44 protein-coding genes and 2 tRNA genes are annotated in these 57,671 nt (G+C 40.7%); 26 read left to right on the top strand and 20 right to left on the bottom strand.

Going from position 1 to position 57,671, the window contains the following annotated elements:
* Positions 1–370: 370 nt before the first annotated feature.
* The 4 genes from BLS33_RS19975 to BLS33_RS19960 all read right to left on the bottom strand — a co-directional run bounded on the left by BLS33_RS19975 (position 371) and on the right by BLS33_RS19960 (position 3,708).
* Complete coding sequence (locus BLS33_RS19975) at positions 371–892, bottom strand: DUF4136 domain-containing protein (protein WP_089893980.1); 522 nt, start codon at positions 890–892, stop codon at positions 371–373.
* Positions 889–1,338, bottom strand: coding sequence for a hypothetical protein (locus BLS33_RS19970; RefSeq protein WP_089893977.1), 450 nt, complete (start codon positions 1,336–1,338; stop codon positions 889–891). The genes BLS33_RS19975 and BLS33_RS19970 overlap by 4 nt, the downstream gene beginning before the upstream one ends.
* Before the next feature lie 57 nt (positions 1,339–1,395).
* The gene (gene obgE / locus BLS33_RS19965) at positions 1,396–2,406 is read right to left on the bottom strand and encodes a GTPase ObgE (protein WP_089893975.1); all 1,011 of its coding nucleotides are present in this window, start codon (positions 2,404–2,406) and stop codon (positions 1,396–1,398) included.
* 186 nt (positions 2,407–2,592) lie between these two features.
* Positions 2,593–3,708 carry an adenylate kinase gene (locus BLS33_RS19960; RefSeq protein ID WP_089893973.1) on the bottom strand — a complete coding sequence of 372 codons (1,116 nt, stop codon included), beginning with the start codon at positions 3,706–3,708 and terminating at the stop codon, positions 2,593–2,595.
* Between the two features lie 125 nt (positions 3,709–3,833).
* Here BLS33_RS19960 and BLS33_RS19955 point away from each other — a divergent pair, with 125 nt between their 5' ends.
* The 5 genes from BLS33_RS19955 (at position 3,834) to BLS33_RS19935 (ending at position 9,483) form a co-directional block, all read left to right on the top strand.
* A complete protein-coding gene (locus BLS33_RS19955; protein ID WP_089893971.1) occupies positions 3,834–4,988 on the top strand; it encodes a 5-(carboxyamino)imidazole ribonucleotide synthase in 1,155 nt (384 codons plus the stop codon).
* 66 nt (positions 4,989–5,054) lie between these two features.
* Complete coding sequence (purE, locus tag BLS33_RS19950; protein ID WP_089893969.1) at positions 5,055–5,543, top strand: 5-(carboxyamino)imidazole ribonucleotide mutase; 489 nt, start codon at positions 5,055–5,057, stop codon at positions 5,541–5,543.
* Positions 5,544–5,663: 120 nt separating this feature from the next.
* Positions 5,664–7,691 (top strand): M3 family metallopeptidase, encoded by a 2,028-nt coding sequence (locus BLS33_RS19945; RefSeq protein WP_089893967.1) that lies wholly within the window; start codon positions 5,664–5,666, stop codon positions 7,689–7,691.
* A 159-nt stretch (positions 7,692–7,850) separates the two neighbouring features.
* Positions 7,851–8,372 carry a 5' nucleotidase, NT5C type gene (locus BLS33_RS19940; RefSeq protein ID WP_089893964.1) on the top strand — a complete coding sequence of 174 codons (522 nt, stop codon included), beginning with the start codon at positions 7,851–7,853 and terminating at the stop codon, positions 8,370–8,372.
* A gap of 550 nt (positions 8,373–8,922) precedes the next feature.
* Positions 8,923–9,483: a sigma-70 family RNA polymerase sigma factor gene (locus tag BLS33_RS19935; protein WP_089894247.1), complete on the top strand. Its 561-nt coding sequence runs from the start codon at positions 8,923–8,925 to the stop codon at positions 9,481–9,483.
* A gap of 220 nt (positions 9,484–9,703) precedes the next feature.
* Here the strand turns inward: BLS33_RS19935 and BLS33_RS19925 are convergent, their stop codons facing one another.
* Positions 9,704–10,528 (bottom strand): UbiA prenyltransferase family protein, encoded by an 825-nt coding sequence (locus tag BLS33_RS19925; protein ID WP_089893957.1) that lies wholly within the window; start codon positions 10,526–10,528, stop codon positions 9,704–9,706.
* 137 nt (positions 10,529–10,665) lie between these two features.
* Here BLS33_RS19925 and gcvP point away from each other — a divergent pair, with 137 nt between their 5' ends.
* From gcvP to BLS33_RS19905, 4 genes are all read left to right on the top strand, one after another.
* Positions 10,666–13,515, top strand: coding sequence for an aminomethyl-transferring glycine dehydrogenase (gene gcvP / locus BLS33_RS19920; RefSeq protein ID WP_089893954.1), 2,850 nt, complete (start codon positions 10,666–10,668; stop codon positions 13,513–13,515).
* Positions 13,516–13,680: 165 nt separating this feature from the next.
* A complete protein-coding gene (locus BLS33_RS19915) occupies positions 13,681–14,739 on the top strand; it encodes a 3-oxoacyl-ACP synthase III family protein (RefSeq protein WP_089894244.1) in 1,059 nt (352 codons plus the stop codon).
* A 6-nt stretch (positions 14,740–14,745) separates the two neighbouring features.
* The gene (locus BLS33_RS19910; protein WP_089893951.1) at positions 14,746–15,273 is read left to right on the top strand and encodes a class I SAM-dependent methyltransferase; all 528 of its coding nucleotides are present in this window, start codon (positions 14,746–14,748) and stop codon (positions 15,271–15,273) included.
* Positions 15,274–15,317: 44 nt separating this feature from the next.
* Positions 15,318–16,169, top strand: coding sequence for a glycosyltransferase family 2 protein (locus BLS33_RS19905; protein ID WP_089893948.1), 852 nt, complete (start codon positions 15,318–15,320; stop codon positions 16,167–16,169).
* Between the two features lie 176 nt (positions 16,170–16,345).
* Here the strand turns inward: BLS33_RS19905 and BLS33_RS19900 are convergent, their stop codons facing one another.
* The 7 genes from BLS33_RS19900 to BLS33_RS19870 form a co-directional block, all read right to left on the bottom strand.
* Positions 16,346–16,855: an OmpH/Skp family outer membrane protein gene (locus tag BLS33_RS19900; RefSeq protein ID WP_089893946.1), complete on the bottom strand. Its 510-nt coding sequence runs from the start codon at positions 16,853–16,855 to the stop codon at positions 16,346–16,348.
* A 102-nt stretch (positions 16,856–16,957) separates the two neighbouring features.
* Entirely contained in the window at positions 16,958–17,779 is an 822-nt protein-coding gene (locus BLS33_RS19895) for an OmpH/Skp family outer membrane protein (protein ID WP_089893942.1), read from the bottom strand.
* A 91-nt stretch (positions 17,780–17,870) separates the two neighbouring features.
* Positions 17,871–20,465, bottom strand: coding sequence for a BamA/OMP85 family outer membrane protein (locus BLS33_RS19890; protein ID WP_089893939.1), 2,595 nt, complete (start codon positions 20,463–20,465; stop codon positions 17,871–17,873).
* 4 nt (positions 20,466–20,469) lie between these two features.
* Positions 20,470–21,210, bottom strand: a complete 741-nt coding sequence (locus BLS33_RS19885) for an isoprenyl transferase (protein ID WP_089893936.1) — start codon at positions 21,208–21,210, stop codon at positions 20,470–20,472.
* A 5-nt stretch (positions 21,211–21,215) separates the two neighbouring features.
* A complete protein-coding gene (gene porG / locus BLS33_RS19880; protein ID WP_089893933.1) occupies positions 21,216–21,911 on the bottom strand; it encodes a type IX secretion system protein PorG in 696 nt (231 codons plus the stop codon).
* 115 nt (positions 21,912–22,026) lie between these two features.
* A complete protein-coding gene (locus tag BLS33_RS19875; RefSeq protein ID WP_089893930.1) occupies positions 22,027–22,908 on the bottom strand; it encodes an NAD kinase in 882 nt (293 codons plus the stop codon).
* Positions 22,909–22,913: 5 nt separating this feature from the next.
* Positions 22,914–23,570: a CBS domain-containing protein gene (locus tag BLS33_RS19870; protein WP_089893927.1), complete on the bottom strand. Its 657-nt coding sequence runs from the start codon at positions 23,568–23,570 to the stop codon at positions 22,914–22,916.
* 90 nt (positions 23,571–23,660) lie between these two features.
* Here BLS33_RS19870 and BLS33_RS19865 point away from each other — a divergent pair, with 90 nt between their 5' ends.
* The 6 genes from BLS33_RS19865 (at position 23,661) to clpX (ending at position 29,311) form a co-directional block, all read left to right on the top strand.
* Complete coding sequence (locus BLS33_RS19865) at positions 23,661–24,374, top strand: pyridoxine 5'-phosphate synthase (protein ID WP_089893924.1); 714 nt, start codon at positions 23,661–23,663, stop codon at positions 24,372–24,374.
* Positions 24,374–25,144, top strand: a complete 771-nt coding sequence (locus BLS33_RS19860) for an alpha/beta fold hydrolase (RefSeq protein ID WP_089893919.1) — start codon at positions 24,374–24,376, stop codon at positions 25,142–25,144. The genes BLS33_RS19865 and BLS33_RS19860 overlap by 1 nt, the downstream gene beginning before the upstream one ends.
* Positions 25,145–25,242: 98 nt before the next feature.
* Positions 25,243–25,587, top strand: a complete 345-nt coding sequence (locus tag BLS33_RS19855) for a phage holin family protein (protein ID WP_089893916.1) — start codon at positions 25,243–25,245, stop codon at positions 25,585–25,587.
* 203 nt (positions 25,588–25,790) lie between these two features.
* On the top strand, positions 25,791–27,113 hold the full coding sequence (tig, locus tag BLS33_RS19850; protein ID WP_089893913.1) for a trigger factor: 1,323 nt from the start codon (positions 25,791–25,793) through the stop codon (positions 27,111–27,113).
* Between the two features lie 175 nt (positions 27,114–27,288).
* Positions 27,289–27,969 carry an ATP-dependent Clp endopeptidase proteolytic subunit ClpP gene (gene clpP / locus BLS33_RS19845; RefSeq protein WP_089893910.1) on the top strand — a complete coding sequence of 227 codons (681 nt, stop codon included), beginning with the start codon at positions 27,289–27,291 and terminating at the stop codon, positions 27,967–27,969.
* Between the two features lie 106 nt (positions 27,970–28,075).
* Complete coding sequence (gene clpX, locus BLS33_RS19840) at positions 28,076–29,311, top strand: ATP-dependent Clp protease ATP-binding subunit ClpX (RefSeq protein ID WP_089893907.1); 1,236 nt, start codon at positions 28,076–28,078, stop codon at positions 29,309–29,311.
* Positions 29,312–29,402: 91 nt separating this feature from the next.
* Here the strand turns inward: clpX and BLS33_RS19835 are convergent, their stop codons facing one another.
* Positions 29,403–29,960, bottom strand: a complete 558-nt coding sequence (locus BLS33_RS19835) for a hypothetical protein (protein ID WP_089893903.1) — start codon at positions 29,958–29,960, stop codon at positions 29,403–29,405.
* Between the two features lie 565 nt (positions 29,961–30,525).
* On the opposite strand from BLS33_RS19835, the gene BLS33_RS19830 reads away from it, so the two are divergent.
* The 4 genes from BLS33_RS19830 to BLS33_RS19815 all read left to right on the top strand — a co-directional run bounded on the left by BLS33_RS19830 (position 30,526) and on the right by BLS33_RS19815 (position 38,198).
* Positions 30,526–33,723 carry a SusC/RagA family TonB-linked outer membrane protein gene (locus BLS33_RS19830; protein ID WP_089893900.1) on the top strand — a complete coding sequence of 1,066 codons (3,198 nt, stop codon included), beginning with the start codon at positions 30,526–30,528 and terminating at the stop codon, positions 33,721–33,723.
* A 51-nt stretch (positions 33,724–33,774) separates the two neighbouring features.
* Positions 33,775–35,673: a RagB/SusD family nutrient uptake outer membrane protein gene (locus BLS33_RS19825; protein WP_218129623.1), complete on the top strand. Its 1,899-nt coding sequence runs from the start codon at positions 33,775–33,777 to the stop codon at positions 35,671–35,673.
* 28 nt (positions 35,674–35,701) lie between these two features.
* Positions 35,702–36,913 (top strand): DUF5000 domain-containing lipoprotein, encoded by a 1,212-nt coding sequence (locus BLS33_RS19820; protein ID WP_176801468.1) that lies wholly within the window; start codon positions 35,702–35,704, stop codon positions 36,911–36,913.
* Positions 36,914–36,992: 79 nt separating this feature from the next.
* Complete coding sequence (locus BLS33_RS19815; RefSeq protein ID WP_089893894.1) at positions 36,993–38,198, top strand: DUF4998 domain-containing protein; 1,206 nt, start codon at positions 36,993–36,995, stop codon at positions 38,196–38,198.
* A gap of 46 nt (positions 38,199–38,244) precedes the next feature.
* Here the strand turns inward: BLS33_RS19815 and BLS33_RS19810 are convergent, their stop codons facing one another.
* The gene (locus tag BLS33_RS19810; protein WP_089893891.1) at positions 38,245–39,774 is read right to left on the bottom strand and encodes a GH3 auxin-responsive promoter family protein; all 1,530 of its coding nucleotides are present in this window, start codon (positions 39,772–39,774) and stop codon (positions 38,245–38,247) included.
* 78 nt (positions 39,775–39,852) lie between these two features.
* Here BLS33_RS19810 and BLS33_RS19805 point away from each other — a divergent pair, with 78 nt between their 5' ends.
* Together BLS33_RS19805 and BLS33_RS19800 are read left to right on the top strand one after the other, a co-directional pair.
* Complete coding sequence (locus BLS33_RS19805; RefSeq protein WP_089893888.1) at positions 39,853–40,647, top strand: DUF2797 domain-containing protein; 795 nt, start codon at positions 39,853–39,855, stop codon at positions 40,645–40,647.
* Between the two features lie 14 nt (positions 40,648–40,661).
* Complete coding sequence (locus BLS33_RS19800; protein ID WP_089893885.1) at positions 40,662–41,657, top strand: NADP-dependent oxidoreductase; 996 nt, start codon at positions 40,662–40,664, stop codon at positions 41,655–41,657.
* An 8-nt stretch (positions 41,658–41,665) separates the two neighbouring features.
* On the opposite strand, the gene BLS33_RS19795 is transcribed toward BLS33_RS19800, so the two are convergent.
* Together BLS33_RS19795 and BLS33_RS19790 are read right to left on the bottom strand one after the other, a co-directional pair.
* Entirely contained in the window at positions 41,666–44,410 is a 2,745-nt protein-coding gene (locus BLS33_RS19795; RefSeq protein WP_089893884.1) for an AsmA-like C-terminal region-containing protein, read from the bottom strand.
* A 246-nt stretch (positions 44,411–44,656) separates the two neighbouring features.
* Positions 44,657–45,367 carry a queuosine precursor transporter gene (locus tag BLS33_RS19790; RefSeq protein ID WP_089893881.1) on the bottom strand — a complete coding sequence of 237 codons (711 nt, stop codon included), beginning with the start codon at positions 45,365–45,367 and terminating at the stop codon, positions 44,657–44,659.
* A 110-nt stretch (positions 45,368–45,477) separates the two neighbouring features.
* Between BLS33_RS19790 and BLS33_RS25375 the strand changes: the two genes are divergently transcribed.
* On the top strand, positions 45,478–47,586 hold the full coding sequence (locus tag BLS33_RS25375; RefSeq protein ID WP_089893878.1) for a DUF5723 family protein: 2,109 nt from the start codon (positions 45,478–45,480) through the stop codon (positions 47,584–47,586).
* Positions 47,587–47,659: 73 nt separating this feature from the next.
* On the opposite strand, the gene sppA is transcribed toward BLS33_RS25375, so the two are convergent.
* Positions 47,660–49,414 (bottom strand): signal peptide peptidase SppA, encoded by a 1,755-nt coding sequence (gene sppA / locus BLS33_RS19780; RefSeq protein ID WP_089893874.1) that lies wholly within the window; start codon positions 49,412–49,414, stop codon positions 47,660–47,662.
* A gap of 72 nt (positions 49,415–49,486) precedes the next feature.
* Between sppA and folK the strand changes: the two genes are divergently transcribed.
* Positions 49,487–50,638: a 2-amino-4-hydroxy-6-hydroxymethyldihydropteridine diphosphokinase gene (gene folK / locus BLS33_RS19775; protein WP_089893871.1), complete on the top strand. Its 1,152-nt coding sequence runs from the start codon at positions 49,487–49,489 to the stop codon at positions 50,636–50,638.
* Positions 50,639–50,733: 95 nt separating this feature from the next.
* Here folK and BLS33_RS19770 read toward each other — a convergent pair whose 3' ends face one another.
* Positions 50,734–51,285 (bottom strand): RNA methyltransferase, encoded by a 552-nt coding sequence (locus tag BLS33_RS19770; RefSeq protein WP_089893868.1) that lies wholly within the window; start codon positions 51,283–51,285, stop codon positions 50,734–50,736.
* 201 nt (positions 51,286–51,486) lie between these two features.
* Between BLS33_RS19770 and mutS the strand changes: the two genes are divergently transcribed.
* The 3 genes from mutS (at position 51,487) to BLS33_RS19755 (ending at position 54,386) form a co-directional block, all read left to right on the top strand.
* On the top strand, positions 51,487–54,069 hold the full coding sequence (gene mutS / locus BLS33_RS19765; RefSeq protein ID WP_089893865.1) for a DNA mismatch repair protein MutS: 2,583 nt from the start codon (positions 51,487–51,489) through the stop codon (positions 54,067–54,069).
* A gap of 121 nt (positions 54,070–54,190) precedes the next feature.
* A tRNA-Gly gene (locus BLS33_RS19760) sits at positions 54,191–54,263 on the top strand.
* A 39-nt stretch (positions 54,264–54,302) separates the two neighbouring features.
* Positions 54,303–54,386: transfer RNA gene (locus BLS33_RS19755), tRNA-Leu, on the top strand.
* 277 nt (positions 54,387–54,663) lie between these two features.
* Here the strand turns inward: BLS33_RS19755 and BLS33_RS19750 are convergent.
* Together BLS33_RS19750 and mobC are read right to left on the bottom strand one after the other, a co-directional pair.
* Complete coding sequence (locus tag BLS33_RS19750; RefSeq protein WP_089893862.1) at positions 54,664–56,958, bottom strand: relaxase/mobilization nuclease domain-containing protein; 2,295 nt, start codon at positions 56,956–56,958, stop codon at positions 54,664–54,666.
* A complete protein-coding gene (mobC, locus tag BLS33_RS19745; protein WP_089893858.1) occupies positions 56,955–57,338 on the bottom strand; it encodes a plasmid mobilization relaxosome protein MobC in 384 nt (127 codons plus the stop codon). The genes BLS33_RS19750 and mobC overlap by 4 nt, the downstream gene beginning before the upstream one ends.
* Positions 57,339–57,671 lie beyond the last annotated feature (333 nt).

Here is a 57,671-nt window from a genome sequence, read left to right as displayed (position 1 = left end):
TTACAAACATCGTTGGTTAATAATGTTAATAGCGAGTTTAAACCCTAGACTTTTGTATTTCAAATCCGAAATTCCCTCATATTATCAATGTATCCACTTAAGAACGAATCATTGTTAACAAAGGGCTTGCTTTAATTTCCGAATCAACTAATCGCCATTTTTCTATGCCAATTTGGTTTTTAGAAAAAAATCAGAGCAATATGTAGGCAGTATAGAGGTTTGTTAGTAATTATTATTCCTGATAAAATTTCACAAACAGCCTTATCCGAACTTGCAACAATAATCAGCATAAATATTGTTGAAAGGATAGCATTAAAGTTTATAGATCCGGCAAACGAAGGAGATATTCATAATCTAAAATACGGAGTAATTATTTTGGTGGATATTTAGCCAATGCCTTTTTAACAATCTGCCGAAGGTTTTCTTCGCGAATATCCGGAGAAGTATTCTCTTTAAAAGAACTTTCGCTAATGGCTTGCCAGAATAACATATCTTTTTGACTATCGACAAAATCGAACCTAATTTCGCGAAACACATCAGGGCGACCAACAGGGATTCCTACCGAAACACCGCCTCCTACACCCCGGCCGGTACCACCAACACCTACTCCTACAGTATTTTTTTTAGGCGTCTGAAAAGTGGTACTTTGAATATTCACAAAAAAATCAGGTTCGGAAGAAAACCGTAAACCTTTAGATTTTAAAGCATCATCCAGCACATGCAATAGTCGTTTGGCATCCAATTCGCTGAGCCCCGTATTCATATCCGAATAATAGTTATAGGTCGTATAGCTCGTAAAATCGGTTTCCTTATCGTAATCGTAGTTGACACGAATGGTGTTACATGAAGTTAAGGCTGCAAACAGCACCAATAGAAGTGTCTTATGTTTCATTTTGCTAGTTTAATTAATTCCGTGAAATCTCTTTTGGGGTCTCCGTTTTCATAGAACTCAGTTATCATTTTTTCAATAGTACACTGTTCCACATCAAAATATGATTCCACAGAAATGGTTTCTTCCAAAGATTCGAGCAGTATTGAATCAACCTTCATGCTACCATAACGCTGTATCAACCAGAGTGAATGAGAAGATTGCTTCAAATCAAATATTACATCGTACCGAACATCATCAACTGAATAATTCTCCAACGCAACGATAGTATCTTTATAAATTTCTTTGAGGACCTTTATCTCATCAACATAATTCAGGGTCTTTGGGAGTTTGGAAAGCACGCAGTATTCTTCAGCCGCAGTCGCATCTTTGATCTGATCATCTTCGACAAGCGTTTGTTTTGACTTACACGCCCCGAGAATCAATAATACTAAGAGCCAAGTTCTCATTCTCCAGATTTTGTAGTAATTAAAATTACAAAAAAGATCAGTTCAGAGAAAAGAAGTCTAATCAGGCGAGTCATTGAGCATTGCCCAAAGCCTATCCTTTAACTCTTGAATGCCCTGCTGGGCCACAGAAGAAATAAACATGTAAGGCACACTTGAAAAATCTTTATCAAGTTCGACCCGCATCTCATCCATAAGTTCTTCATCGAGCATGTCTGATTTTGAAATGGCCACCAGTCGATCTTTATCCAACAATTCAGGATTATATCTACGTAACTCATCCAACAAAATCTCATATTCCTTCGAAATATCGTTACTGTCCGCAGGAATCAAGAACAGCAGGGTAGCATTGCGTTCGATATGTCGCAAAAAATAGTGTCCCAAGCCTTTGCCTTCGGCCGCACCTTCAATAATACCCGGAATATCGGCCATTACGAAACTCTGAAAGTCTCGGTACTCTACAATACCTAAATTGGGTTTTAATGTTGTAAACTCATAATCTGCTATTTTAGGCTTAGCCGAGGTGATTACTGAAAGTAATGTCGACTTTCCGGCATTTGGAAACCCTACCAAGCCCACATCGGCCAAAACCTTAAGTTCTAGTATAACCTCTCTTTCTTGTCCCGACACCCCGGGCTGGGCATATCTTGGTGTTTGATTGGTAGCCGTTCTAAAATGCCAGTTGCCACGGCCGCCCATACCGCCCTCCATGACCATTTTCTCCTCACCATCTTCGGTAATTTCCAATAAAATTTCGTTGCTTTCTGCATCACGGATGATAGTACCTAAAGGCACATCGACATAAACATCATCGCCATCGCCGCCCGAACTTCGGTTTTTACTACCATTTTCACCATGACCTGCCTTAAAATGTTTCTTGAACTTAAAATGAACGAGTGTCCATAAATTTTTGTTTCCGCGAAAGATAATATGGCCTCCACGCCCTCCATCGCCACCATCAGGTCCGCCTTTTGTTATATATTTTTCACGATGTAAGTGTGTTGAGCCTTTGCCTCCTTTACCGGAAGAAAGAGATACCTTTACATAATCTACAAAATTGCCTTCAGTCATGTTGTTCTTAGAAAATTAAGCGCTTAAGATTGTAAAAGTACACAATTCAAACGACCAACGACCGAATATCAATCGAGATTCATCAGTGCCAACGTGGTAATCTTCGAGCATACGAACCACGTGGAAAGTAGCAACAGAACAGCATAAAAGCTATTCAAATTCGCTATTCAAAATAAATAATGAGGCTTAAGCTTCTTGCAACTGATTGATAACGGTATGCAGGCGCTCTGTAATTTCATCTATTTCCCCTATACCATTAACGACGTGAAACTTTCCTTGGGCCTCATAGTAATCACGCAAAGGAGCCGTCTTTTGACTATATTCATCAAATCGGTTTCGGATTTTCGCCTCATCAACGTCGTCACTACGACCACTAGTTTTACCGCGCTCTAAAAGACGTTGTATCAAGATTTCATCGTTAGCCTCTAAAGCAATTGTGGCATCGATCTGCATATCTTTTGACTCCAACAAGTTGTCCAAAGCTTCGGCTTGTGCCGCTGTTCTAGGAAATCCATCAAATATAAAACCGCTGGCATCCGGGTTCTTTTCGACCTCATCGCGAAGCATTTTTATGGTAACCTCATCAGGCACCAAATCACCTTTGTCGATGTACGACTTGGCCAGCTTTCCGAGTTCGGTTCCGTTCTTAATATTGTAACGGAACACATCACCAGTAGAAATGTGTTTTAAATTATACTTTTCCTTTAAAAATTCGGCTTGGGTGCCTTTTCCGGCGCCCGGCTTACCGAACAGCACAAGATTGATCATATGCGATTGGTTTAATTGGTAAATTGCACGTAGGTTACGCCCCAGTTCGTTGTAATCGAGTCCGTAACCCACTATAAATTTATCGGGTATATCCATACCAAAATAGTCGATGGTATATTCCCCATTGTATATTGCTGACTTATAAAAAAGTGTGGCCACCTTAAATTCCTTGATATTCTTATGTGAAAAAAGGTGCACCAATTCTTGAAGTGTTCTGCCAGTATCGATAACATCCTCCAGAATTATAAGACTTCTCCCCTCAATATCCTCTGAAACGTCAAGTAGAGTTTCGACAATACCCGTAGAAGTCAAACCTTGATACGAGCTCAACTTTATAAATGATACCTCACACGGATGTTGATAATGCTTTAAAAAATCGGACACGAAGGCAAAGGCACCATTAAGCACTCCCACAAAAATCGGAACTTGATCTTTATAGTCAGCGGCAATTTCATCGGCAATTTTTTTAACGGCCGTTGCAATCTGCTCTTCGGTCAGATAGGGTTCAAAATACTTGTCGTGTAATTTTATCAATGGTAAAATTTTAACAGGATGCCAAATATAACATTTTGATTTCTCTTTTTTACGCCTACGGGACTCGTTTTAAGAATTCGGTGTATTTTTGTGGTGTGTCCCACAGCTGGACTAAAAAAAACACAATGTCATATTTTTCTTCCGATTTTAAGCTAGGAATCTTAGGTGGCGGGCAGTTAGGCAAAATGCTTTTGCAAGAAACTCGAAAATGGGATATTCAAACCAAGGTAATGGATGCCTCTAGCGAAGCCCCCTGTAAAATAGCCTGCAACACCTTTGTAATAGGTGATTTGCTTGATTTCGATGCGGTATACAACTTTGCCAACGACGTTGATGTGCTCACTATCGAGATTGAAAATGTAAATCTGGATGCACTCGAGAAACTTGAAGACGAAGGTAAAAAAGTGTACCCACCGACCAAGGCCTTGCGCATCATACAGAATAAAGCGAAACAAAAACTTTTTTATATCGACAACGGTATACCTACGGCCGACTTCCATCGTTTCGCCTACAAAAGCGAAATCGAAGACAGTATCGCCAATGGCGGACTCCATTTTCCTTTTATTTGGAAAGCCGCGAGATTCGGTTATGACGGGCAAGGCGTCAAAGTCGTTCGAAAACTGGAAGACCTAGAAGGTTTGCCAACCGGGGAATGTATTGCTGAAGACCTAATTCCCTTCAAGAACGAACTAGCGGTAATCGTGTCTCGAAGCGTGAGCGGCGAAATAAAAACCTATCCCGTGGTCGAAATGGAATTTCACCCGGAGGCCAATCAGGTGGAATACGTCATCTGCCCGGCTCGTATTGAGCCCAAAGTTGCCCAAAAGGCTCAGGAAATAGCCCTAAAAGTATCGGAAAAAATTCAACATGTAGGTCTATTGGCAGTAGAAATGTTTCAAACTCAAGACGATAAAATTTTGGTGAACGAAGTGGCCCCCAGACCTCATAACAGCGGTCATTATAGCATTGAAGCGAGCTACACTAACCAATTCGAACAGCATTTGCGCGCCATATTAGGATTGCCCTTGGGTTGCACAGATAGTAAAGTGGCCGGAATCATGGTGAATTTGGTGGGTGCCGAAGGGTATACCGGAGATGTGGTTTATGAACACATGGAAGACATCTTGAAATTGGAAGGGGTCACGCCTCATATTTACGGCAAAAGACAGACCCGTCCTTTCCGTAAAATGGGTCACGTGACGATTGTAAACCAAGATATTGCAAAAGCTAGAGAAATTGCACAAATGGTAAAAGAAACAATTAAAGTAATCAGCAAGTAAATCAGAAAGACCAATCTTAACATCAAAGTATTGGGATTGGATTTCAACGGAAAAATTTAGAATTTTATGAACAAAGTAGCGATAGTAATGGGCAGCACCAGCGACCTTCCCGTAATGCAGGAAGCCGTTGACATCTTGAAGGAATTCAATATTGCCGTAGACGTCGACATCGTTTCCGCGCACCGTACTCCTGAAAAACTTTTCGATTTCAGCAAAAATGCCCATAAAAAAGGGTATGCCGTTATCATTGCCGGTGCAGGAGGTGCGGCCCACTTACCCGGAATGGTCGCATCAATGTCTCCACTCCCCGTTATCGGTGTTCCTGTTAAAAGCAGCAACTCTATTGATGGCTGGGACTCTATTCTTTCGATCCTTCAGATGCCAGGTGGCGTTCCCGTGGCTACCGTTGCGTTAAACGGAGCAAAAAATGCAGGAATCTTGGCGGCTCAAATTATCGGCAGTTCCGATAGTGAAGTACTAGAGCGAATAATCTCCTACAAAGAAAGTTTGAAAGAAAAAGTTATTCAAGGCGCTAAATCACTAAAAAACGAGTAACGAACTCCGAAAAGAAATAGATAGCATACAAAGGTAACTCTTAACCCACCGTTAACTCCAATTAATTAGAACTGAGTCGCCCGTAACAAGTACAGCGACCATTAATTATCAAGAAAATATATGAATCCCTTATTGACTCCATTCGATACCGCCCCGTTCTCAAAAATAAAAAATGAACATTTCAAGCCTGCTTTTCTCGCCGCCATGGCCGACGCTAGAAAAGAAATTGACCTTATTACCGAAAATTCAGAAGCTCCCACTTTTGAGAATACTATTGAAGCACTTGATTTCTCAGGACAACAATTAGACCGTATTTCAAGTGTATTCTTTAATTTAAATTCGGCGGAGACGAATGAAGAAATACAAAAAATTGCCCAAGAAGTTTCACCCTTACTTTCAGAGTTCAGCAACGATATTACCCTAAATGAAGCCTTGTTCAAAAGGGTCAAGACCGTTTATGACAAGCGAGATACCCTTGAGCTGACCACCGAACAAGATACGCTGCTCGACAAAAAATATAAAAGCTTTAGTAGAAACGGCGCTAATTTGGCGGAAGACAAAAAGAAACGCCTACGCGAAATAGATGCCGAACTTTCAAAGTTGAAACTGAAATTCGGCGAAAACGTCTTGGCCGAGACCAACAAGTTTGAAATGCATCTTACCGATGAGAAAGATTTGGAAGGATTGCCGGAAGGGGAAAAGGAAGCAGCCGCTCAACTGGCCAAATCAAAGAACAAAGAGGGCTGGTTGATAACTCTAGATTACCCGAGTTATATACCCTTTATGAAATATGCCAAAAACCGGGCGCTACGCAAAGACCTTTCTATGGCTTTCGGAAGTAAAGGTTTTCATAATGATGATTTAGACAATCAGGCAAATGTTCTAAGAATTGCCAACCTTCGGCACGAAAGGGCCAATCTTTTAGGATATAAGACCCATGCCCATTTTGTTTTGGAAGAACGTATGGCCGAAACTCCGGAAAAAGTGCATGCTTTTCTAAGCGAACTTTTAGAAAAGGCAAAACCAGCTGCCGAAAAGGAATTCAAACAACTAGAAGATTTCGCAAAGGAATTGGACGCTATAGACCGCTTGGAAAAATGGGACGGCGCGTATTACTCCGAAAAACTGAAGCAGAAATTGTTCGAACTTGACGACGAAAAACTGAAGCCTTATTTTAAATTGGAAAACGTAATTGACGGCGTGTTCAAAGTGGCCGAAAAATTATATGGTCTCCAATTTGAGGAAGTTTATGATGTCGATACGTATCACAAAGACGTAAAAACGTACCGTATCTATGATGAGGATAAAAATCTGGTTTCCTTGTTCTATGCCGATTTCCATCCCAGGGCCGGGAAGCGTGGTGGTGCATGGATGACCTCCTTTAAATCTCAATATGTACGCAACGGAGAAAATGTTCGCCCACATATCTCTAACGTATGTAATTTCACCAAACCCACCGAGAGCAAACCTTCTTTATTGACTTTTAATGAGGTCACCACTTTATTTCATGAATTTGGGCACGGACTTCATGGTATGTTGGCCAACACCATCTACCCTGGTCTCTCAGGCACTTCCGTCTACTGGGACTTTGTTGAACTCCCAAGTCAAATTTTAGAGAACTGGTGCTATGAAAAAGAAGCCTTGGAACTTTTTGCCACGCATTACGAAACCGGTGCATTAATACCTATGGATTTGGTTCAAAAAATAAAAGAATCCGCCACATTTCAAGAAGGTATGCAAACCTTGCGCCAACTAAGTTTTGGGCTGTTGGATATGGCATGGCATGGTACTGACCCAACACCTATCACCGATGTAAAAGCATATGAAGATAAAGCTTTTGAAGGCACTAATTTATATCCTCAAACCAAGAAAACTTGCATGAGTACAGCTTTTTCCCATATTTTCCAAGGAGGTTATGCCTCAGGCTATTACAGTTACAAATGGGCTGAAGTTTTAGATGCCGATGCCTTTGCGTATTTCAAGGAAAAAGGGATTTTCAACCGCGAAGTCGCAACAAAATTTAAAGATAACGTACTCTCGAAAGGAGGTACTGAAAATCCAATGGAATTATACAAGCGTTTTAGGGGTGCCGAACCTAAAATAGAACCCCTTCTAGAACGGGCAGGACTCATCAAAAAAGTTGGATAATATCAAACCTAGACAACGGGTCTGTCAAGTACTAAAATTTGACAGTTTCGATTATCGCGATAATTTTTATAGCTTTTACTATTTATCAAATCTTTAATTCTTAAAAATGCGTTTCATACGTAGATTCTTTTTTACGTACTTCGCAGAAAATCGATATTCATGACTTTATTTGTTGACATGGACGAAGTGATGGCCGACACGTACGGCGCTCACATTGAAATTTACAACCGTGACTACCAAGAATCCCTAACACATGATATCTGCATGGGTAGCGAAGTTTGGCAAAAAGTTCCTGTTGAGCGTCAAAACAGTGTTCGACAACATGCGACTAACGTCGGTTTTTTTCGTAACCTTGAACCAATCGCCGACAGCAAAGAGGTCTTAAAGGAACTTTCAAAAAAATATGAGCTGTTCATTGCTTCTGCTGCAATGCAATTTCCCAATTCATTGATTGAGAAATCGGAATGGCTTGATGAGCATTTTCCTTTCGTACCCTGGCAAAACCGAATCCTCTGCGGCCACAAGCACATTCTTAAAGGTGATATTTTAATCGATGACAGAAGTTATAATCTGGAAAGCTTTGAAGGAAGGTCACTTTTGTTCACTTCGCCGCATAATGTAAACTCCAATGGTTTCGAGCGCGTTAACAACTGGCAAGAAGTCGCGCTTAAATTATTATAGTCCGCAGTCAATATCTATATACATTCATTTTTTGGCAGGGCCCAATAGCGCCCAAGAACTTCACGAAAACTGTATCACCCAAAGCATCGAGAACGTGGGCCGCTATCCTTTTTTACAATATACACGAACCGTTTTTTATCACCCCTCCCCCTGCTTTCTCAAATCGTTATAGAAGCAATTAATGTTGATACCATTTTTCAAATGTGCCTCTGTAAATTCTCAAAGTGTAAGCACATTCTGCAAAATCTCATTTTCCCAATCTTTTTGTGAGAATTCTGTGATAGGTTTTGACGTACTTTGAGACTGACAAGTACTTATCAGGAAAATAACATAAGATTATAAAAGAGTTGTATCATAGTCTTCTTTTTTCTCAGAAACAAAGATTTACTATCATATTAAAAGCCACCATTAATGACAACATAATTGATTCACAGTCAGAATTTTAAAAATTATATAAGTAAAATAATATTTATTCAACACCACTTTCTGCAAAAATTCAAAACGAAGTTTAATTAAAATTCACCTACTTTTGATAATACTAAAAAACAGCATACCAGTGCATCAGCTAAAACCGGATACTTGGGTAGACCTATACGCAGACTACCTTTTCAATTATGCAATAGCAAGGGTCAACGATGTAGAAATCGCTAAAGACTTGGTGCAAGAAACTTTTTTTGCCGGATTGAAATCTGCCAAAAATTATAAAGGTGATGCAGCCGAACGCACTTGGCTCATTGCCATTCTAAAGCGCAAGGTTATAGACTACTATCGCAAAATAAATTCAAAAAAAGGTAAGGCTGAAGTACGAATGGGTTATAGCAACCACACTGAGGCGGAAGGTGATTGGCTGGAAGAACAAGTAGCCGACCCTTTTAGCACTTTTGAAAACAATGCCATTGAAAACGAAGAGTTAGGGGAAGCCATACACGATTGCATATCGAAATTACCCAAGAAACAATCGTTAGTCTTTACAATGAAGACGGTTCAAGGTATGAGCACTGAAGATATTTGTAATGAACTCGGCATTAACCCGTCTAACCTTTGGGTGATGATCCACAGGGCAAGGGCTGCCTTGATGGGGTGCCTTAATCAAAATTGGTTTAAAATATGATTTCTTGTGAAAAAGCCGCAATAATCTGCGATAAGATGCAGTACAAAGAAGCCAGCCTTAAAGAAAAAATTCAGCTAAAGTTTCACTTATTAGTTTGTAAAACGTGTTCAGTATTTTCCAAAAAAAATACGCAGCTAACTTCATTGTGCGAAAAAGCAAATTTGCATAGCCTTACAGAAAGTGAAAAACTTAAAATGAAGAATGAATTAAATAACAAAGTTTAAAGTACTTTAGACAGGCCCCACACTAGAATTCCCCAAAAAATCGGTATCCCCTCCACCCAGAAAGATGCAAAATACTTCGATTGGTTTCTTTGTGTAATGAACATCATGCTTCCCAAAACCAAGAACATAACACCTCTGCTTATTATCTCAAGCTGACTCAGATCATCTTTTAAGAGTGTCAAAAAGAAAAAAGGCAAGGTCCCGAAAGCCCCAAAAATTTTAGTTCTTGCTACGCCGTATCGTTGAGGCAACGTATTCATTTCGGGCGCATCAAATTTTAAATCCCTAATTTCGAAGGGCACGACTAATATTAAAACCAAAATAAATCGTTGTATTAGTTCTATAACTACATCCCAAGAAATATTCATCTTAGCCTCCAACACGGGCAAAAGCACAGTAGTACCAGCCCACACCAGAGCTACTGGAAAAATTTTAAGACCACCAAAGCTTCTTAAATTTTTGATGCCGGGTAAAACGGGCAGTGCGTAAAGTCCGATTAATAATGAGAGAACTCCCAAAACCAGCAAAACGTCATAATGTAGAAAGAAGGCGAGATACAAAGCGACACCCAAACAGAGTAAACTAAAAAATTGAATGGTTTTATGGTAACGGCTGGCTACTAGTATATATTTTTCGGCCTCGACGCCATACTTCATGAAATTGTAGCAAGCAATGGTCCCGAAAAAGGCAAAGCCGAACAAATAATAATCAACCGTGATATTCAAAAAGTTGGCAGAAACCCATAGCAATGAATAAACCGCCAAAGCGACATGTATACTGGCGTCAATGTAAAAATCAAAAAAATGCTTTAGTTTCTTCATCAAATAAAAGACGTGGAGTGTTTATAACCTTCCCTTTTGGTTAAAAACTTTATCCTTTAGACCGTTCTAAGGTATCTATATTACGAGAATTAATAACTAATTTTGTTCACGTTTATTTTAAGACAACAGCATTATTTATGAGAACGGACGTATTTGCAACGCGCCATATCGGCATCAAAGAAGAAGATCTTCAACATATGTTAGCGACGATTGGTGTCGATAATTTGGAACAACTCATCAACGAGACGATTCCTCATGATATTCGACTCAAAGAGTCGCTCGACCTATCAGATGCGATGAGCGAGCACAAATTTCTGGCTCATATTCAGGAGTTATCCCTAAAAAACAAACTTTTTCGATCATATATAGGTCTCGGTTATCATGAATGTTTAATACCATCGGCCATAAAAAGAAATATTCTTGAAAACCCCGGTTGGTACACCGCCTATACTCCCTATCAAGCCGAAATAGCGCAAGGGCGATTAGAAGCTCTATTGAACTTTCAGACCATGATATGCGACCTTACGGCAATGGAACTTGCCAATGCGTCGTTATTAGACGAAAGTACAGCGGCTGCAGAAGCCATGACCATGCTTTTCGATGTACGCAGCAGGCAACAGAAAAAAGACAATGTCGTTAAATTTTTTGTGTCGGAAGAAGTGCTGCCCCAGACCCTGTCACTTTTAGAGACCCGATCCCTGCCGTTGGGCATCGAGTTGGTTATTGGCAACCACAACGAATTCACTTTCACATCTGATTTTTATGGTGTTTTACTACAATACCCCGGAAAATATGGTGAAGTATATGACTACGCCGATTTTGTAGCTCAAGCTAAGGAAAACGACATTAAGGTTGCCGTTTCAGCCGATATTTTAAGTCTTGTTTTACTAACCCCTCCCGGTGAATTCGGTGTAGATGTTGTTGTCGGTACCACGCAGCGGTTCGGTATTCCTTTGGGATATGGAGGCCCCCATGCTGCATTTTTTGCCACAAAAGAAGAATATAAAAGAAATATTCCCGGTAGAATAATTGGTGTAACAAAAGATACGGATGGAAATCCCGCCCTGCGAATGGCTCTTCAAACCCGTGAACAACATATCAAGCGAGACAAAGCGACTTCAAATATTTGTACTGCCCAAGTTTTATTGGCCGTCATGGCCGGAATGTATGCCGTCTACCATGGCCCTTCAGGATTGCGCTACATTGCCAAAAAAGTAAATAAAACCGCCATTACACTTGCCAACAAGTTAGAGCAATTGGGATTCCAGCAGTTGAACAACGCATATTTTGATACCATCCTCATAAAGGCCGATGCACATGTCATTCGACCTATAGCAGAGAGTCATCAGGTGAATTTTTTATATGTGGATGAAAAAACAATTTCAATTTCTGTCAACGAAGCGACCTCGCTAAAAGACCTTGAACAAATTGTTACTGTTTTTGCCGAAGCTTCGAACAAACCACCTTTACAAATAGATAGCCTACTAGATGAACCTATCATTTCGGGCGCTATGCTACGTTTATCGCCTTATTTAGAGAATGAGGTTTTCAATTCCTATCATTCAGAGACAGAATTCATGCGTTATGTCAAAAAACTGGAACGTAAAGATCTTGCCTTAAATCATTCCATGATTTCGTTGGGATCGTGCACAATGAAATTAAATGCCGCTTCCGAGATGTTGCCCTTGAGCATGCCCCATTGGGGCAAGATCCATCCTTTTGTGCCCATTGATCAAGCTAAAGGATATCAAACCATGTTGAAGGGATTGGAAAAGGACCTGACGACCATAACAGGGTTTGCAGCGACTTCATTGCAACCCAACTCCGGTGCGCAAGGCGAATATGCAGGTTTGATGACCATTCGAGCCTATCACGAATCGAGAAACGATGGGCACCGGAACATCTGTATCATTCCTGCATCGGCACACGGCACGAATCCTGCATCAGCCGTTATGGCCGGCATGAAGGTCGTAGTGACGAAGACGGACGAAAGGGGCAATATTGATGTTACCGATTTGAGGGAAAAGGCAATACTTCATAAAGATAATCTAGCCGCCTTAATGGTAACTTACCCCTCGACCCATGGGGTTTTTGAATCTTCCATAAAAGAGGTTACACAGTTGATTCACGACAATGGCGGACAAGTATATATGGATGGTGCAAATATGAACGCCCAGGTCGGACTCACAAACCCGGCCACGATAGGTGCGGATGTTTGCCACCTAAACCTGCACAAAACCTTTGCCATTCCTCATGGTGGTGGCGGACCAGGTGTAGGCCCTATTTGCGTAGCCAAACAATTGGCCCCATTTCTACCCGGAAACCCCGTTATAAGAACTGGAGGCGAAAAAGCAATTTCTGCAATTTCCGCAGCTCCTTGGGGCAGTGCTTTGGTTTGTTTGATTTCCTATGGATATATTAAGATGCTAGGGGAAAGCGGGCTAACCCGATCCACTAAAATTGCCATTTTAAATGCCAATTACATCAAGCAACGTCTAAGCGGAAAATTCGATGTACTCTATACCGGTGAGCAAGGTCGGGCCGCACATGAAATGATTATCGATTGCAGGCCGTTTAAAAAGAATGGTATTGAAGTATCCGATATTGCGAAACGATTGATGGACTATGGTTTTCATGCGCCCACGGTTTCTTTTCCGGTAGCAGGAACGCTCATGATCGAACCTACCGAGAGTGAAAGCTTGGCTGAACTAGACCGTTTTTGCAATGCAATACTTTCCATTCGTGAAGAAATCGACGCCGCTTCGGCCGATGAGCCGAACAACGTTTTAAAAAATGCCCCGCACACATTAGCTATGCTAACTAACGACGCCTGGGACTTTCCCTATTCAAGACAAAAAGCCGCCTTTCCGTTGCCTTATGTCTCAGAAAACAAATTTTGGCCCTCGGTACGTCGTGTAGATGACGCCTATGGAGACCGTAATTTAATTTGTACTTGCGCGCCCATAGAAGCCTATGTAGAGGCATAGAAAATAGAAAGGTTATAATAATTTCGGGCTATAAGAAGTTATCAACCGTTCTTTGGTAAGAATTTATTTACCTCTCCTTTTCCTATGAACATCATATTCGTGGCGCCATAGAAATCGTATTTATAAAACGTTTCGATATCTTGTAAGTAACAAAACATGAATACCATGAATATTGGAATAATAGGAACGGGTTGTTATGTTCCTTCCCAAATTATTGAAAACAGCGACTTCGCAAAACATGACTTTTTTAAGGCCGATGGCTCCCCTATCCCGCAACCCAATGCCGTGATTATAGAGAAGTTCAAATCGATAACGGGCATCGGTGAAAGAAGATATGCAAAAAACCATCAAAACACTTCCGACCTTGCCTTTTTTGCGGCAGAAAAAGCGATTGCCGATGCAAATATCGATAAGGAAGAGTTAGATTATATCATTTTTGCACACAACTTTGGCGACGTTCCTTTTGGAAAATCCCAAGCAGATACCGTGCCTACTTTGGCGACACGGGTCAAACATCATCTCGAAATAAAAAACCCGAAGTGCGTAGCGTATGATATATTATTTGGCTGCCCAGGTTGGATCGAGGGTGTTATACAGGCAAACGCATTTATCAAAAGTGGAATAGCCAAAAAGTGTTTGGTTATCGGTGCGGAAGCACTATCGCGGGTCGTTGACCAAAACGATCGAGATTCTATGATCTATAGCGATGGGGCCGGTGCGGCCATTATTGCGGAAACCGACGATGAAGGTGCGATTTTAGCCCATAATTCAGCTACCTACGCCAACGGAGAAGCAAATTATTTATTTTTCGGGCCTTCGTATCGCGAATCATCCCAAAATGATACACGGTATATAAAAATGTATGGTCGAAAAATCTATGAGTTTGCTTTGACGCACGTACCCCAAGGAATGAAAGATTGCCTAGATTCTGCCGGCATTCCGATTGAACAAGTAAAAAAAGTAATCATTCATCAGGCCAACGAAAAAATGGATGAGGCAATTGTCAAACGTTTTTATAAATTGTATGCACTTGACATGCCAGCCGGTATCATGCCCATGAGCATAGAAAAATTGGGAAATAGTTCGGTGGCTACGATACCTACGCTCTTCGACATGGTAAAGCGTGGAAAATTAGAAAATCACAGTATCAAAAAAGGAGATGTGGTTATCTTTGCCAGTGTTGGCGCAGGAATGAACGTCAATGCGATGGTTTACAGATATTGAGATAGCATGTACGAAAATACATTTCCGAGCAAAAGGTTCCAACACACATTGGCTTTCTTTCAAAAACATATTTCCAAAGATGAGACTATTCTCGATTTGGGGGTTGAGAATCCTTTTTCGAAAATATTGGAAGAACAGGGATATGCAGTCGAAAACACCAAAGGTGAAGATTTAGATATTGATTTTTCCACAGTAATCCAATCAAATGCCCAAGTTATTACGGCCTTTGAAATTTTCGAACACTTATTGGCACCTTTCAATGTGTTACGGGAAATAAAAGGGGACAAATTAGTAGCAAGTATTCCATTGAAGTTATGGTTTTCACCGGCTTACAAAAGCAAGACCGACCCTTGGGACCGACATTACCACGAGTTTGAAGATTGGCAATTCGATTGGCTATTAGAGAAGTCTGGATGGGTCATAAAAGACCGAGCCAAGTGGACGAACCCGGTTAAAAAAATAGGAATACGCCCCTTACTGCGTAGTTTTACGCCGAGATATTATATTGTTTACGCCACGCGGAAAAAAGATTAATAAGGAATTCCAATTTGGCATTTACCAATTGACACTTGAATGATATGGACTTTTATATAGTCATTCCGGCACATAACGAAGAGGCCTTCTTGGCAGATACCCTGAATTCCGTATTGCGACAGACTTTACAACCCAAAAAAGTTATTGTAGTCAACGACAATTCTACAGATACCACAGAAGCAATTATTGATGAATTTCTAACTTTGAGCCCTATTATTCAAAAACTGAATACCACTTCTTCGGAAGCACATATGCCCGGCAGTAAAGTCATCACCGCTTTTGGTAAAGGCTTACAATTACTGGATGAGGACTATGATTTTTTGGTAAAGTTGGATGCAGATATCATCTTACCCGATTATTATTTTGAACGTATCGCCTACATCTTCAAAGGACATCCTGAAGTGGGTATTGCCGGAGGTTTTATTTACGAAAAAGACTCAGGCGGAACGTGGCAGTTAAACCACCCGATGAACAAAGATCATGTACGTGGAGCATTTAAGGCTTATTCAAAAAACTGTTTCAAATCAATTGGAGGGCTCAAGAATGCCATGGGATGGGATACTGTTGACGAATTGTTGGCACAATATCATGGATTCGATATTTTTACCGATGACACCTTAAAAGTAAAACACTTGCGGGCCACTGGTGCAGCGTATAACAAAGAAGCTAAGCTGTTGCAAGGGGAAGCCATGTACCGCATGAGATATGGGCTTACAATAACTTTGATCGCGTCTTTAAAAATGGCATGGAAACAGAAAAAGGGACATGCCTTTCTAGATAATATGGAGGGTTATTTTGTTGCGGAAAAGGCAAAAAAAAGATTTTTAACCTCAAAAGACCAAGGAAAGTTCATCAGAAAATTACGCTGGAAAAATATGAGAAGGAAGCTGATTTAAACACCATACCGTTAGCCAGTAATTAGTTTCAACTACTATTGCACCTGTAACAATTCCAATGACCGAGTGAAAGACTCAGGTTACTTTGAAATGCAGGAAGAAACAGCAAGTTGTTGGCATAAAAAAAGACCGCTCAAAGCATTGAGCGGTCTTTTTTATTTTTTAAGAGAACTTTACTAAAGTCCCAATTCTTTCTTCACGTCAGGCAAAAGATCTTTACCGTTAGCAACGATCAAACCTCCACCGGGCTGGGCATCGACAACATAGTCAAACCCTTGAGCCGCAGCGACCTTTTCGATAGCCGCTTTTGCCTTTGCAGAAATAGGGGCGAACAATTCACCTTGCTTTTTCTGAAGCTCTTGACGAGCTGCCTGTTCTGCCTCACCGATATTTTTTTCGAAACCTTGAAGCTCTTGAGCTCTCTTTTCATTCTCCTCTGGAGTTTTAGAGGGAGCCTCGTTCTGATATAGTGTTACCTTGTTACGTAATTCGGTCATAGAACTCTCGATATCGGCACCATAAGTTTCTTGCAATTTCTTAAGTTCAGCTTCGGCCGACTTCATCTCTGGCATTGCCGCTAATAATTTTGTCACATCGATATGGGCAACTTTGCTTTGTGCATTTACAAAACCAGTAGCGGCTACGAATAATACTAGGGCAACGGCTATTTTCTTTACTTTCTTCATGATTTTTTGTTAAAAATATTTTAGTGTTAATTTTTGGTTGATGTATTCTCGTTTTGGTTAATTCATTTCTAATCCTGTTCAACCGACAGGCTCTCTTTATAATTAATTTTCATCTTCTGTACTCGCTCCGCGCTCTTCGAGCTTCTCTTTCTTTTTAGCTTCACGCTCTTCTAAAAGTTTTGTTCTACGGGCTTCATACGCTTTTTTTCGTTCTTCCCTTAGCTTTAACTGTTCGGCTCTTTTCTCTTCTGTTGATTTAACGCGCTCTTCTATTGCCTCTGCAGCCTTTTGCTGCCGCTCTTTGAGCGCATCACTTATAACATCTTCATCAGGCTCTTCCTCAAAATTATCTAAACGACTTCTAGAGTCGGCTTTCTTCCTTGGTTGACTAACTTTTCTTGTTCTTGCAATACCTCTGAGAATCAAGTCACTTATATCGTGCCTTTTTTCAGAATACAACATTACAACATCCGCCGATTTATCAAAAATAAAATCATATTTTTTATTGGCACCAATTTTTTGAACCTCATTGAAAACTTGATCTTGTATCGGCTGGATCAACCGACGCTTTTGCAACACCAAATCTCCTTGTGGGCCAAAACGGTCTTGCTGGTATTCCAACATTTCCTTCTCCATTATATCAATTTCCTCTTCGCGCTCACTTATCAATTCATCGGTCAACAGCACCTTCTCGGCCATCAAATCTTTCTTCATTTGTTCTACGTCGCTCTGCATTTGCTCAATCTCGACCTTCCACTTTTGCACCTTCGCTTCCAACTGCTCACCAGCGTCTCTATATTCTTCAACATTTTCAAGAATATATTCCATATCGACATAGCCGATTCGAACGCCACGTTGCGCATGAACGTTTGCAGCGAACAACACTGCGGTCAGAATAACAAGAACTTTTACTTTTGACTTCATTTTACTATTCGTTTTATCCTAAAGAAAATATCGTGCCAAAATTAATAAATAATTTAAAATGAACCGATTAGCTCATTGCACGACTCTTAAATTAAAACTGCTGGCCAATAATGAAGTGTGTTTGCCATCCACTTGGACCCGGTGTTCCCGAGGCATCTGGATCAAAGCCATAGCCAAAGTCAATACCAAGTAGCCCAAAAGCTGGCATAAAAATACGTAGCCCCACTCCAGCCGATCGTTTTATTTGAAACGGATTAAAGTCTTGAAAATTGTTGAAGGCATTACCACCTTCTAAAAAAGCCAGTCCGTAAATAGAAGCAGAGGGCTTCAGTGTTAATGGGTATCTTAATTCCAATGAAAATTTATTGTATACCAAACCGCCTTCTTGTCTTCCTGTCAAGGGGTCTACAGGGGTCAGGGATTGGTTCTCATAACCTCTTAACTGTACGACATCCCTTCCATCCAATGTGAAGTTACCTAAACCATCACCACCAACAAAAAAGCGTTCAAAAGGCACATCACCTACGTCGTTATTATAATTACCTAGAAAACCGAATTCCGTGTTACTTCGCAACACCAAGTCTTTTACCAAGGTAGTGTACCAGTCGCCTTTAAACTTAATCTTATAATATTCCAACCAATTGAAACGTTCGCCATCGACCGCTTCCAATTCTCTTCTTTCGGCCGTATCTGCATTGCCCTGGGCAAAAACGACAGGTGTCAATTCTTCACTACGATCACGCAGTGCCTCGAAATCTTTATTGCTAAAAAGTGAATACGGTGGAGTTAGTTTGGCGGTAATTTCAAAGTTAGAGCCTCCTCTAGGAAAAATACGACCTCCCAATTGCGAGTTTCTTGTTATACCAAACGTATAGGTCAATGCATTGGAAGCACCGTTTCCGAAATTAAACAGTCCCGTATAGTAATTATTGAACTCATATAACTGATACCCCAAGGCATGTTGAACAACAAAATAATCATCGGGCCATAAAACTTTCTTGGCCAAACCTAGAGAAACACCTGTTATAGAAAAGCCACGATCCTTATCGACGTCAATTCTTCCGGTGTTGGTGTACGAGGTTCCAAATTGTTGGGTTCGAGACAATGATAAATTAAACCGAACCGGTTTCTTACCGCCCAACCAGGGTTCCGAAAAGTTCAGGCTATACACCCTAAATGATCGACTCGCTTGAAGACGTAAAGCAAAACTTTGGCCATCTCCCATAGGCACCGGCTTGTATGCTTCTCCCTTGAACAAATTCTGCATCGAAAAATTGCTAAAGGAAAGCCCCAGCGTACCTATAAAGCCGCCGCCGCCATAACCGCCCTGCAACTCTATTTGACTAGAACCAGATTCTACTAAGTTATAAGCAATATCAACCGTACCCGCATTAGGATCTGGATTTTGAACATCGGGCACTATTTGCTCCGCATCAAAAAAGCCCAACTGCCCCAATTCACGAATACTACGAATGATGTTCGATTTATCGTATCGTTGACCGGGCCGTGTGCGCAATTCCCTAAAAATAACATGGTCATTCGTTTTATCGTTACCATGAACCGTGATATGATCCAAAAAGGTCTCTTTACCTTCAATAATGCGTATCTCAAAATTTATGGTGTCGTTCTCAGCAGAAATCTCAATAGGATTAATACTTGAAAAGAGATAACCGTTATTCTGATATAAATTGGTTAAATCTTGTGCATCGGGTTTTTCATCGGCAATTCGTTCGCGCATCAATACCCCATTATAAGTGTCACCTTTCTTAATACCCAACACCCTGCTCAACTGTCGATCACTGTAAACCGTATTACCAACGAAATCTATATCACCGAAATAATATTTGTCTCCCTCTTCGACCGCAATCTTTAAATCTATATTATTATCATCAACTTCTATGATAGTATCTGAAACGACACGTGCATCGCGGTATCCGTTTTCGGCATATTTATCGATTAAAAGCGTCAAATCGTTTTCGTAATCATCTTCGATATATTTCGATTTCTTCCAAAAACGATAAATTTTCTTCTTTTTGGTCTTCTTTAAGGCCTTTGCCAGCTTTTTATCCGATAATTCCTCATTACCCTCAAAAATAATGTGCTTGATTTTGACCTTATCACCTTTATCAACATTCACGACCATACTCTGGGTATTGGTACCGGTAGTATCCTTGGCTGTCGCGATATTCACCTTGGTGTTTAAAAAACCTTGCTTTTTGTATTTATTCTGCAAGTAGTTCTTGGTATTGGCAATAAGACTTTCGGTAATCTTCTTTCCTTTCTTAAGGTCGGTGTCTTCAAGAATACCATCGATCTTGCCCTTTTTCACTCCGTTCAAAGTAACTTTCGAAAGTGTGGGGCGTTCGAATATCCTAAGTTCTAAAAAGACCTTATCATTATCTTCGACATGGTAGTAAAAGTCAATAGAGGTAAAAAGTTCCAACCCCCATAACTTTTTTATGATTTCACTAATCTCGTCGCCTGGAATAGTAATCGGCTGACCTTCCCTAAGTCCGGTATAGGTTTTTACCGTCTGTTCATTATAGCTCTGAAGGCCAGTTACCTCTAAGCCCCCCAAGATATACTTTTTACCGTCGTCATAGGAAACCTCCTGTGCAGTTAGGGTAGTTGTCGTAAAATTTAGTAGGAAGGTAAATAAAAGTCCTAGTGACAAGGACATTTTCATGCCGCTATTTGAGTTGTTCGCTGGTTTTTCCAAATCTTCTTTCTCTGTTCTGGTAATTTTTAATGGCCTCCAACAAATGATGCTCTTTAAAATCGGGCCAAAACACATCTATAAAATATAATTCTGCATATGCTATCTGCCACAGTAAAAAATTACTGATCCGATGTTCACCACTGGTGCGTATGAGCAAATCTACATCAGGCAAATCGTGCGTGTAAAGATGAGTATTAATAATGGTTTCATCAATATTTTCAGGAGAAATTATATTATTTTTAACTTTGATACTTATCTCCTTTATTGCATTTTTCAGCTCCTCTCGCGCCCCATAACTCAATGCCAATGTCAGGGTCATTCCAGTATTTTTACCAGTCTTCTCCATCACTTCCAGCAATTCTTTATGAGCTTTTTTGGGCAAGGAGGCTATGTCACCTATCGTGTTGAGTCTCACATTGTTATCATTGAAGGTAGGGAGTTCCTTTTTCAATGAGGAAACCAATAATCTCATTAAAGTATCAACTTCAATCTTTGGACGCTTCCAATTCTCAGTGGAAAATGTGTATAGTGTTAGATACTCCAACCCCAATTTCACGCAGTTCTCAACTGTATTCCGCACGGTATGGACGCCATTTTCATGACCAAAAACCCGGAGTTTCCCTCGCTGTTTGGCCCACCTACCATTTCCATCCATAATTATGGCAAGGTGTCGTGGCAAACTTTTATTCTTTATATCCTCTATCGTGTCCATGTGCTTTACTCAAAACAATCGGAGCAGGGTTTTCTGCCAAATGTATAGGTCAACGTAACTCCTGAAAATACATACCAATCATCACTAAAAATATTCCCAAAAGCAACATCCAACTGATCGTTGACGTTTGACTTCTCAGGATTGCTCGCATCTAAATTATCGGTAAATGTATACCTCGCCCCTATTTCGGCCCCTAGTATCAAAAACTGGTTCAACCTCATTTTGGCACCCACTGTCATTGGGATAGCAAAAGAACCGTCTCTTTGATTAAGCTGTCGAAAGACACCTGCATCAAAATAATTATAATCATATCTAAAATAGGTAACACCGGTATATAAATAAGGTGTAAATGCTGGGCCTAATTTATGCAAATTATATTCAACAAAATTAAATTCTATACCAGCTGACATTTCTAAAATAGAATTATCCATGGCATACCCCCTTTGTTTTCTTGATGAAATACTCGATTTTGAGTCGTCTGCCGTGAATTTTCCGTAAATCATACTGGCGCGCCAGGCGTAACGTTGACTTTTATTCCATTTAAAAAGTCCGCCGAACGCCAAATCTGACGGGAGAATAAAATTCGTTCTCCCAACATCACCAATATTATTGGCTCCTCCTACAAACAATCCTATTTCATAAGTTTGTGCGCTCATGGTAAAGCAGCTAAAAATAAGAATGGCGATGACACATCTTCCCATAGATTCTAAAAGTTTGCAAATATAGCAATTTCAGCCGTTTGGCCTATTTCATTGTTATATTCCTGTTCTCTTTTTGATAAACAGCTTTTAGCATTTTTTATTGCTTCGATCCGCTTCAATTGCGCCTGTCTTGCCCCCATAGGAGTTTGTTTCGAAGCGTTTTCAAGAAGCTTTCTGAAGTATATTCTATCATTCGTATCGAAAAATCGGCTTTTTTCACAATTATCTCCCTTCCGTTTTCCAAGGAAGCGATTCTCGAATCTAACGATAATAGGTGATTCTCTTCCCTTCCTGAAACTTTTAATCGTATGATGGTATCGTCGGAGACCACCAAAGGCCTTGCATTTAAATTATGCGGTGCTATAGGAGTCAATACCAGTGATTTTGCAGTGGGCTCGATTACGGGGCCACCACAACTCAGCGAATACCCTGTAGACCCGGTAGGCGTAGAAATTATGAGTCCATCTGCCCAATAGTTGGTCAAATACTCATCATTAAGGTATGTTTCAACCGAAATCATCGAAGTAGTATCTTTTCTACTTACCGTTATTTCATTCAAAGCAAAGTTGAGCATACCAAATTCCGAAATCGGGTCTGGAGAAACTACCTCGACCGCACTGCGCTCTACTATATGATAGTCACCCTTTACGAATTCATCTACGACTCTTTTTACATCTTCTTTTTTAAAGGTAGACAAAAAACCTAGCCTACCGGTATTCACCCCTACCATCGGAATACCCAGTTTACCAACGTAAGTAGCCGCCCTCAACATAGTGCCATCACCACCAAAACTGACGAACATATCAAAAGATGAATCAAGACCTTCCTTGTCGGTAAAAGTTCCGTAGCCTTTAACTCCTTTCTGATCACATAAGAGGTTGTAGAAATCACGCTCTATAAAAACATTTGCAGCTACTTTTTGAAGTTCATCAAGTAGTTGCACTACATAATCTACCGAGTTATCATAATACGTTTGACCGTAGATAGCAACCTTCATGTATTCTATACGTTAAGATATTTATCTAAATAGTCAGACCGTTGCTTTAAGTCTTCGAGAAATTGATCATCTTTATTACCCAATAAAATATTGTAATTATATCGTCTAAAGGTCTGAACAACATCATTAAGATTTGAAGACCCTATTTTAAGGGTGATCTGCACCACATCATTTCGGATATCGGTAATAAAAGCCCCAATAATCTTCGTATTGTTGCTCTCAACAATTTGGGCAACCTCACTAAAGGAATAATCATTGGCGCCTTTGGCAACAACCAAAATTCCACCAGGCTCTGTAAAAAACGGTGTATCTATAAAGGCCCCTACGATATCGGAAAGTTCATAATGGCCGATGATTTTATTCTGATCATCTAAAACAGCCAAAAGGTTAGCTTCATTTCTAGCGAAAGTTTCCACAACATCTAGCCAATTACTGTCATTATGAACCAAAAAGGTCTCAAGGTTATACCTATAATCCTCAATTTTCTTATCCTTTTCAAAGGTATCAAAATCATTTTCGCTCAACACCCCCAAGAAAATACCATTCTCGGTAATAGAAACATGCGATGAAGTATTCTCCTTAAAAAAACGAATAACCTTTTTAAGGGAATCATGAATATCAAAAACTGGAAGGTCTGTAATTATGTGGGTTTGGATGTGCATAAGTTTAAATATAACGCAAAATACTCATTTAATATATCAAAAGGTATGCCTAATTTGTATTTTTGTCATTGTTAAAAAGCAATTTTCACCATGACAAAGCTCAGTGTAAATATAAATAAAATCGCCACCCTTAGAAATTCCCGAGGGGGTCAAGTACCCAATGTTTTAAAGGTAGCTTCGGATATAGAGGCATTCGGGGCGCAGGGAATAACAATCCACCCCCGACCCGACGAACGACATATTCGATATCAAGATGCACGCGATTTAAAGAACATCGTAACTACCGAATTCAATATAGAGGGCAACCCCATACCGAAATTTATCGACCTAGTGCTCGAAACAATGCCGACACAAGTAACTTTGGTACCCGACGCCATTGATGCGGTAACCTCCAATGCAGGATGGGACACCGTTTCAAATAAAGACTTTCTTAAGGATGTTATTGCCACCTTTAAGCAAAATGGTATTAGAACTTCAATATTTGTAGACCCCGACCTAAAAATGATCGAAGGCGCAGCCCTAACTGGTACAGACCGCATTGAACTGTATACCGAGAGTTATGCCGATTCGTATGCCGCCGGCAATCTAGAGGGTGTCAAATCATTTACCGAAGCTGCCAAATTGGCCCATCATCTAGAACTCGGCATCAATGCGGGTCATGACTTAAGTCTGGATAATATAGAATATTTCAAAAACAACATTCCCCATCTTGAGGAAGTTTCCATAGGCCATGCACTTATCTGTGAGTCCTTATATTTGGGACTTGAAAATGTTGTGAACATGTACTTGAATAAATTGAAATAATGGCGGAATTATACTCAAAAATCATAGGTCAGGGCACACCACTTCTTATTTTGCATGGTTTTCTTGGCATGGGCGACAATTGGAAAACCCTTGGTGCACAATACGCTGAAAATGGACTTCAAGCGCACCTAATAGATCAGCGAAACCATGGGAAGAGTTTTCATTCGGAAGTCTTTGATTATGACATTCTCGCCGAAGACCTCAAACATTATATCAAGAAAAACGAACTTCAAAGCGCACTAATTTTAGGTCATTCCATGGGTGGTAAGGCTGCCATGCAATTCGCCTGCTCCTACCCCGATTTGACAAAAAAACTAATTGTAGCCGACATTGCACCCAAATATTATCCGCCACACCACCAAGAAATCATCAATGGGCTTAAACAGTTGAATTTTGACCAAATAAAATCAAGAACCGAGGCCGATAAAATCTTAGGCGGCTATATTTCTGATTTTGGAACACGGCAATTTCTTTTGAAAAATTTGTATTGGGCTTCCAAAGAAAAATTAGGGTTTCGTTTCAACCTGGAAGTACTTGCCAACAAAATGGAAGAAGTCGGAGAAAATATTGGTGCGGCCGATCACTATAACGGCCCTACACTTTTTCTTAGAGGGTCAAAATCGGAATACATCATGGAAAATGACCTACCGGAAATAAAAAGACATTTTCCTCAAGCCCAGTTGGAGACCATTCAAAATGCCGGACATTGGTTGCATGCCGAAAATCCGAAACAGTTTTTTGAAAAATCCATTCGGTTCCTTAAAGCATAGACCGCAAAGGTGGAAAAGCAAAAAGCAGTGACGCCATGGGCAACCTAAAGAGAAGTGTCGAATATTTATAATTATATTTAATGTCTAAACCAAGACCTATGAAAATCATTTTAAGAATACTTTTGAGCGCTTTGGCAGTTGTAGTATTGTCAAAAATTTTACCTGGGGTAGGTGTTGACTCTTACACCACAGCCATTATCGTGGCCATTGTACTGAGCCTTCTAAATTTTTTAGTGAAGCCTATTTTGATTATTCTGACGCTGCCTGTTACCATAATAACTTTCGGTCTTTTTTTATTAATAATCAATGCCATTATCATTCTATTGGCCGACTCGCTAATCGATGGTTTTCAGGTAACCACCATTTGGTGGGCGCTTCTATTCAGCCTGCTATTATCATTTCTGCAATCCATTCTGTTTTCCTTGCTAAAGGAGGATAAGTAAAGCACCGACACACTTCTGAAATACAACAATTTAAAACTTGTCGGGCTTCATAAAATGTGGTATTTTTGCATCCCGTAATTTGTTAGCGGAAAAATTAAGGACGCGTTTTCCGTAGAATCACACGGAAAATTGTTCAAGTATATTGGTCCACATAACCCTTTTAGCTTTGAAATAGGCAAAGAAATGTGTAAAAAGAAAACAGCATGAATATTACGAAAGAGCAGATTGATGAACTGAATGCCGTAGTCAAAGTCGCCATAACAAAAGACGACTATCAAGACAAGGTTGAAAAAATACTCAAAGATTACAAAAAGCAGGCCAATATCCCAGGTTTCAGAAAGGGACAAGTTCCGATGGGACTTATCAAAAAGCAATATGGAAAGGCAGTTCTTGTTGATGAAGTAAATAAATTATTACAAGACAACCTTAACAAATATCTTACTGAAGAAAAATTAGATGTTCTCGGCAATCCGCTACCAAAACAACAAGATAATTTTGATTGGGACGGAGATGATTTTGCATTTGAGTTTGAATTAGGGTTGGCGCCTGATTTCAAAGTGCCATTAGAGACAAAAAAGCCCTTAACTCATTATAAAATCGTTGCCGACGACAAAATGATCAACGAGCAGGTCGAACGAATTCAGAAACAGTACGGCAAGCTTGTTTCCAAATCTGAAGTAGGAAAAACCGATGAGGTCAATGGCACCTTTAAGAATGAGGAAGAGGAAATCGACAATAAAACCACGGTTGAACTAGACAAGATAGATTCTGAAAAAGTAGTGAGCAGCCTTGTTGGAAAAAAGGTGGGCGATACTGTCACCCTGAAGACAAAAGGACTTTTCAAAGAAGACTACCTACTTTCCAGTGCCTTGGGAATACCAGGTGATAAAGCTAAAACACTTGATATTGAAACAACTTTCACTATTGAGGAAATAAACGAGCGACAGCCTGCTGAACTCAACCAAGACCTATTCGACAAATTGTTCGGTAAAGATGTAGTGAGTTCCGAGAAGGAACTTAAGGCTAAAATCAAAGAAGATTCCGAAAAGCAATTCGAGCAGCAATCAGACCAAAAGCTCTTGAACGACGTGACAGAGTATTTTATCGAAAATACCAAATTCGAGCTGCCAACCGAATTCTTGACCAAATGGATACAGATGACCGGTGAGGAACCACTTAGCCAAGAACAGGCCGATGCCGAATATGAAAAATCGGAAAAAGGACTGAGATATCAACTTATCGAAGGTAGAATCATAAAAGATAACGATATCCAAATCCAGTTTGATGAACTTAAAGAGTTTGCCAAAGGGTTCATTAAATCTCAAATGGCACAATATGGTCAACTCAACCCTCAAGAAGAGGAATTGGATAATATTGCCGCCCGCGTTCTTGGAAACCAAGATGAAGTAAAACGACTTTCTGAACAATTGATGAGCCAAAAACTGCTCAATCTTTATAAAGAAAAGGTAAATTTAAAAGCAAAAGAGGTTACTTACGACAATTTTGTCAAAGAGGTCTACGGATAAATATTTCGTCTTCAACAAATTGACCCACTAGCTCGTGCGGATCTTTTTAAAAGAGCAAATTTCAAAAGGCCAAAATTGGCCTTTTGAAATTTAATTCTCATTAAGAATACCTATCTTTACGAAGCCGAGAATATGATTTTCGGCCTTTTTTATCTACAAATTCGAACTACAAGTAATGGATTACGGAAAAGAATTCAAAAATTACGCAATAAAAGATCAAGGAATCAGCAGTACTTACTATGACAAAATTGTCTCTAGCATTTACCCTGTGAACCTTACTCCCAATATTATTGAGGAGCGTCAACTGAATGCGGTAGCCATGGATGTTTTTTCAAGGCTGATGATGGATCGTATTATATTTTTAGGTACGGGCATCAATGACCAAGTCGCCAATATTGTGCAGGCACAACTTCTATTTTTAGAAAGTACAGATGCCTCCAAAGACATTCAGATTTATATCAATTCACCTGGCGGTAGTGTTTATGCAGGTTTAGGCATTTACGATACCATGCAGTTTATCAAACCAGATGTAGCTACTATCTGTACGGGTATGGCAGCCTCAATGGGAGCTGTATTGCTATGTGCAGGCGCCAAAGGTAAGCGAAGCGGTCTAACACATTCACGCGTTATGATCCACCAGCCAATGGGTGGTGCACAAGGCCAAGCCAGTGATATAGAGATTACGGCTCGTGAAATCTTAAAATTAAAGCAAGAGCTTTATGAAATCATCGCCCGTCATTCAGGTCAAAGCGTAGAACAGGTCAACGAAGATAGCGATAGGGATTTTTGGATGAAAGCCGACAAAGCTAAGGATTACGGCATGATAGATGAAATTTTGGTAAGGGATAAAGATTAATTTCGACCAATTCTTCAATTACCTTTTATTTATCATTATCCAGAATAGACCAAAAAGGAAAATACTGCGTTAAGTTAGTTCGCAGTATTCAAAGACAATAATTGTTATGGCAAAAGAAAATTTGGAATGCTCTTTCTGTGGAAGAAAAAAACCGGAAACCAATCTATTGATTGCTGGTTTAGATGCACATATTTGTGATCGTTGTATTGAGCAGGCCCATGGTATTGTTGCCGAGGAATCTCGGCAAACCAAGACCAATGACCTTTCATCAGAGTTGGTTCTAAGAAAACCCCTCGAGATAAAAGAGTTTTTAGATACTTATGTAATTGGTCAAGAACGCACCAAAAAAGTAATGGCGGTGGCGGTCTACAATCATTACAAAAGATTGTTGCAACCTAGCTCGAAAGAAGACGATATCGAAATTCAAAAGAGCAATATTATAATGGTAGGCCAAACGGGTACCGGTAAAACCTTGATGGCCAAAACCATTGCGAGAATGTTGAACGTTCCACTAGCCATTGTAGATGCAACGGTTCTGACCGAAGCCGGTTACGTCGGTGAAGATGTCGAAAGTATTTTGACCCGACTTCTACAAGCAGCAGATTACAATCTCGAAAAAACGGAGCGTGGTATTGTTTTCATTGACGAAATTGACAAAATCGCCCGCAAAAGTGACAACCCCTCCATTACTAGGGATGTCTCTGGCGAAGGGGTACAGCAAGGGTTGCTTAAATTACTTGAAGGCACAATGGTAAATGTTCCGCCAAAAGGAGGAAGAAAACATCCTGACCAGAAATTTATAGAAGTAAACACCGAAAACATCTTGTTTATAGCCGGCGGTGCTTTTGATGGCATAGAGCGTGCGATTACAAAAAGGTTGAACATGCAAGCGGTAGGTTATAGCGCCTCTAAAGCAGATGAAAATCTAGACCAAGACAATATTCTACAATATATTATACCCAAGGATTTAAAAGATTTCGGACTCATTCCTGAAATCATAGGAAGGCTTCCCGTACTTACGTATATGAATCCTCTAGACCAAAAAACGCTGCGGGCAATACTTACAGAACCGAAAAATGCAATTATTAAGCAATATAAAAAGCTGTTTGCGATGGACGGTATTTCGTTCAAAATTACAGATCAGGCATTAGATTATATTGTTGAAAAAGCTATCGAATACAAATTAGGTGCTCGAGGTCTACGCTCATTGTGTGAAGCCATATTTACAGACGCAATGTTCGATATGCCAAGTTCTGGTGAAACCGAATTTAAAGTTACCAAACCGTATGCCGAGAATAAAATTTCGCACGACACCATTAAAAAACTGAAAGCTGTTTCATAACAACTTGAGTACTCATATAAAATAAAAAGAGCGGGGCAAATCCATGGATTTGCCCCGCTCTTTTTATTAATTATCTTTTAGCCGGTCTGTCCTAAACGGCCTTTTTGGTTTCCCTAACTTTATGGGTGACTGTGGCCAAAAGATCTTGACAAACTTTTCTAATTATTTTTTCGTCAGAATATAAAGTATGGCCGAAACCTTCGATAAGCTCCATTTCACATCCTAACTTTTTCGCCCATTCTCCCGACGGTCTATTTTCATCCCTATCGCCATACATCAGTTCAACCTTGCCACTTGGCCTAATAGTTTCATATCGCACACGCGTAGCCGAAATAGCATATAGTGATTTCATAGGCACACCTTGCAGGCCCGCTTTCCAAGCTATGGTACCACCAGTACTAAAGGCCAAATAATGACTAGGCACCGACTCCTTTCGCAATAAGTGGGCCACTGCAGTATCGATCCCTCCATTAACAAAAGCCTTATGAACATTCTCTTCTGTGTACAACCTTAAATCTAAATTTGCGAGTTGCTGACAATCATAAAAAACAATATCAAAATATTGCTGTAAATAGCCGAGGTAAGAAGTTATCCAAAGTCCTTTTTTTGCACCCCACATATCGGATACCACTACAAGTCTTTCTGCCATATTAATTTTTTTTTGGTTTGTTATAGGTTAAATCATTAGTCGAAGATGGACAATTAACGGTGAAAATCAATATTTAATTGTTTATCACAACAAATTTCTCGACGTACTTACGTTTCAACCTGTCAATTTGGTTTTAGCCCTTCTAATATTTCGTCACTTCAATAAACGTACAAGAATTATGTACCAACTCCATTCTTAAATTCCGGACACATATAGAAGAAACCTCGTCGAAAATCAAATTGCCCTTCTCTTCCCTTTTTGATACGTAAGATTATATTTTCGGATTTTAAGGAATAATTAACTTAAAAAAGGCAAAAAAATACCATTAATTGCCACAATCGAGGTAGAAAGCATTAGGTAAGCCAACTATATTTATCCCGAACTAATAATTACATAATTTTTTAATTGTTTGACTGGAAATATATCAAAGAATCAAACGACATAATAAATATTTAATAATTTATATGGAATAACACTACACTACCAATCGATTTTACTTACGTATAAAATTTAATCGGAATTCTATTTACAGGGTTGCGATGACTAACCAACAAAAACCCATTCTATGAATTTAAGATTTTATCATCTTTTAACATTTTTGGCACTGCTAAGTCTGCATACCATAAATGCCCAAGATGTGACCGTATCAGGAACCATAACTGACGGTAGTGGAACACCCCTTCCCGGTGCCAACGTTATTGAAAAAGGAACTACCAACGGGGTAACGGCAGATTTCGATGGTAACTTTTCCATAGATGTACCCAATACCAATGTAATCTTGACCGTTTCCTATCTGGGTTTTGCCAGTCAAGAAGTCCCTCTCGGTGGAAAAACGACAATTACAGTAACCTTATCGGAAGATGCTTCGGCGCTGGACGAGGTTGTAGTGATGGGTTTTGGTACGCAGAAGAAAGAAGCCGTCGTAGGTGCCATGACCTCCATTACGCCATCGGAACTTAAGATCCCGTCAAGTAACTTGACAACAGCGCTTGCAGGAAGGATATCCGGAATGGTCTCTTATCAGACCAGTGGAGAACCGGGCGCGGACAATGCTCAGTTTTTTGTTCGTGGAGTAGCATCGTTCAACGGACAGAACGGTCCACTGATCTTAATTGATGGTGTAGAATTGACCGTCGATGATCTGGCCCGCATGCAACCCGATGATATTCAAAGTTTTTCGGTTCTTAAAGATCCGACCACCACCGCAATTTATGGGGCTCGTGGTGCTAATGGGGTTATTTTGGTAACTACCAAAACCGGTGTAAAGGGTAAGGTAGTCGTCAACCTAAGGTATGAAAATGCCTATAACTCCCCTGTTTCGGTAATTGATCTGGCCGATCCCGTTACACATATGCGCTTGCAGAACGAAGCGGATCGAACTAGAGGGCTTTTTCCGACCTTTACAGAAGAAAAAATTGCCGGCACCGCTAGGGGCGGTAATCCTAATATCTATCCTGCCGTTGATTGGTTCGACAAATTATTTCAAGATTACGCCGGGTCACGTCGTATAAACCTCAATGTTCGCGGTGGTGGTGACAAGGTGCGCTATTATGTGGCAGGCGCACTTAATTCGGACGATGGCCTGTTGAAAGTTGACGACACCAATAGTTTTACCAACAACATAAAATTGAATCAATATGTATTGCGATCAAACGTAAATATTGATTTACACGAAAACACCGAAATGATTGTGCGGCTACATTCTACAATAGATGACTACAGAGGTCCGTTGCAAGGGGGTAATGCTATTTATAATGCCGCCGTGCGTACCAGTCCCGTGCGTTTCCCCGCTGTATTAGAACCTGATGCAGCCCTCCAAGGTGTACCTCACATTACCTTTGGTAATGATCTAGGACCTAGGCAAAGTGGAAACCGTGATAATGGAGCAATCTGGTATAACCCGTATGCCGAACTGCAAAGAGGCTACAGAGATTATAGACGACAACTATCGCTGGTACAATTGGAATTTAAGCAGGATTTAAAATCCATTCTATCAGGCCTTTCTGCCCGTTTCTTGGGTAACGCCAACACTACCTCTTCCTTTGAGAACCGAAGGTCTTACCGACCCTACTTCTACAGGGTTTCAACATTTGATTCCAATACAGAGGAATATACCCTGACAAGAACTTCCGAAGGCGATGAATCATTAGAGTTGGATTCCGACCACAAGGCCGTGAACAACTCGGTGCTCTATATGGAGCTTGCAGCCGATTACTATAACACCTTTGCCGAAAAGCATACCGTTTCAGGCTTATTGGCCTTTACCGCTCGCGAGTTCTTAGATGGCAATGCCAACACAGTACAGCTTTCCTTACCGAGTAGAAACCTGACCTTGGCGGGACGGTTCAATTATGATTTCGACAACCGTTACTTTTTAGAAACCAATTTTGGGTACAATGGATCGGAACGGTTTGCCAAGCAAAATCGTTTTGGTTTTTTCCCTTCCTTTGGTGTCGGTTGGTTGGTGTCGAATGAAAAATTCTTTACGTCAGAATTAATTACTAGACTTAAATTTAGAGGCTCGTTCGGTTGGGTCGGTAACGATCAAATCGGTAATACTCGAAACGACCGCTTTTTCTACCTCTCGGAGGTCGATATAAATAACGATGATCGAGGATATACTTTCGGTCGTGACCTGAATCAGGACATAAACGGGGTTTCTATAAGCAGGTATGCAAATTCTTTGGTCACTTGGGAAACGGCGCGTAAAATGAATATAGGGTTAGACCTAAATCTATTCAACGACGCGGTTCAGTTCAGGGCCGATGTATTTCAAGATAACAGATCGAACATTTTGCAGACAAGGTCAGACATACCTACTACGCTAGGGTTGCAGTCCGTTATTCAGACCAACGTTGGCGAAGTAAAGTTACAGGGTGTAGATGCCTCTCTGGACATCAATCACTCCTTTAATGAGAATTTTTGGATACAGGGACGAGCTACCTTTGTCTATACCGACAACGAATTTACCGTTTTTGAAGAACCCAATTATGCCGAAATCGGCGCTCCCTGGCGTTCAAACATTGGCAACAATGTAAGTACTAAACAAGGCTATATCGCCGAGCGATTGTTCGTCGATGATGAAGAAGCGCGCAATTCACCCGTACAATTCGGAAATCCGGGAATTGACTATGGTGGAGGAGATATCAAGTATAAAGATCTTAATGGTGACAATCTGATTACCTCTTTAGACCAAGCGGCAATTGGCAAACCTGACGTACCAAAGATTACCTATGGTTTTGGGCTTTCAGCGGGATATAAACGTTTTGACATTAGTATGTTCTTTCAAGGCCTTGCCGAGACATCTTTTTTTATCGATCCCTATAGAACAGGGCCTTTTATAAATAGCGTTATAGGCTCTCAGACGGATGAAACAGACCTTTTAATAGAGCTCGGCAATGGTTTTCTTTCTGAAAATGGATTGCTACAGGCCTATGCCGACGACCATTGGTCAGAAGACAATAAGAATGTTTACGCGCTATGGCCGAGGCTATCCACCACCCGGATAGAAAACAACCTGCAAACAAGTACTTGGTGGTTGCGTGACGGTTCTTTTATGCGATTAAAACAGCTTGAAATAGGGTTTGACATTGGCAAAGGAATGGAAGATAAACTGAAAATTCAAAAACTTAGAATGTATATTACAGGAACAAACCTAATGACCTGGAGCAAATTCAAATTATGGGATCCGGAACTCAAGGGTAGAGGTTTGAATTACCCATTGCAACGAACCATCAATGTTGGTCTGCAACTCGGGTTTTAAGCAGTGGTGATTAGTTTCTACAATAGCTATAATTTTAAAGAAAAGAAAAAGATGAAAATAAAATTGATAAACGGTTTACTTACCATAACACTCCTACTCATGGGAGGGTCCTGTTCCAAGTACGTCGATGTAGTCCCTGACAACATCGCCGTTATTGAAGATGCTTTCGAGACTAGAGATGCGGCAGAGCGGTTTCTGGCAACTTTGTACGGCTACCTTCCCCCATTTAACAGCATTAACAACCCGGCACTAGTGGCAGGAGACGAAATAGCGGTCAACGACAATGTATCCCGTAATTGGGCCGGCCGTGCCATAGGTCGCGGAAGCCAATCAAAAGTAAACCCCCGCTTAGGGTATTGGGGCTCGAACAGTGTCACCAACTTGTTCATTGCACTTCGCGATTGCAACATTTTTCTAGAGAATGTAGACAAACCCTTCGATATTCGGGAGGACGAAAAGATAAAATGGATTGCCGAAGCCAAGGTTTTGAAAGCGTACTATCACTTTTATTTGATGCGCATGTATGGGCCAATTCCGATAATTCGTGAGAATATCGAGGTAAGTGCCGGCGTTGAGGCCGTACGAGTAAGCAGGGCCCCTGTTGACGAAGTAGCGAATTATATCGTAGAATTGTTAGATGAGGCAATTGCTGATTTACCTGCTGTGTTAGAAGATCAAGGCACCGAACTCGGTAGAATTACCGCACCGATAGCCGCATCAATCAAAGCGCGCACATTAATGACGGTTGCCAGTCCTTTGTTTAACGGAAATGGCGATTATGCCGGTTTTACCGACGCTGAAGGTAATGAGTTGATCAGCACTGCTTATGATGTTGAAAAATGGACTCGTGCGGCCACGGCTTGCAAAAGCGCCATAGATATGGCTCATGATGCCGGACACTTTTTATACAGATTCATAGGGGCCCCGGCAGATTGGTCCGACACTACAGTAACCAAACTAAGCATTAGAGGCAGTATTTCGGAACGATGGAACGAGGAAATCGTTTGGGGCGCTTCGGGCCGTACAATGTCAACATTGCAAAATTGGTCTCAGGCCAAAATTGCACTTGACCTCACCGCAGAGACACGGGAAAGCGTTCAATCTTTCTATAACACCCCAATGAGAATTGCGGAAATGTTCTATTCCGAAAACGGGGTCCCTATAGACGAGGATAACACCTATGATTACACCAATCGTTTTGAAGTATCTGCCGCAGATCAGGCCCATCAGCATTATGTCAGACCCGGATTTGAAACGGCAAATCTTAATATGCACCGCGAACCTCGATTTTATGCCTCACTAGGTTTCGATGGAGGTACGTGGTTCGGCCACGGCCAACTTAGTGATGACAACGAACTGATCGTTGAGGCAAAAAAAGGACAAAGAACCGGCAAAACTGATGCCAATCGCTGGGGAGTTTCCGGTTATTGGCCCAAGAAATTGGTCTATTACGAAAATGTGCAACGGGGCACCTCATCAGGCTATAGCAATAGGGCCTATCCATTTCCTGTCGTACGTTTGGCCGATCTTTACTTATTATATGCGGAAGCGCTCAACGAATCGGGCCAGACTACGGAAGCCTATCCATGGATCGACCTGATACGGGAACGCGCAGGCCTTAACGGCGTGGTAGAATCATGGGCGGCAGCTTCTAGAAACCCCGACAAACCAACGACGCAAGATGGACTTAGAGACATCATACAAGACGAGCGAATGATCGAACTGGTCTTCGAAGGACAACGTTTTTGGGATTTGAGAAGATGGAAAAGAGCAGCGGAATTTTTGAACAGCGACATCCGTGGTTGGAATTCCGAAGGCGAAAATACGGAAGATTATTACAAGGTCATATCAGTAGGCAGCTATCGCTTTTTAAACAGGGACTATCTTTGGCCAATAGCCGAAAACGATATTATAACGAATAGCAATTTAGTACAAAACCCTGGTTGGTAATATGTGCACTTTAAAAAATAAGTATCCCATGAAAAATCTCAAATTGTTTTGTTTAACGGCCTTCTCCCTTGGTATGGTCCTAATTTCATGTGAGGAAGAAGAAAAAGGCCCGCTAATTGGCGATGATGTATCCCCAAATGTAATCACGGACGTCACCGTCGAGAATTTGCCCGGTGGTGCCCTAATCAAATATAAATTGCCCCAAGATGAAGATGCACTTCTCGTGGAGGCCAATTATGTTCGAAATGGCGAGTTGATTTCTGCAAGGTCTTCTATTTTTAAGAATTTTATAAGTATTGAAGGACTTAAAGAAACCGCTCCACAAGATGTAAACCTAGCTGTAGTCGACAGAAGCAATAACAAATCAGCCTCTGTAAAAGTTACCATAAACCCCGAAACGGCCCCCATAGACAAACTCTTTTCGTCCTTTGAACTAGTGCCTGACTTCGGCGGCGTTCGACTGAAATACAACAATGAAGATAACATTAAGGCCGAATTGCTTTTGTATGCCGCAGACGAAAATGGCTCGATCAGCTATAACCAATCTGCATTTATAGATAATGACAATCGTACCCACTTCACCTATAGAACTTTTGAACCCACGCTGCAAACCTTCGGGGTGGCCGCAATCGATAGGTGGAACAATATCACGAGCGTGAAACAAACAAAGGTATTGCCCCTGGCCGAAATAGAGCTTGATATTCAAGAGTTTGACAATCTTTTTCTCAACGGCGACAGGCAAGATGCATTTGGCTGGATTATGCCCAATATGTGGAACGGCTCTATTGATGGCTCGGGGTATCACACCTCCCAAACCGAGGCTGGTGTAACCATTGCCCCCTACACCGAACCCTTCCATATGTTCACCATGGACCTCGGTGTAACAGCCAAACTCAGCCGGTTCAAATTCTGGCAAAGACAAGGTTCCTGGATTTTTACACATGGTAACCCCAGATATTTTGAGGTATGGGGAATCGATGAGCTTCCAGCCGATAATGGGGATTCTTTTGAAGGATGGACTAGATTAGTTGAAAATGGCGAAGTCATAAAACCGTCAGGTGGTGCCATAGGTCTTAATAGTGCGGAAGATGCAGCCTCAGCGGCGTCGGGTGAGGAATTTGAATTTCCGATCGATGCCCCTCCCGTACGTTATATCCGGTTCGTAAACCTTAAAAACTGGTCGGAAGGAAAGTTTATTCATATCATGGAAATTAATTTTTGGGGACAGCTAGCCGAGTAAAAGGAGAAGCCCACTTAAAAAATAAATAAAATGCATCTAAAAAGTGTACCAGTTGCGCAAAACCTTAATCACTGAAACAATGAAGAACTCAACACGAATTATATATCTCGCCCTTATGGTAATGTTCGCAATTATTGGCATTGCAGCTTGTGAGGAGTCCGCCGAGACCTACAGCGAATTTACCAAAGATGGAGAAATCATATACGTAGGAACACCAGATACCGTTTTAGTAGCTCCGGGTTTCGAAAAGTTGCAATTTTCCGTAGTTATCAATGCCGACCCCAAAATTAGCAGCGGTGTTCTACAGACAAAGGATAAATCATTTATTCAAGAATTTGACGTAGTACGTAAAAATAATGGCCAAGACACCATATCCTTTACCGTAGATCTTGAAGAAGGCGAATATAACTTCGACGTCTTTTTAAAAGATAACGCCGGACATCAATCCATTCCTCGTGAAGTAAATACTGTTGTTTATGGCCCTAAATACCAAGAGGCCCTTATTAGCAGAGGCATTTCCAAAATTAAAACATTTGAGAATACTGCAATTATTGAATGGAGAAACGCGCCAGACGGAAGTATTTCGACTTCTCTTACCTATGAAGATGCTACCGGTGCCCTACAGATACTTGAGATTCCCGATGACATGGCAGAAACAACTTTGGACAGTTATAAACTAGGGGGGCAAATCATGATTGAGAGCACCTATGCCCCTACCGCAAGTGCCATTGAGGTTTTTACCTCTGCATCAGAAGCCATGTTTCCTGAGAAATTTCAGCTTGACAATACGTTAATAACCGCTCTTAAATTACCTTTTGACGCATCCGATGGGTGCTATGGTTCCACCTATGAAAAACTCACGGATGGTGCCACCGGCGAATTTTGGCATAGCTGTGATATACCTGAAGATTTATATCCGTTTGTCATGAGTTTTGATATTGGTGTGACCGCCAACTTAAGGGGGTTTCGGCTGGACAAGCGATCATCTTGCTGTGGCGGAAGAAGTCCGGGCGCCTATCAAATTTGGGGAACAAATGACCTGACCGGAGCCGAGACCGTAGACATAGACGCAGGTGAAATAGCAGACTGGGAAGCAGATGCAACCACAAAAGGCTGGGTCAAATTACTAGAGGTAACCGACAACACCCAAGAGACTTTTGAGGCGGATATTCCAGAAAATGCATCAAATTTCAGATACATCAGAGTGGTCGGTATATCTTCAATAAATGGCGAAACCACTGCAAATTTCGATGAGTTCACCTTCATGGCGACAGCGGTAGAGTAATTCTCGGACCACCATTTAAGATGCAGACTTGGCAGTAAATACGGTTTCAATATTTACTGCCAATTTTGTTCATTTCCAGTAACTCTTCAATATAGTCCCTTCTATTCGAAAGTCTTGGAATCTTGTGTTGTCCGCCAAGTTTGTCTTTTGATTTCAACCAGTCGTAAAATAAATTCTCTCTCGCCACATGAACCTTCGGCATTTTCAAGGTAATATTATTATATCGTTTGGCTTCATAGTCTGAATTTAAAGATTTCAGGGCATTATCTAGAAATTCGGTGAAATAGGCAATTTCTTCCGGAGGTTTTCTAAACTCGATAATCCATTCATGCGCACCTTTATCCTTTCCTGACATAAAAATGGGACCCGCCGTATAATCTTTGATTTCGGCACCGGTCTTTTTACAGATATTTTTAAGGGCTTCTTCAGCGTTTTCGATAATTAACTCTTCCCCAAAAACATTGATATGATGTTTTGTACGCCCCGTAACCCTTATCCGATATGGACTCTTTGAGGTAAATCGTACGGTATCGCCGATTTTATAGCGCCATAAACCAGAATTAGTGGTAATTATAATCGCATAATTCGCCCCGATTTCAACCTCCCATAAAGGAATGGCCTGTTGATTTGGCGAACCATAAATATCCATAGGAATAAATTCATAAAAGATGCCATAATCGAGCATTAACAGAAGGTCATCGGCATTGTTTCGGTCTTGAATTGCAAAGAAACCTTCCGAGGCATTATAAATTTCATAATACTTAAAACGTTTACGTGGCAGTAATTTTTCATATTGCTCTTTGTATGGGGTAAAACTCACCCCTCCATGAAAATACACCTCCAAGTTTTCCCATATCTGGAAAAGATTTTGCTTTCCGGTTTCTTCAAGTACATTATTCAACAGCACCAACATCCATGAAGGAACACCCGCCAAACTCGTCACATTCTCTTGGGTACTTTCTCTAATTATGGCCTTTAATTTGCTTTCCCATTCGTTCATTAAAGAAACCTTGTTACTGGGTGTGCTACTGAATTCGGCCCAGAGGGGCATATTATCGATCAAAATGGCCGAAAGATCCCCGAAAAAGGAACCGTTATCCTCGTATAATTCTTTACTGCCCCCTAACCTCAGGCTTTTACCCGTAAACAATTGTGAGTTTTCGTTGTTGTTCAAATAAAGACAAAGTAGATCTTTACCCGATTTATAGTGGCAATCTTCCAAAGCCTCGGAACTTACTGGAATAAACTTGCTCTTGGCATTGGTCGTACCACTGCTCTTGGCAAACCATTTAATGCTGGTAGGCCAAAAAATATTTTGCTCTCCCTTTCTCGTACGTTCGATGGTAGACTCGATTTCTTCATACGATACGATAGGCAACCGCTCTGAAAAAGTCTTATAACTATTGATTGATTGAAAATCATATTTTCTACCTAATTCAGTTTCCTCGGCAATCTCCAACAATTGAAATAGCACTTCTTCCTGTACCTCTTCGGGGTATTTTAAAAAAAGTTCTATTTGATGATAGCGTTTTTTCAGCAACCATGAGGCTATCGAATTAAATAGGGTTATTGGCATTTTTGGGTATCTTTATCCTGTTAAAAATAGTTTTTAAAGATATCATTTTCAAATCGATTTTATTCAAATTTAATAAGGATGCAGTACCAGGGAGTTCTAAAAAAAATGCAATCGGAAATCGGCAATCCCATTCAATACTACTTGGTTTTCGAAAATGATTTCCTCAACATGAACCAAGTATTGGATAAAAAACTGCAAATCGATTTTATAAAATATCAATGCCTAAATTGCGGATTGGATAAACCCATCTACCGGCAAGGCTTTTGCAAGTCTTGCTTTTATGAAATTCCGTCTGCAGGAGATTGGATTATGCGCCCAGAGCTGAGTACTGCCCATTTGGACCAAGAGGACCGTGACCTGGCTTATGAAAAGAGAGCTCAACTACAGCCACATATTGTTTATCTCGCAAACTCGAGTAATGTGAAGGTGGGTGTTACCCGCAAATCACAGGTGCCCACACGTTGGATCGACCAAGGGGCGCACGAGGCCATTGAAATTGTAGAAGTACCCAATCGCTATCTGGCCGGCATTACCGAGGTCGCCCTAAAAGAGCATGTGGGCGATAAGACCAACTGGCGCAAAATGGTGACCAATGATGTCGATGACGAGAATTTGGTAGAATGGAGAAGTAAGCTGCTACCCTACATACCGGAGCAAGTTTTACCCTATTATATCGAAAATAATAAGGAGACCGAATTGAATTTTCCTGTACTGCAATATCCAAAAAAAATAAAAAGTCTAAACCTTAGAAAGACCTCAAGTTTTGAAGGTGTTTTAAAAGGAATTAAGGGTCAATACCTGCTTTTCGAAGACGGAACGGTCTTTAACATAAGAGGCAACGAAGGGTATTATATCAACCTAGGAATACGTTAACCGATACTATTAAAATGAATCAGACAATCTACCTTAAGAACAGACCGGAGGGCAAACCCAGTTTAAACGATTTTCAATTTATTGAAGAAGAAATGCCCGAGCCCGGTGATGGCGAAATCTTGTTGAAGACTAAATATGTCTCTGTCGACCCTTACCTCAGGGGAAGAATGCGTGACCAAAAATCATATATTGAACCTTTCAAACTCAATGAACCTGTAGAATCAGGCATTATTGCCGAGGTTATCAAGTCGAACAACCGCCATTTTAGCGTTGGTGAGCACGTAAACGGCATGTTGCAATGGAAAGAATTTCAAACCGCTACAGGTAACGGTCTCAATAAAGTAAATGCGTCTGAAGCCCCACTTACCGCCTACCTTGGAGTTTTAGGGCTGACAGGAATAACGGCCTTGATGGGTCTCGATAAAATAGGAAAACCGAAAGAAGGGGAGACATTACTTGTTTCTGGTGCATCTGGAGCCGTGGGAAGCGTGGCAGGACAAATAGGAAAGATAAAAGGGTGCCGTGTTGTTGGAATCGCTGGCAGCGATGAAAAAATCAAACTAATAAAGGACAAATTCGGGTTTGACGAAGGAATCAATTATAAAACGACCGACAATATGATAAAAGCTATCGCAAAGGCTTGCCCCAGTGGAGTTGATGTTTATTTTGATAACGTGGGAGGGGAAATACTCGATGCCGCCATTGCCAATATTAATAAATTCGGACGCATCATCAACTGTGGGGCCATATCATTGTATAATGAAACCGAAACACCAATGGGACCTCGACATGAAGGCACTTTTATAAAGAAAAGCGTGCTCATGCAAGGGTTTACAGTTCGGGACTATGTTAAAGAATTCGCACCACCAATGCAGCAATTGGCAGAATGGATCAAGCAAGGTAAACTTACATACTCGGAAACAATTGTTGAAGGATTTGAAAACATACCTCAGGCATTTCTAGATTTGTTCGATGGAAAGAACAAGGGCAAAATGATTGTTAAGGTATAATGGCTTTTTTATGGATTCTTTGTTTTTGTAGTGTCTTTCTTCTTTCCGAACAAACCTCCTAAAATATCCTTTGCCTTCTCTTTCACCTCATCTTTTTTAGGTGCAACAGTGTCCGTTTTTGATTGTGTCGTATCTTTTTCAGTTTTCCCACTATTCAATATTCCACCTAAAATTCCTTTTACTTCGTCACTTTTGCTCACCTCTTTTTGCTGGGTGGAATCGGTCTTGGGTTGATTTTTATTCAGAATACCACCTATTAGGTCCTTGGCTTTATCTTTTCCTTTGTTAATCAATTTTTGTTTTTCTATCTCCACCAATTTCGAGGTCAAACTTTTAACGCCTGCGGTAAGGTCGGTACTAACTTCGGGGCTATCATAGTTTCCGCCAATATTGGCTACTACGGGGATTGTCAAGTTTTCAAGGGACGAATCGTCAATTTTAGCAATCAACGCGTTTATTTCTTTACCAAGATATTTGGCAGGCACCTCCATGGTGGCCTTGTAATTCAACTTCTGATCAAAAGTATGGTTACCATCCACATTGATGGCAATATCTTTATAGTTCAACGTAAAAGGTTTCACACTGACTAGTCCGTTTTCAAAAGAAAGCTTTGTTTTTAGTTCCTTTAGATTCAATTCCTTTAGGTTTATAAAATCAAGTTTACCATCCAAGGCAGATAATAATGGAGCCTTATCGGTATTAATCTCTCGGGTCATAACATTTGCCAAGACGTTCCCGGTCAAGGTCAATAGATCAGGGGTGAAATCATCGGTAAGATTTCCTGCCAACTGAATATCGGAATCCAATTTCCCTTGGAGAATTTGAGCGATAGGAGCTAAAACTTTAAACATTTCCAAAGCTTTAAAAGTTTCGCCGATCTGCAACTGTTCCATATCCAATTTCATGGCAAAAGTGGGAGTTTCATTTTTAGTGGAAACTTCACCATTAAATGCCATTTTACCATCAAATATGGAAGAAGTCATATTACTCAAACTGGCTTTCTCATCTTTGATACGCAAGTTTCCTTTTACATCTTTCAGCGTTAGGTTATCATAAAGCACCGTATTGGCCGATGCATTGATAGTCGCATCCAAGAAAGATGGTATTTTAATTTTCTCTTCCGATGTACTTGTGTTTTCAGGTATTTTATTGTCCCCTTCACGCTCAGAAGGTGTATTTGTCTCCCTGACCATAAAATCGTTCAAAGCAAAAGTGTTGGAGTCTAGATTGAAATTACCTTCTACGTTCTCATCGTTAAACACAAATCCCAAAAGATTATTGATGGTTCCGGTGATATTAAAATCTGTCTTGCCCGTGGTACCTTTTAATTCATTCAAGGTTACCGTTTTCGGATTGAATGTTAAGGCCGTAGCACTCAATTTAACAGGGTTGGGAATCTCATCGGAAGTATACTCGAAATCTCTAACACCTAGCTTGCCAGAAGTATTGGTTTTTTCGTATTGTTTCTTTTCAACCGAAACCATATCGAAGGCCGTAGTAATATCTGCATTTAAAATCCCTTTTAAATTAAAATCGGCCGGAACAGGATAGGCTTGTGAGATATTGGCCAAATTCATTTTGCCGTCAACATGCGCATTCACCTTCATATTGCCCATGAGTTCTTTAATCTTGGCAGTCATATTGAACTTATCTTCATCAATCATAAACGACAACTTATCGATATCAACATAGGTGTCTTCAACGATACCAGTAGTATTGTTGATTTTTGTATCGATAAAAACATTGCGTACAGACTTCGGCAAATCAGGATACTTAAACGATGCGTTGTCTGAATTTATCTTGATATTGAATTTGGGAATATGGGTTTCGTCTACAATTCCATTAAATTTGCCCTCAACAATAAAATCACCTGTGGTCTTTACATTTTCAATATTTTTTGAATACGCTGCTGGTATAACCGCTAGGAAATTTTTAAAATCGGAGGATGGTGTTTTAAAGCTAATATCAACTTCTTGATTCGTCTCGTTCACTTTTACAAAACCCTCAAAAACCAAGGGCAGCTGATTGATAATGGCTTCATTTTTTAGAAATGAATATTTATTTTGCTTTAAATCTATTCCAATCAAGGCATCTAACTGAACCTTGTTTTTATTTAAATAATTGGTGCTGTCCATTTCGAAAGAAACAAAGGCATCGGTATGCGTATCCAATTCCGAGGTTTCAAGAGACAAGTCGCCAGTACCATTATGCTGGAACTCGGTGAGTTCAAAGAACATTGCCGTAGCCTTGTCGTTATAGGTTATTCTTGAATTCGTAATTTCATAGGATTGAAGATCGAGATTAAATCCACTAGCATCATCCGATGGTGCCGTAGCTTCTGAACCTGAATCTTTGCCCACATCGTAACTGGCGTTCGCGTCAGCATCCACAGTAATATTCAGAACGGCCCCATCAACAGAAAGGTTTTTTATTCCAATAGGTTCTCCAGCCCCCTTGAAAAGTTCACCGATACCCATTTTTAGGGCTACTTCTTTTGCTCCGAACAGTGTATCACCTTCAAAGGGAGCTTTATTGATAAGGGTTACCCCTTTCAGACTAACCTCGGCATTCGGAAAACTGCGAATCAAGCTCAAGTTAGCATCGGTAAAATCAAGCGTTGCGTTCAGATTGCTGTTTGCATTGTTCTTGATAATATCCCCGATTTTGGCTTCGAGTAAAAAAGGCGCCGCAATCAACACACCTATAACCAAAATTAAAATGACACCTAAAATTTTAAATATCTTATTTTTCATATAATTTTTATCCTTTAAAGCCAATTATAGCCTTTGAAATTCTATATCGATCTATTCCAGCTTCCTTTAACAAAGTGGGAATCTTGATAAACCTCAGCTCGTTTCTTTGTTACTAAGTGAAACACTTAAAGCATAACCCAACCCTGAAGAAAACCTATCGCAACTACGACAAATATTTTCTTATAAATTGACACTATTGTGTAATTTGTTGATGCTTTCGATAACAACAGAAAAAAAGCATAAATATTATGCCTCGAGGTCGATTTCCTCTCCCACGGCTAGGTTAAAACGCTTTCTGAGAAGATATACGAAAAAATACAGGAAAGGGGTGTCGATTATAGCAATGAAAACCTTAAAAAGAAAACCGCTGATAACGAGACCATAAAACAAACTCCACGGTAAAACTTGAAATACACATAAGAGCCCAACAACGGTAAAGGTGTCAATAAATTGGGATAGAAAAGTAGAAAAATTGTTCCGAACCCATAAATGTTTGCCCTTTGTAATCCGCTTCCAAAAATGATAAATCGCAATATCAACATATTGGGCAAAGAGATAGGCAATCATGGATGCCAAAACGGCGATTGGGGAAAGGGCAAAGACTTTGGTGAAAATTTCATCGTTTATAGGTGATGAAGTAATGGCCGGGGCAACCTCGGCCAACAGTATGATACCCATGGAAAAAAAAGAGGCAAAAATACCCGCTGTTACTATCTGATTCGCCTTTTTCCTTCCATAAATCTCAGAAATCAAATCAGTAATCAAGAAAGTGATGGGATATGGTAAAATTCCCACAGAAACCTCAAACAACGAGGCACCAAATACGGTAATATCTCCAAACGGATTCCAATAAAAAAACTTCTGGAAAATTAAATTCGACACTACTAAAGAGGTTATAAACAGTGCGCCTAGATAAAGATAAATTTGGTAGGCCAACTGCCTGTCTTTTAAAACCATAAGTATTTTCCTATTAAATAATGTCGATAAAACGTGCAATTATCTCGATATACGGTCGTTATGCATGAACTGTTAAAACCAAAACAAAAGTAAACCAAAATTAGACCAACATGAAAAAAACAATTTTGACCTCATTATTGGTGCTTGGCGGCCTGAGTGTAAAAGCACAATCATACATTGGCTACCTTTCCGATAATTACAGTGGTGTTCACGGCCTGATTGCCAACCCCGCCAATATCGTCGATTCGCGTTTCAAAACTGACGTAAACCTTGTAGGGGTCAGTACTTTTTTTAGCAATGACTATTATGGATTAAAATTAGGAGACGTCGTCACCTCTGATTTCGATTTTGATACGGATGGCAAAAAATACCCGAAAGAAAATAACAACTTTTTTGGAAATGCCGATGTCATGGGACCATCGTTCATGTTCAATATTAATAGAACTAGCTCACTAGCTGTCTTTACGAGGGGCCGTGTTAGTTATAACGTGAATAAAATAAATGGAACGACGTTTGAAAATATATCTAATGAATTTGATGAAAATGAAGATTTTATAGTAGATGAAGATGACCTTTACTTAACGGCGAATGCTTGGGCCGAAGTAGGTATTACCTATGCTAAAGTATTCATGAATAAAGAGCAGCACTTTTTAAAAGCGGGGGTCTCTTTAAAATATCTGCAAGGAATGGGCAATGCCTATGCCAATGGTGAAAACGTCAACATTAACTATGATGCGGACGGCACGGATCTTGGCGGAGGGGAAACCACCGGAAGCATTACCTCACAAGGTACTGTGAATTACGGTCATAGCGATAATATCAACGACGATTTTGATGATTTCGAGTTTGAAATAGTAGATGGTGCCACAGGTTTCGGTGCAGACCTTGGTGTAGTTTATGAATGGAGGCCTAATTATGCGTCCTACACTTCGAAAGATAGTGAGGGCAACCCCTACGCTCCAAAATATCTGAACAAATACAAATTGAAGCTCGGACTTTCATTGACCGATTTAGGGTCGATACAATATAAAAACGGAACCGAAAATGCTTACGATATTACAGGAACCGTTACCGAAGACGACTTTGATAATCAAGATGGAATTGAAGATATTCTCAGCACCCTCTATTCACAAACAGGGACAGGAAAAGCAGCAAAGTCTGCATTACCGACGGCATTGCATTTAAATGTAGACTATAATTTACATAAGAAATTCTATTTGAACCTCAACACTGATTTTTCATTGAGCTCGAATTCAAAGGCCAATGCCAACCGTGTGCCTACAGTCGCCTCTATAACCCCTCGTTTTGAAAGTAAATGGTTCAGTTTTTATATGCCCGTAAGTCTTATTCAGGGATCAGGCGCCCAATGGGGAGCTGGTTTTAGAGCAGGACCTTTGTATTTAGGATCAGGATCGGTACTTTCTTTATTGATGAGCGATAATTCAAAAGCCGCTGATGTATACGCAGGCCTTAAAATACCTGTTTATCAAGGTAAGCCAAAAGATAAAGACGATGACGGTGTGTTGGATAAGATGGATGATTGCCCACAAGAAAGCGGTCCCATCGAAAATAACGGATGCCCATGGCCCGATACCGACGGCGACCAAGTTTGGGATAAAGATGATAATTGCCCTCAAGAAGTAGGTGAAATTGAAAATAACGGTTGTCCTTGGATAGATACCGATGGGGATTCTATTCTTGACAAAGACGACAAATGCCCAGAAGAAGCTGGTGATGCCGCCAACAATGGTTGTCCGTGGCCTGACACCGATGGAGATGGCATACTCGACAAAGATGACAATTGTATTGATAAAAATGGTACAGTTGCCAACAACGGGTGCCCCGAAATAGTTCAAGTTACTGCCGAAGTACAGAAAAAACTTAATGATTATGCCAAGACCATTCTTTTCAATTCTGGTACGGCGAGTATAAAAGCTGAATCGACAAGTGCGCTTGTAGACATTATCAATATTTTAAAGGAATACCCTGATGCTAAATTTTCGGTGGAAGGACATACCGATAGTATTGGAAGTAAAGCGACCAATCAGCAACTATCAGAGGCCAGGGCACTTTCGGTAAAAGATTTTTTAGTTAAGAATGGTGTTGACGCTTTTCGATTATCAGCGGTAGGATATGGGGAAGACAAACCCATTGCCACCAATATGTATAAAGACGGTAGAGCTAAAAATAGACGTGTAGAAATCAATCTTGTCAAATAAATTGACCTAAAAAATTCTACCTTAAACTTATATTTAAAGACCGGTCACAAAATTAATTTTGTGACCGGTCTTTTTATTTTACATCTAGAACGAAAGGCATGCGTGCTTGAACTCCCTTTTGTTCCATGACAGACTTTATCTGTTTTAAAATGGTATACGCCTCTGTACCTATTTCTTCTTCAATAAACTGTTGTTTCGCCTGTGCACCTGACATGTCTTCCAAAAATCGCTCAAGACCTGATTTGTATCTTGGGAATTTTTTTATTCCATAGTTTTCCAGCCCGGCAAGATTTGCGGCTTCGGCAATGGCATCATCCAAAGTACCCAGTTCATCGACCAAGCCCAGTCTTTTGGCATCGACACCGCTCCACACCCGGCCCTGACCTAAGCTATCTGCTTCTGCCACCGATATGCCCCTACCCATTGCAACACGCTGCAAGAATGTATCGTAGGTCTGCTCTATACTTTCGAGCACTACATTTCTAAAATCATCCGTCATAGGCTCGAATAATGAATATTCTACCGAGTTCTTGTTTGTGCCTACCTGTTCGGCATTGATACCGATATTCGCAGCCAATTCCGTAATATTAGGAACAGTACCAAAAACACCGATGGATCCCGTAATTGTGGTTGGCTCCGCAAATATTTTGTCTGCTCCTACCGCAATATAATAGCCTCCTGATGCTGCCACATTACCCATAGATACGACCACAGGCTTCTTTTCTTTTGCCAATTGAATTTCCCGCCAAATAATATCGGAAGTCAATGCACTGCCTCCCGGGGAATTCACCCGTAATACAATGGCTTTCACTTTTTCATCATCACGGGCTTTTATAAGGGCTTCATTGATAATTCCCTGTCCGATGACATTTGGTCCGCCTTCCCCATAAAGAATCTCTCCTTGAGCAAATACAATGGCGACTTTATCATCTCCCTTTTGTGTGATTTTCTTGTTGGAACGCTTTACGTAGTCGTTCAATGCTACATACTTGATATCTTCTTCCGAGTTCAATGCTGTGGCGTTCCGCAATAGTTGTTCGTATTCATCATAAAAGAGAATGCCATCGACCAAACCTGATGTTTTTGCGTACTGTGGCGTTCTTCCGCCCAAGGTGTCGGCAATGATGTTTAAATCGGTCGCGCTCAGATTTCTTCCTTCCGAAATTTCGGAAACCATTGAATTCCACAACGAACCAATCAATTCTTTGAGCTGCATTCTATTTGCATCACTCATTTCATTCGACAAAAAAGGTTCGACCGCACTTTTATATTTTCCATGCCGAATAACTTCCATTTTAACCCCTGTTTTTTCCTGTAAATCTTTAAAGAAAAGCACTTCGGTGGAAAGTCCCCTAAAATCGAGGGCACCTACTGGATTCATAAAAACGGAATCGGCTACACTCGCCAAGTAATAGTCTTTCTGCATATAAAAATCACTATAGGCATAGATGAATTTCCCACTTTCCTTGAATGTTTTTAATGCTTTGCGGATGGCCTGTGTTTGTGCCAAACCTGCCACGATAAAGTTGTTATTGATGCTGATGCCCTTGATATCATCATCGTTCTTAGCCACTTGCAAGGCGTGCAAAATTTCATCCAGTCCTTGCGACTGCTCAAAAAAACCAGTAAAGGGATCTAGTTCATTGTTGCCTACATAATCGCTAATAGGCTGTTGTAATTTCAATTCTAAAATTGAATTCTTTCCTATAGTAACACCTTCATCGGCACTCTCCAATAAACTCACAAAAACCATCAGCATAACGAAAAAAATTCCGAAGGCGATGAGACAGCCCATAATGGCTGCCAAAAGATTTCTCAAAAATTTCATAGTTCCACTACATATTATTAGGGCTCAAAGATAACCAATGTGGATTTGTTTTGTTTACTTTGTTTTCAGATTATGAATGACCTCAAAACAGTATACCTTTCTATAGGAAGCAATCTTGGCGACAGGCTACGCAACCTCCAGAAGGCAGTTTTTTCGCTGCATCGGGAGGTTGGAACCGTCGTGGCCATCTCAAGGGTTTACGAAAGTCCTTCTTGGGGTTTTGAAGCTGGCAACTTTTTAAATGCCGCAGTAGGTCTCGAAACTGAATTATCACCTCAAAAAGTATTGGAGCGTATATTGGCCATCGAAAAAGAGATGGGTCGGGAACGTACGGCCGCAATCGGGTACCAATCGCGTAATATAGACATCGATATTATCTATTATGAATATGAAATAATAGAAACTCCCGAACTTACGATACCTCATCCGCAAATGACTAAAAGGCGTTTCGTTCTGAGACCGCTATCGGATATCGCACCACAGTTTTACCACCCCATATTAAATAAAGATACTCGAAATCTTATTCAGGAAAGTCGGGACAAGACCAACCCGGAAAAAACGAATTACCGCCTTTACAAGAATCGGCAAGAACTTTTTTCAAATACCCAGTTCATCGCCATCGAAGGAAATATCGGTGCCGGAAAAACCACTTTGGCCAGAAAAATGGCCAACGATTTCAACGCCAAACTGGTTTTGGAGCGTTTTGCCGAGAACCCCTTTCTCCCTAATTTTTACAAAGACCAAACACGCTATGCTTTTCCTTTGGAAATGTCTTTTCTGGCAGATCGTTACCAACAATTCACAGACGATACCTCGCAATACGATCTTTTTAAGAATTTCATGATTAGTGATTATGACATTTTCAAGTCATTGATATTTGCAGGAGTAACCTTGCAAAAAGCTGAGTACGAGCTTTATAAAAAGGTTTTTAATTTTATGTACAAAGAGGTAACAAAACCCCGGATCTATGTATACCTGTATCAGCAAACGGATCGTTTGATTTACAACATAAAAAAGCGGGGAAGGGATTACGAACAAGGTATTACACCCGAATATTTAAATCAGATAAATAGGGGGTATTTTGACTTTCTTAAAAGTTATCCTGAAGAAAATAGTCTCGTCATCGATATTACCGATATGGACTTTGTCGAGGACGAAAATGACTACAACACCATCGTAACAAAAATTCAAGATTTTGCTATCGGTCAATCGCTTTTAACATAATTTTAGTAATTTTCTTGCACAGATGAAGATGATTCACGTTATTGCGCTCTGAATTTTAAACTAACCGACTCAAACTATACCCAAAACCCCAATGTTTATAACATTGGGGTTTTATTTTTCATGTTTAGTTTAGACCAAAGGTCCCAAACTACAACGCCCGTACTCACTGAAATATTCAAAGAGTGTTTTGTACCGTATTGAGGAATCTCTAAAACAACAGCGCACTGATCTACCACCTTTTGTGCGACCCCTTTGACTTCGTTTCCAAATATCAAGGCATATTTGCTTTCCCCATCCACCTGAAAATCATTGAGCATGGTAGCCTTTTCTGCCTGCTCCACTGCTATTAGGGTATACCCTTTAGATTTTAGATCGACCATAACTTCTTCCACACTTTCACTATACTCCCAATCGACGCTTTCAGTAGCGCCCAAAGCCGTTTTATGAATATCTTTATGAGGTGGTTTTGCAGTAATACCACAGAGGTATATTTTCTCGATCAAGAAGGCGTCCGCCGTTCTGAAGATCGACCCAATGTTGTTAAGGCTTCGAATATTATCCAAGATAATGAGTATCGGTGCTTTTTCGGCGTTTTTGAAACCTTCGACATCGAGCCGGCCCAATTCTTCATTTTTGAGTTTACGCATATTCCGATTTATAATTTATAGCAACAAAAGTGATAGCCGGCCAAAGCCCTATAAGCTTGAAAACTTATCCCCAAAATATCAACAATGGATAAAATTCAAGGGCAAAAACAGTACATTCGTTAGTTGACGATAATGCTGCAAAAATAGGTTAATAAAATCGCTTTGGGAAAAACAGAAAAAACAAAGAAGGTTACCCCTTTAATGAAACAATTCAATGGCATCAAGAGCAAATACCCTGATGCTTTGCTATTATTTCGTGTGGGCGATTTTTATGAAACTTTTGGTGAAGACGCTGTCAAGGCCTCCCGCATTTTGGGCATTATATTAACGCATAGAAACAACGGTGGAGACCGTACCGAACTTGCTGGTTTTCCGCACCATTCGTTGAACACCTATTTGCCGAAACTCGTAAAAGCGGGGCAACGTGTGGCCATCTGTGATCAGCTGGAAGACCCTAAACAAACCAAAACCATTGTAAAAAGAGGTGTTACCGAACTGGTCACCCCTGGCGTGGCGTTGAACGATGACATTCTATCAGCCAAAACCAATAACTTTTTAGGTGCCATCCATTTTGGGCACAAGCTGTTGGGTGTTTCATTTCTTGATATTTCAACAGGAGAATTTTTGACCGCTGAGGGCAACGAAGAGCAAATCGATAAACTGCTTCAGAATTTTGGGCCCAATGAGCTTTTGGTATCCAAAGCGCATAAGAAAGAATTTTTAGAACTTTTTGGCAGCAACTACCACACGTTTTATATGGAAGATTGGGTGTTTCAGGAAGATTACGCTCAAGAAACCCTACTTACGCACTTTAAGACCAAGACCCTTAAAGGTTTTGGCGTGGATCATCTAAAACACGGTATCGTCGCATCTGGCGTTGTATTACACTATCTATCGGAAACACAGCATCGGCAATTGCAACATATCAACACCCTAAAACGAATTGCTGAGGAAGAACACATCTGGATGGATCGTTTTACCATCAAGAACTTAGAACTATACCATTCGACGAATACCAATGCGGTTACCCTTATCGATATTATAGATAAAACCATTTCCCCAATGGGAGGGCGTTTATTGAAACGCTGGCTAGCGTTGCCCTTAAAAAACATAGAAAAAATACGACAGCGTCACCAAGTCATCTCTTATTTGTCGCAAGAAGATACCACTCTTCAAAAATTGCAACATTATTTTAAACAAATGGGGGATCTCGAACGTTTGATTTCCAAGGTCGCCACGGGCAAAATTAACCCCAGAGAAGTTGTACAGCTCAAAAACTCCTTGGAGGCACTCGTTCCTATAAAACAACTAACCTCTGAAAGTTCAAATGACGCGCTTATGCTTATCGGAAAGCGATTGCATAACTGCGACCTGTTGCGTACCAAAATTAAGGATATGCTCAACGAGGAAGCCCCCGTCAACATGCTTAAAGGCAGTACTATCGCTACGGGCTATTCCAATGAACTTGACGAACTTCGCGGTCTCGCCCATTCAGGGAAGACCTATTTAGACAATATGTTGCAGCGGGAAACCGAACGTACTGGCATCTCCTCATTGAAAATAGCTTCTAATAACGTGTTCGGTTATTATATCGAAGTACGTAATTCGCACAAAGATAAAGTACCCGAAGATTGGATTCGTAAACAGACCTTGGTCAATGCCGAACGATACATCACCGAGGAACTCAAAGAATACGAATCTAAAATACTGGGTGCCGAAGAACGAATTCTGCAACTCGAACAGCAACTATTTTCCCAATTAGTGGTCTGGATGCAAGAATACATTGCGCCGGTACAACAAAATGCGCAACAAATTGCCAAATTGGATTGCCTCTGCGGATTCACTCAATTGGCCAAAGAAAATAATTATGTGGCCCCGATCATCAATGACTCCACTGAAATTGAAATTAGGAATGGTCGGCATCCCGTCATCGAAAAACAGTTACCTCTAGGGGAGTCATACATCGCTAACGACGTCATCTTAAATCGAGACAACCAACAGATTATCATGATAACTGGGCCCAATATGAGTGGTAAATCTGCCATCTTGCGCCAAACGGCACTTATTGTACTCTTGGCACAGATGGGAAGCTTTGTACCCGCCGAATCGGCTCAAATCGGTTATGTCGATAAAATATTCACCCGTGTCGGTGCAAGTGACAATATCTCCATGGGCGAATCTACCTTTATGGTAGAAATGAACGAAACCGCCTCGATTTTGAATAACCTATCCGAGCGTAGTTTAGTATTGCTCGACGAAATTGGGCGCGGCACTAGCACTTATGATGGTATTTCCATTGCATGGGCTATTTCAGAATACCTTCATGAACACCCCGCTCGAGCCAAAACCTTATTCGCCACCCATTATCATGAGCTCAATGAAATGGCAACAACTTTCGAGCGTATTAAAAACTTCAATGTCTCGGTAAAAGAACTTAAAGACAAGGTGCTTTTTTTACGAAAATTAACGGCAGGAGGTAGTGAGCATAGTTTTGGTATACATGTAGCGAAAATGGCCGGGATGCCACAACAGGTCATTCATAAAGCCAACAAGATTCTAAAAAAGCTAGAGAAATCACATTCAAGCGAAGAACTTACCGATAAATTAAATTCGGCTCAAAACGAGATGCAACTCAGTTTTTTTAATTTAGACGACCCCCTTTTAGAACAAATAAAGGAAGAAATCACTCATTTAGACATTAATACGCTTACCCCGGTCGAAGCATTAATGAAGCTGAACGAGATAAAAAGATTGTTGACAAAGAACAAAAAAGCAACCTCTTAAATCAGCCAAATTGGAAAGATTTTACAGGTAGAAACTTTTCGAACGAAATTTCTTTGCCTTTTAGAGAATTGTATTAAATTTGCATCCGCTATCGGTTTTAGATGGCACGTTCTTATATCATGCGAAAATAGCTCAGTTGGTAGAGCGCCACCTTGCCAAGGTGGAGGTCGCGGGTTCGAATCCCGTTTTTCGCTCGAATTTTAATCCACGTTCTACCGCCGGTAGAAACGTCTGCTCGAGTGGTGGAATTGGTAGACACGTTGGACTTAAAATCCAATGGACATTAGTCCGTACGGGTTCAAGTCCCGTCTCGAGTACAAGGGAGATAGCCGAGATTTACGTCTCGGCTTTTTCGTTTAAAAAAGGCACTTGGTACAACATAGGTACAACAAATCATTTTTTCTTTGGCTTCTTCAATACCATATACTTTTCGTTAATTGCTTTTTTGGATTAAGATTTATCACTTTTGTTTCGATTTTCACTAAGTGACCTCCCTTCTTTTCACAACTCCTAGAAAAACTTTTGATTTTTTTGTTCTCCCTATCCACAGATAAGCGCCCTTTAAGAATTCAAAAATTGCATTCCTAAATAGTTTCATTGAATCTTAATCGAAAGCCCCCTACCCCTATATTTTGTAAAATCGGTAAACTCGTCCTTAAATCCGTTGAACATTTCTTCCTCTCTAGAACTATTACTTCCCAACAAATTGCCAAGCGCATAAACTCCCTTTCGAAGTAGACGCGCCTGTTTTTTGTCCACTTGCTTTTGGGAAACAATACCTAGGGCTTCCTTCAGTCCGTTCTGCATATGGTATTCCAAGTGCTGCAAAGGCAGATTTGGCCGTACCCCATCCAATACAAAGAGATAGGCAGCCTTCTTGTACTGCCCGGTCTCCACCAAATATCCAGACCAAAGACTTTTTAAATTATCCCGTCCAGATGTTTCGATGTCCTTCAAGGTTTCTGCTTGCTTATCCAAAACCTGGTCCAAGTCTGTTGACGACTCCAGATAGGCCTGTGTTTTTGGCGAAAGCGGAACTTTTTCAGCGTACTTGGAATATATCGAACCGATGCACAGCTTTTCTTCATTTCTTTCAAAATAGAAACCTTTGGCATTGAAAAATGCTATATAATCCCTCGGGGATTTTTCGAAGGAAACCTGTATACGCTCTGCATATTTATGATAGGATTTCAGGCTCAGCATTTCAAATTTTTGTCTGTATGGTGCAGCCATGGCTTTATATAGGTTCGGGAACATCAATGGAAGGAACATCGCCGACGGCCGTAGATCGATTTCATTTTCGGTCCTGTCGTTCAAAAGCCCGTCCAGTACTTTTTCGTTTTCCTTGATAAAACCGGGGGAAGCATAAAAATCGATTTGGTCCGGCAACGGTATGTGGCCTAAATTCAGTTTGACTTGATACCGACGAGAATTTGTATAGGTCAATTGGCCACCTTGGTATTTGGTTCCCAAGCTATGTAAAAGCTCGAAAAGGATTCCCTTTTGCCTTGGTGCATCGAACAATCGCTTTTCGCTTGCCTGTCTTATAAGCTCGGCCTTGCCTTTTAATCGCCGGTCTTCTTTGACCGATTCCGAAATATATAGCTTGTCCTTTACAATATTGAATTGTGGTTTTATCAGTTCGCCCAGATTTCGGTCGTCGGTATGCAAGTACTTTTTGAGAAACTGGAAGCGTTCCGTTTTGGCCATTTCCGCAACTAGAGCTTTAATTGGTATTATATCGATATGTTCCGAAAAAAGAATTTTGTTTCCCGAATTTTGATAGGTACTCTTGTAAGCTTCCCTGATGCACCGTTGAAGCTCTAATTGCAGTTGTTCGCTTTCCGCATACATCTGGGTATATTTGCTTTCGAACAGTTCGGGGTTTTGTTGAATGCCGATATTAGGCGCTATTTCTTCGCTTTCTAAGACATATCCCGATTTGTCATAGATGGTAAAATCCACGGGGTTGCCTTCTTCATTATAATCGACCTTGCAATCCAGTTTTTGATAAATTTTTAGGATATCGGGGAGGTGTTCTGGGTTTATCGTCTTAAAAAGTCCATAAGCCGTATTTATTTGTTTTTCCAGCCTCTTTTTGACCATTGGCAAGAGTTTGGACCTTCGGTTCTGCTCGAATATCTTTTGCAGTTTTGGGCCGCTCAGTTGCGGGTGTACGGTATAGCCATTGATAAACCTTGACTTGTAGCCATCTTTTGCAGCAACTCCATAAGATACTCCTACCCTGCCATTTCGTTCGACCGTCCTTAATTCAATGTGATGTTTTTTAAGGTGTCCCTCCAGTTCCTTAAAACTGCGTACTCTATGCTTTTGCAACTCAATATTAACGATGTCCTGAATATAGAACCTGACCCCATTGATGTCCCGGTTTCGGAATTCGGGCATCTCGTATTTCGGGAGTTCCCTGGTCTGTTTTGTATCGGGCGATGGGGAAAGTCCGAACTCTTTTTCAAGGTATTTTTGGGTCGCTATGCTCCTTCTTATGTCATTTGAAAGGTTTATCTGCAAACAATCTTCTTTGATCGTGGACGAGACGATATGCACATGCTCGTGCTTGGTATCGTGGTGGCGTACCACGACATAGGGCTGTTCGCCATAACCCATGTGTTCCATATATTTTTTGGAGATTTCGAAAAAGTCGGTGTCGTCCAGGTCCTCTCCGCGCGGAAGGTTCAGGGAGATATGCGCATACCTTTTCTCCGAATCGTGGCGATTGCCAAGGTGGTAGAGTACCCTGCCGAAAAACTTCATGTCGGTGTTGGTATCGGAATAGGTGTTCTGGAAACCGAGTATAGTGCTTTTTGGTTTGCCCGAAACATAGTTCAGCACCCCCTGTACATTGCTGCGATATAGTATCCTTGCTATCATTCTTGATTTTTGGTGTTGATGGTTTCAATCAGTTCCAGCATCAATTCGTTCGCCCTATCCAATTCCCGTCCGAGGTCCGCGTTCGGGCTTCGCATGTTCTTATAGTTGGCCACCTTTACCAGCTGGTTGATGTTGGTCCCTATCTTGTTGATCTGATAACTTAAAGTGGAGAGGCCATCGGGAATCCGTTTCTCCATTATCGTTTCCCTGTCCAGGATAAGCTTTCTTAGGAAAGGGCCGACCGTTCCCCTTTTCTTGAAATCAAGGTTATAGGATTGCAGGATGGTCTTCACCTTTTCCAGTTCCGTACCATTGAACCGGAGCGTTATGGCATGCATCCTTTTCTTGTCCCCCAATCGTTTTCTGCCGCCTTTGTTCATTGCCTATTTTTACTCGATTTTAATCGGTTTCACTTCGTCAGAAGTAGGCGGTTTTGCGATGCGCGAAACATCACTTGCTATCCACCTTCGTGGATAAATATATACAATCAAATTGAATTATAATAATCTCATAATCAATATTTTATGTCGTAATATCATATCGGACCATATCGAATTATATGGGTACAGATACGAAATTTATCCGGCCTGATATGGTGTTGAAAAAATTAGGGAAATATGGAAATTTCCCAGTTTTTTTGTGGTCAGGGAGAGAAAAGTGCAAGCGGTCTTTTCGCCGCTTGTTCTTTTGCGCGGCACCTAGGGGGTCGTGCA

The sequence above is a fragment of the Kriegella aquimaris genome, from assembly GCF_900103215.1.
GTDB lineage: Bacteria > Bacteroidota > Bacteroidia > Flavobacteriales > Flavobacteriaceae > Kriegella > Kriegella aquimaris.
The sequence above is the reverse complement of the archived record's forward strand: the minus strand, read 5'-3'. Positions and strand labels throughout refer to the sequence as shown.

What these genes read in the sequence shown, in the direction of transcription:
- BLS33_RS19945 (WP_089893967.1), top strand. Translation starts at nt 5,664, where the DNA reads ATGAATCCCTTATTGACTCCATTCGATACCGCCCCGTTCTCAAAAATA.
- BLS33_RS19830 (WP_089893900.1), top strand. Translation starts at nt 30,526, where the DNA reads ATGAATTTAAGATTTTATCATCTTTTAACATTTTTGGCACTGCTAAGT.
- folK (WP_089893871.1), top strand. Translation starts at nt 49,487, where the DNA reads ATGAATGACCTCAAAACAGTATACCTTTCTATAGGAAGCAATCTTGGC.
- BLS33_RS19890 (WP_089893939.1), bottom strand. Translation starts at nt 20,465, where the DNA reads ATGAAAATGTCCTTGTCACTAGGACTTTTATTTACCTTCCTACTAAAT.
- BLS33_RS19815 (WP_089893894.1), top strand. Translation starts at nt 36,993, where the DNA reads ATGAAGAACTCAACACGAATTATATATCTCGCCCTTATGGTAATGTTC.
- BLS33_RS19855 (WP_089893916.1), top strand. Translation starts at nt 25,243, where the DNA reads ATGAAAATCATTTTAAGAATACTTTTGAGCGCTTTGGCAGTTGTAGTA.
- clpP (WP_089893910.1), top strand. Translation starts at nt 27,289, where the DNA reads ATGGATTACGGAAAAGAATTCAAAAATTACGCAATAAAAGATCAAGGA.
- porG (WP_089893933.1), bottom strand. Translation starts at nt 21,911, where the DNA reads ATGGGAAGATGTGTCATCGCCATTCTTATTTTTAGCTGCTTTACCATG.
- BLS33_RS19895 (WP_089893942.1), bottom strand. Translation starts at nt 17,779, where the DNA reads ATGAAGTCAAAAGTAAAAGTTCTTGTTATTCTGACCGCAGTGTTGTTC.
- purE (WP_089893969.1), top strand. Translation starts at nt 5,055, where the DNA reads ATGAACAAAGTAGCGATAGTAATGGGCAGCACCAGCGACCTTCCCGTA.
- mutS (WP_089893865.1), top strand. Translation starts at nt 51,487, where the DNA reads ATGAAACAATTCAATGGCATCAAGAGCAAATACCCTGATGCTTTGCTA.
- gcvP (WP_089893954.1), top strand. Translation starts at nt 10,666, where the DNA reads ATGAGAACGGACGTATTTGCAACGCGCCATATCGGCATCAAAGAAGAA.
- BLS33_RS19925 (WP_089893957.1), bottom strand. Translation starts at nt 10,528, where the DNA reads ATGAAGAAACTAAAGCATTTTTTTGATTTTTACATTGACGCCAGTATA.
- BLS33_RS19825 (WP_218129623.1), top strand. Translation starts at nt 33,775, where the DNA reads ATGAAAATAAAATTGATAAACGGTTTACTTACCATAACACTCCTACTC.
- BLS33_RS19955 (WP_089893971.1), top strand. Translation starts at nt 3,834, where the DNA reads ATGTCATATTTTTCTTCCGATTTTAAGCTAGGAATCTTAGGTGGCGGG.
- BLS33_RS19910 (WP_089893951.1), top strand. Translation starts at nt 14,746, where the DNA reads ATGTACGAAAATACATTTCCGAGCAAAAGGTTCCAACACACATTGGCT.
- BLS33_RS19905 (WP_089893948.1), top strand. Translation starts at nt 15,318, where the DNA reads ATGGACTTTTATATAGTCATTCCGGCACATAACGAAGAGGCCTTCTTG.
- BLS33_RS19940 (WP_089893964.1), top strand. Translation starts at nt 7,851, where the DNA reads ATGACTTTATTTGTTGACATGGACGAAGTGATGGCCGACACGTACGGC.
- sppA (WP_089893874.1), bottom strand. Translation starts at nt 49,414, where the DNA reads ATGAAATTTTTGAGAAATCTTTTGGCAGCCATTATGGGCTGTCTCATC.
- BLS33_RS19810 (WP_089893891.1), bottom strand. Translation starts at nt 39,774, where the DNA reads ATGCCAATAACCCTATTTAATTCGATAGCCTCATGGTTGCTGAAAAAA.
- BLS33_RS19835 (WP_089893903.1), bottom strand. Translation starts at nt 29,960, where the DNA reads ATGGCAGAAAGACTTGTAGTGGTATCCGATATGTGGGGTGCAAAAAAA.
- BLS33_RS19860 (WP_089893919.1), top strand. Translation starts at nt 24,374, where the DNA reads ATGGCGGAATTATACTCAAAAATCATAGGTCAGGGCACACCACTTCTT.
- tig (WP_089893913.1), top strand. Translation starts at nt 25,791, where the DNA reads ATGAATATTACGAAAGAGCAGATTGATGAACTGAATGCCGTAGTCAAA.
- BLS33_RS19885 (WP_089893936.1), bottom strand. Translation starts at nt 21,210, where the DNA reads ATGGACACGATAGAGGATATAAAGAATAAAAGTTTGCCACGACACCTT.
- obgE (WP_089893975.1), bottom strand. Translation starts at nt 2,406, where the DNA reads ATGACTGAAGGCAATTTTGTAGATTATGTAAAGGTATCTCTTTCTTCC.
- BLS33_RS19975 (WP_089893980.1), bottom strand. Translation starts at nt 892, where the DNA reads ATGAAACATAAGACACTTCTATTGGTGCTGTTTGCAGCCTTAACTTCA.
- BLS33_RS19800 (WP_089893885.1), top strand. Translation starts at nt 40,662, where the DNA reads ATGAATCAGACAATCTACCTTAAGAACAGACCGGAGGGCAAACCCAGT.
- BLS33_RS19865 (WP_089893924.1), top strand. Translation starts at nt 23,661, where the DNA reads ATGACAAAGCTCAGTGTAAATATAAATAAAATCGCCACCCTTAGAAAT.
- clpX (WP_089893907.1), top strand. Translation starts at nt 28,076, where the DNA reads ATGGCAAAAGAAAATTTGGAATGCTCTTTCTGTGGAAGAAAAAAACCG.
- BLS33_RS25375 (WP_089893878.1), top strand. Translation starts at nt 45,478, where the DNA reads ATGAAAAAAACAATTTTGACCTCATTATTGGTGCTTGGCGGCCTGAGT.
- BLS33_RS19915 (WP_089894244.1), top strand. Translation starts at nt 13,681, where the DNA reads ATGAATATTGGAATAATAGGAACGGGTTGTTATGTTCCTTCCCAAATT.
- BLS33_RS19875 (WP_089893930.1), bottom strand. Translation starts at nt 22,908, where the DNA reads ATGAAGGTTGCTATCTACGGTCAAACGTATTATGATAACTCGGTAGAT.
- BLS33_RS19770 (WP_089893868.1), bottom strand. Translation starts at nt 51,285, where the DNA reads ATGCGTAAACTCAAAAATGAAGAATTGGGCCGGCTCGATGTCGAAGGT.
- BLS33_RS19805 (WP_089893888.1), top strand. Translation starts at nt 39,853, where the DNA reads ATGCAGTACCAGGGAGTTCTAAAAAAAATGCAATCGGAAATCGGCAAT.
- BLS33_RS19970 (WP_089893977.1), bottom strand. Translation starts at nt 1,338, where the DNA reads ATGAGAACTTGGCTCTTAGTATTATTGATTCTCGGGGCGTGTAAGTCA.
- BLS33_RS19870 (WP_089893927.1), bottom strand. Translation starts at nt 23,570, where the DNA reads ATGCACATCCAAACCCACATAATTACAGACCTTCCAGTTTTTGATATT.
- mobC (WP_089893858.1), bottom strand. Translation starts at nt 57,338, where the DNA reads ATGAACAAAGGCGGCAGAAAACGATTGGGGGACAAGAAAAGGATGCAT.
- BLS33_RS19750 (WP_089893862.1), bottom strand. Translation starts at nt 56,958, where the DNA reads ATGATAGCAAGGATACTATATCGCAGCAATGTACAGGGGGTGCTGAAC.
- BLS33_RS19820 (WP_176801468.1), top strand. Translation starts at nt 35,702, where the DNA reads ATGAAAAATCTCAAATTGTTTTGTTTAACGGCCTTCTCCCTTGGTATG.
- BLS33_RS19900 (WP_089893946.1), bottom strand. Translation starts at nt 16,855, where the DNA reads ATGAAGAAAGTAAAGAAAATAGCCGTTGCCCTAGTATTATTCGTAGCC.
- BLS33_RS19790 (WP_089893881.1), bottom strand. Translation starts at nt 45,367, where the DNA reads ATGGTTTTAAAAGACAGGCAGTTGGCCTACCAAATTTATCTTTATCTA.
- BLS33_RS19795 (WP_089893884.1), bottom strand. Translation starts at nt 44,410, where the DNA reads ATGAAAAATAAGATATTTAAAATTTTAGGTGTCATTTTAATTTTGGTT.